45 protein-coding genes (2 of these 45 cut by a window edge) are annotated in these 57671 nt (G+C 45.8%); 34 read left to right on the forward strand and 11 right to left on the reverse strand.

Translation table 11 applies throughout. The annotated features are described in order from the left end of the window. The 13 genes from AC58QT_RS30365 to AC58QT_RS30425 all read left to right on the forward strand — a co-directional run. A protein-coding gene (locus AC58QT_RS30365; RefSeq protein ID WP_497412256.1) for a sulfatase family protein crosses the window boundary here: on the forward strand, window positions 1–564 show its 3' portion. Its footprint begins 792 nt before the window's first position; 564 of the gene's 1356 nt are visible here — the last part of the coding sequence; the start codon falls outside the window, past its left edge; the stop codon is at window positions 562–564. Between the two features lie 16 nt (window positions 565–580). Beyond that, entirely contained in the window at window positions 581–1936 is a 1356-nt protein-coding gene (locus AC58QT_RS30370; protein WP_497412257.1) for a sulfatase family protein, read from the forward strand. A 26-nt stretch (window positions 1937–1962) separates the two neighbouring features. Continuing rightward, complete coding sequence (locus tag AC58QT_RS30375) at window positions 1963–2832, forward strand: AraC family transcriptional regulator (protein WP_497412258.1); 870 nt, start codon at window positions 1963–1965, stop codon at window positions 2830–2832. 222 nt (window positions 2833–3054) lie between these two features. After that, window positions 3055–4188 carry a Gfo/Idh/MocA family protein gene (locus AC58QT_RS30380; RefSeq protein WP_497412259.1) on the forward strand — a complete coding sequence of 378 codons (1134 nt, stop codon included), beginning with the start codon at window positions 3055–3057 and terminating at the stop codon, window positions 4186–4188. Then, window positions 4139–4894, forward strand: a complete 756-nt coding sequence (locus AC58QT_RS30385) for a sugar phosphate isomerase/epimerase family protein (protein WP_497412260.1) — start codon at window positions 4139–4141, stop codon at window positions 4892–4894. The genes AC58QT_RS30380 and AC58QT_RS30385 overlap by 50 nt, the downstream gene beginning before the upstream one ends. 65 nt (window positions 4895–4959) lie before the next feature. Continuing rightward, complete coding sequence (locus AC58QT_RS30390; protein WP_497412261.1) at window positions 4960–6429, forward strand: sulfatase family protein; 1470 nt, start codon at window positions 4960–4962, stop codon at window positions 6427–6429. A gap of 14 nt (window positions 6430–6443) precedes the next feature. Then, entirely contained in the window at window positions 6444–7979 is a 1536-nt protein-coding gene (locus tag AC58QT_RS30395; RefSeq protein WP_497412262.1) for a type 2 periplasmic-binding domain-containing protein, read from the forward strand. Between the two features lie 34 nt (window positions 7980–8013). Next, window positions 8014–8901 carry an ABC transporter permease gene (locus AC58QT_RS30400; RefSeq protein WP_497283434.1) on the forward strand — a complete coding sequence of 296 codons (888 nt, stop codon included), beginning with the start codon at window positions 8014–8016 and terminating at the stop codon, window positions 8899–8901. Beyond that, complete coding sequence (locus AC58QT_RS30405) at window positions 8898–9767, forward strand: carbohydrate ABC transporter permease (RefSeq protein ID WP_497412263.1); 870 nt, start codon at window positions 8898–8900, stop codon at window positions 9765–9767. The genes AC58QT_RS30400 and AC58QT_RS30405 overlap by 4 nt, the downstream gene beginning before the upstream one ends. A 153-nt stretch (window positions 9768–9920) precedes the next feature. Further along, window positions 9921–11102: a hypothetical protein gene (locus tag AC58QT_RS30410; RefSeq protein WP_497412264.1), complete on the forward strand. Its 1182-nt coding sequence runs from the start codon at window positions 9921–9923 to the stop codon at window positions 11100–11102. Window positions 11103–11191: 89 nt separating this feature from the next. Then, a complete protein-coding gene (locus tag AC58QT_RS30415) occupies window positions 11192–12541 on the forward strand; it encodes a glycoside hydrolase family 27 protein (RefSeq protein WP_497412265.1) in 1350 nt (449 codons plus the stop codon). A 38-nt stretch (window positions 12542–12579) separates the two neighbouring features. Continuing rightward, window positions 12580–14037 (forward strand): sulfatase-like hydrolase/transferase, encoded by a 1458-nt coding sequence (locus AC58QT_RS30420; protein WP_497412266.1) that lies wholly within the window; start codon window positions 12580–12582, stop codon window positions 14035–14037. Window positions 14038–14209: 172 nt separating this feature from the next. Next, window positions 14210–15322, forward strand: a complete 1113-nt coding sequence (locus AC58QT_RS30425) for a stalk domain-containing protein (RefSeq protein WP_497412267.1) — start codon at window positions 14210–14212, stop codon at window positions 15320–15322. An 83-nt stretch (window positions 15323–15405) separates the two neighbouring features. Here AC58QT_RS30425 and AC58QT_RS30430 read toward each other — a convergent pair whose 3' ends face one another. Then, window positions 15406–15993 (reverse strand): CGNR zinc finger domain-containing protein, encoded by a 588-nt coding sequence (locus AC58QT_RS30430; protein ID WP_497412268.1) that lies wholly within the window; start codon window positions 15991–15993, stop codon window positions 15406–15408. Window positions 15994–16339: 346 nt separating this feature from the next. Between AC58QT_RS30430 and AC58QT_RS30435 the strand changes: the two genes are divergently transcribed. From AC58QT_RS30435 to AC58QT_RS30495, 13 genes are all read left to right on the forward strand, one after another. After that, window positions 16340–17536: an epoxide hydrolase family protein gene (locus tag AC58QT_RS30435; protein ID WP_497412269.1), complete on the forward strand. Its 1197-nt coding sequence runs from the start codon at window positions 16340–16342 to the stop codon at window positions 17534–17536. Between the two features lie 172 nt (window positions 17537–17708). Beyond that, complete coding sequence (locus tag AC58QT_RS30440) at window positions 17709–18929, forward strand: sensor histidine kinase (RefSeq protein ID WP_497412270.1); 1221 nt, start codon at window positions 17709–17711, stop codon at window positions 18927–18929. Between the two features lie 29 nt (window positions 18930–18958). Further along, window positions 18959–19591, forward strand: coding sequence for a response regulator (locus AC58QT_RS30445; protein WP_497412300.1), 633 nt, complete (start codon window positions 18959–18961; stop codon window positions 19589–19591). Between the two features lie 155 nt (window positions 19592–19746). Continuing rightward, entirely contained in the window at window positions 19747–20115 is a 369-nt protein-coding gene (locus tag AC58QT_RS30450; RefSeq protein WP_497412271.1) for a hypothetical protein, read from the forward strand. Between the two features lie 45 nt (window positions 20116–20160). Next, window positions 20161–21453, forward strand: coding sequence for an epoxide hydrolase family protein (locus tag AC58QT_RS30455; protein WP_497412272.1), 1293 nt, complete (start codon window positions 20161–20163; stop codon window positions 21451–21453). A 350-nt stretch (window positions 21454–21803) separates the two neighbouring features. Next, window positions 21804–22775 carry a peptide-methionine (S)-S-oxide reductase MsrA gene (gene msrA / locus AC58QT_RS30460; protein WP_497412273.1) on the forward strand — a complete coding sequence of 324 codons (972 nt, stop codon included), beginning with the start codon at window positions 21804–21806 and terminating at the stop codon, window positions 22773–22775. A 6-nt stretch (window positions 22776–22781) separates the two neighbouring features. Then, window positions 22782–23243, forward strand: coding sequence for a peptide-methionine (R)-S-oxide reductase MsrB (gene msrB, locus AC58QT_RS30465; RefSeq protein WP_497412274.1), 462 nt, complete (start codon window positions 22782–22784; stop codon window positions 23241–23243). Next, window positions 23188–23862, forward strand: coding sequence for a TVP38/TMEM64 family protein (locus tag AC58QT_RS30470; RefSeq protein ID WP_497412275.1), 675 nt, complete (start codon window positions 23188–23190; stop codon window positions 23860–23862). Before msrB ends, AC58QT_RS30470 begins: the two co-directional genes overlap by 56 nt. A gap of 194 nt (window positions 23863–24056) precedes the next feature. Continuing rightward, window positions 24057–25175 (forward strand): GntR family transcriptional regulator, encoded by a 1119-nt coding sequence (locus tag AC58QT_RS30475; RefSeq protein WP_497412276.1) that lies wholly within the window; start codon window positions 24057–24059, stop codon window positions 25173–25175. Between the two features lie 364 nt (window positions 25176–25539). After that, a complete protein-coding gene (locus AC58QT_RS30480) occupies window positions 25540–26886 on the forward strand; it encodes an ABC transporter substrate-binding protein (RefSeq protein WP_497412277.1) in 1347 nt (448 codons plus the stop codon). A 67-nt stretch (window positions 26887–26953) separates the two neighbouring features. After that, the gene (locus tag AC58QT_RS30485) at window positions 26954–27892 is read left to right on the forward strand and encodes a carbohydrate ABC transporter permease (RefSeq protein ID WP_497412278.1); all 939 of its coding nucleotides are present in this window, start codon (window positions 26954–26956) and stop codon (window positions 27890–27892) included. Between the two features lie 16 nt (window positions 27893–27908). Beyond that, on the forward strand, window positions 27909–28745 hold the full coding sequence (locus AC58QT_RS30490; protein WP_310500721.1) for a carbohydrate ABC transporter permease: 837 nt from the start codon (window positions 27909–27911) through the stop codon (window positions 28743–28745). A gap of 83 nt (window positions 28746–28828) precedes the next feature. Further along, a complete protein-coding gene (locus AC58QT_RS30495) occupies window positions 28829–29959 on the forward strand; it encodes a glycoside hydrolase family 88 protein (protein ID WP_497412279.1) in 1131 nt (376 codons plus the stop codon). A 69-nt stretch (window positions 29960–30028) separates the two neighbouring features. Here the strand turns inward: AC58QT_RS30495 and AC58QT_RS30500 are convergent, their stop codons facing one another. Beyond that, window positions 30029–31609: a glycoside hydrolase family 26 protein gene (locus tag AC58QT_RS30500; RefSeq protein WP_497412280.1), complete on the reverse strand. Its 1581-nt coding sequence runs from the start codon at window positions 31607–31609 to the stop codon at window positions 30029–30031. 165 nt (window positions 31610–31774) lie between these two features. On the opposite strand from AC58QT_RS30500, the gene AC58QT_RS30505 reads away from it, so the two are divergent. The 5 genes from AC58QT_RS30505 to AC58QT_RS30525 all read left to right on the forward strand — a co-directional run bounded on the left by AC58QT_RS30505 (window position 31775) and on the right by AC58QT_RS30525 (window position 37498). Continuing rightward, window positions 31775–32530: a DUF975 family protein gene (locus tag AC58QT_RS30505; protein ID WP_497412281.1), complete on the forward strand. Its 756-nt coding sequence runs from the start codon at window positions 31775–31777 to the stop codon at window positions 32528–32530. Window positions 32531–32544: 14 nt separating this feature from the next. Next, on the forward strand, window positions 32545–33564 hold the full coding sequence (locus tag AC58QT_RS30510) for a hypothetical protein (protein ID WP_497412282.1): 1020 nt from the start codon (window positions 32545–32547) through the stop codon (window positions 33562–33564). Window positions 33565–33659: 95 nt separating this feature from the next. Further along, window positions 33660–34403 (forward strand): DUF8832 domain-containing protein, encoded by a 744-nt coding sequence (locus AC58QT_RS30515; protein ID WP_497412283.1) that lies wholly within the window; start codon window positions 33660–33662, stop codon window positions 34401–34403. 165 nt (window positions 34404–34568) lie between these two features. Continuing rightward, window positions 34569–34847, forward strand: a complete 279-nt coding sequence (locus AC58QT_RS30520; protein WP_497412284.1) for a hypothetical protein — start codon at window positions 34569–34571, stop codon at window positions 34845–34847. Window positions 34848–35734: 887 nt separating this feature from the next. Then, window positions 35735–37498, forward strand: coding sequence for a glycoside hydrolase family 2 protein (locus tag AC58QT_RS30525; RefSeq protein ID WP_497412285.1), 1764 nt, complete (start codon window positions 35735–35737; stop codon window positions 37496–37498). 46 nt (window positions 37499–37544) lie between these two features. On the opposite strand, the gene AC58QT_RS30530 is transcribed toward AC58QT_RS30525, so the two are convergent. From AC58QT_RS30530 to AC58QT_RS30565, 8 genes are all read right to left on the reverse strand, one after another. Beyond that, window positions 37545–39230, reverse strand: coding sequence for a hypothetical protein (locus tag AC58QT_RS30530; RefSeq protein WP_497412286.1), 1686 nt, complete (start codon window positions 39228–39230; stop codon window positions 37545–37547). Beyond that, window positions 39227–45937, reverse strand: coding sequence for a DUF7507 domain-containing protein (locus tag AC58QT_RS30535; protein ID WP_497412301.1), 6711 nt, complete (start codon window positions 45935–45937; stop codon window positions 39227–39229). The genes AC58QT_RS30530 and AC58QT_RS30535 overlap by 4 nt, the downstream gene beginning before the upstream one ends. Window positions 45938–46074: 137 nt before the next feature. Then, complete coding sequence (locus AC58QT_RS30540; protein ID WP_497412287.1) at window positions 46075–46848, reverse strand: class I SAM-dependent methyltransferase; 774 nt, start codon at window positions 46846–46848, stop codon at window positions 46075–46077. Between the two features lie 167 nt (window positions 46849–47015). After that, window positions 47016–47891 (reverse strand): carbohydrate ABC transporter permease, encoded by an 876-nt coding sequence (locus AC58QT_RS30545; RefSeq protein WP_497412288.1) that lies wholly within the window; start codon window positions 47889–47891, stop codon window positions 47016–47018. 15 nt (window positions 47892–47906) lie between these two features. Then, window positions 47907–48836, reverse strand: coding sequence for an ABC transporter permease (locus tag AC58QT_RS30550; protein WP_497412289.1), 930 nt, complete (start codon window positions 48834–48836; stop codon window positions 47907–47909). A gap of 74 nt (window positions 48837–48910) precedes the next feature. Next, window positions 48911–50575, reverse strand: a complete 1665-nt coding sequence (locus AC58QT_RS30555) for a type 2 periplasmic-binding domain-containing protein (RefSeq protein ID WP_497412290.1) — start codon at window positions 50573–50575, stop codon at window positions 48911–48913. Window positions 50576–50887: 312 nt separating this feature from the next. Then, window positions 50888–53257 carry a helix-turn-helix domain-containing protein gene (locus AC58QT_RS30560; RefSeq protein ID WP_497412291.1) on the reverse strand — a complete coding sequence of 790 codons (2370 nt, stop codon included), beginning with the start codon at window positions 53255–53257 and terminating at the stop codon, window positions 50888–50890. A gap of 133 nt (window positions 53258–53390) precedes the next feature. Then, window positions 53391–54650: an MFS transporter gene (locus tag AC58QT_RS30565; protein ID WP_497412292.1), complete on the reverse strand. Its 1260-nt coding sequence runs from the start codon at window positions 54648–54650 to the stop codon at window positions 53391–53393. Between the two features lie 157 nt (window positions 54651–54807). On the opposite strand from AC58QT_RS30565, the gene AC58QT_RS30570 reads away from it, so the two are divergent. From AC58QT_RS30570 to AC58QT_RS30580, 3 genes are all read left to right on the forward strand, one after another. Beyond that, entirely contained in the window at window positions 54808–55044 is a 237-nt protein-coding gene (locus AC58QT_RS30570; RefSeq protein ID WP_310500736.1) for a cold-inducible protein YdjO-related protein, read from the forward strand. Window positions 55045–55190: 146 nt separating this feature from the next. Then, a complete protein-coding gene (locus tag AC58QT_RS30575; protein ID WP_310500737.1) occupies window positions 55191–55634 on the forward strand; it encodes a DUF2663 family protein in 444 nt (147 codons plus the stop codon). 35 nt (window positions 55635–55669) lie between these two features. Further along, on the forward strand, window positions 55670–56290 hold the full coding sequence (locus AC58QT_RS30580; RefSeq protein ID WP_497412293.1) for a carbohydrate-binding family 9-like protein: 621 nt from the start codon (window positions 55670–55672) through the stop codon (window positions 56288–56290). A 297-nt stretch (window positions 56291–56587) separates the two neighbouring features. On the opposite strand, the gene AC58QT_RS30585 is transcribed toward AC58QT_RS30580, so the two are convergent. Then, window positions 56588–57671, reverse strand: the 3' portion of a protein-coding gene (locus AC58QT_RS30585) for an ornithine--oxo-acid transaminase (protein WP_497412294.1). It continues 119 nt past the right edge of the window; only the last 1084 of its 1203 coding nucleotides appear in the window; its start codon lies off the right edge, out of view; its stop codon occupies window positions 56588–56590.

The raw sequence follows: 57671 nt of genomic DNA on the forward strand, positions 1-57671 counted from the left end.
TGCCATTTCAAAACACGCAACAGCGAGTACAAACGCTCGTGCCATGAAAGCTCTATCCGTGTACCGTCGGCGGTTATCGGCCCCGGCTTCGATAGCGGAGGGCAAATCCGTGAGCTAGTCAGTTTGATTGATCTGCCGCCTACGCTGTTGGATGCGGCAGGTATTGAGGTACCTGAAGCGATGCAAGGACAATCATTTCTCCCGCTCGTACGTAGAGAAACTGCTAGTTGGCCTGATGATGTTTATGTGCAAATTAGCGAGGCGCAGATTGGCAGAGCAATCCGGACTTCGCGATGGAAATATTCCGTATCGGCTAGAGAACCGATTGGCGATGTACCGACTGCGGATTCCTACGTTGAAGAATTTTTATACGATCTTCAGGCAGATCCCTATGAACTAACGAACTTAATAGGGTTCGCATCACATGGAGATGTCACCGCTATTCTGAGAGAGCGACTGCTTCGGAGAATGGAAGCGGCGGGTGAACCGAAAGCTGAGATTATAGCAGCGGATAGTAAAAAGAGCGGGCAGCGACGTGTATCTGACCACGAATCACGTGTTTAAAGAGAGGAGATTGCGTATGAGTAATTCCATCATTATCCTATCAGATGAGCATAACCCGTTGTACTCGTCCGTATATGGACATCCATTTCTGCGTACGCCAAATATGGAGCGGTTGGCAAGCAGAGGTACGGTGTATGAAAATGCCTATTGCCCATCCCCTCTTTGCAGTCCAAGCCGCAGCGCCTTCTTCACGGGCAAGAGAGTACATGAGCTCCAAAACTACAGCAATTGTAATCTGGCATTGCCAACGGATGCTGATTCCTATGGCAAAGTACTAAGTGAACAGGGCGTTCATACGGTCTACTTCGGCAAATCGGATGTATTCGACGATATAGAGCGGTTAGGATTTTCAGAGCTGCATCATACGAAGGAGCGGAAACTGCCAGGAGACCTTAATTTCCATCGCAGGCCACTCGCTATCCGTGAGGGAGCAGCCCAAAGGGCAAACGGGTACGGTGTGAAAGAGGACGCTTTTGACTCGGATCTCAAGATTATGGACGCCGCATTGGCTTGGTTGACGAATGTCGCTCCTACCCTTACAGCGCCATGGAATCTGACGATTAATTTAATTAATCCACATTTCCCGCAATGGAATACGCAAGCTTATTGGGACTTGTATCCGGAAGCAGCTGATCTGCCCCGATACGGTGTTAATGAGGCGAGTGCCATTCATCCGTATGCCAAAGATTTGCGCGAGCATTTTGAAGCAGACTTGTTTACGGAGGAGCAAATACGCGGACTTCGACGCGGTTATGCGGGCAACGTTGCGTTTATTGACGATCAGCTAGGAAGACTGCTGGATACGGTAGATGCTCAGGGGATAGCAGAAACCACCCAGTTGATTTACACCTCGGATCATGGTGAAATGCTAGGTAAATTTGGCATGTGGTGGAAATGTTCCTTGTATGAAGACTCCGTGCGTATTCCGTGTATTGGAGCAGGCCCGGGGTTCGCGCAGGGCGTTCGGGTAACGACTCCCGTCGATTTGCACGATGTGCAAGCTTCGTTGTTTCACGCTGCTGGTGCAAAAAGGCCAGCTGAATGGGCAGGAAGCCCACTTCAGCACATCGATCAAGATGACACCCAACGTGTCGTGTTTTCGGAATATCACGGTCATGGTACCCGTTCGGGCGCGTATATGATACGCAAAGGCAGCTGGAAGCTTATTTCCTACATGGAAGCTCCACATCAGCTGTTTCGCCTCGATACAGATCCCGATGAGCTTGATGACGTATATGAGCAGTATCCAGAGAAAGCTTCAGAGCTTGATGCGGAGCTGCGGCGAATATGTTCGCCGGAAACGGAGAATGAGAAAGCGCATCAGTTCCAAGATAGGCAGATGGAGCTGCTTGAGCGCTTTATAGTACGATAATAGTTCCTTGCGAAGGAGCGGAGCGGATGAAAGAATATGGCCATGAATTTGCCGAATATCTGTACCACACGCCTTCCGAATTCGAAAAGAACGGAGGCTTATGGATCATTCGAGCCGGGCAGAACAGGGCAAAGCCGAACTACCTGGTAGGGCCTAAAGTGATCGAATGTTATTCTGTGCATGCTGTGATAAGTGGAAGTGTTACGCTCATCCATGGTAACGGAACGGTTCAACTGCGCAAAGGCGATCTATTCTGTCTGTATCCTGGACTGCGATACAGCTATCAGCTGGCGGAAGCCGAAGACGAGCAGCAGTTGAAGATGTATTGGCTGGCTTTCCAAGGCAATCAAGCCGGCCCTTTTCTAGATCGAATTGGCTTCCGTAAAGAGGAGCCCTATGTTAAGCATCGGTGGATGCCGGAGCATGCGCAGACGATGAACCGAATTCATAGCATGCTTCGAGACCGCACCGAGTATGACGAAGTGATGCTGCAGCTGAAATTATATCAGCTGCTCGAGTCACTCATTGCCAAGACGGATGAGCAGGCGAAGAGTCAGGTGAATATCGATTGGCTGGAGCGATGTAAACAATACATGGATACGCATTACATGGAAGGCATCGGCGTAACGAATGTTGCCACAATTGCTGGTGTCCATCGCTCCCATCTCTATCAAGAGTGTATCCGCGTTCTCGGCTTTAGTCCGATGCAATATTTGATTAAATTGCGTATGGAGAAAAGCATAGAACTGTTGAAAGACGGTGAGTTCAATGTTACGGATATCGCACTATCGATCGGTTATCCAGATGTGTACTCGTTCTCGCGGGCGTTCAGCAGATACTATGGAATGTCTCCGACACAATACCAATCAGGTGCACGGACAGGGATCCATAAATAAACGATGATCAGGCACCATTCAGCAAGTAAGCTTTTAGTGTTCATTTTGCTAACGATGAATGGGTAAAACCTTAGATCTATAGGTCATTTAAGGAGACAAAATGCTAAATCTAGGGAATCAAAATGACATTTACCATTGGTACCTAGATCCGTTACACTGATAGTAATAATTCCAAGTAGATTACTATGCTTTACCGGTTGCCTTGGTACAGGAGGATTGAGCATGAAAGAGAAACTGAAAGTTGGCGTGATTGGGATCGGCCAAGTAGCTGCCATTCATTTGGAAGCCTATCGCACCCATCCTGAGGTGGAAATTGTCGCTCTGTGTGATATTGTCTACGAAAAAGCAAAGCGATCGGCACTTGAGTTGCATGTACCAAGTGTATATACCGACTACCGTGAGCTTATCAAGCAGGAGGATATCGACTTTATTGATATCTGCACACCGAATGCCTTTCATGCTCGCATTGCAATTGAAGGCTTGCTTGCGGGTAAACACGTATTTACCGAGAAGCCGGATGCCATCGATGTGGAAGAAGCACGGCAAATGGCGAAGGCTGCCAGCCAGTCAGGCAAACATCTCATGGCCATGCGTAATAATCGATTTGCGCCAGGCGTACAGTTTCTTAAACGATTCATTGATCAAGGCCAGTTAGGTGAAGCGTATACGGGGCGTTGTGGTTGGCTGCGTCGACGTGGAATTCCTGGCAAAGGCGGTTGGTTCACAACAAGGGAGATATCCGGCGGTGGGCCGCTGATCGATTTGGGCGTACACTTCATTGATGTCGCCATATGGCTAATGGGTAATCCGAAGCCGGTCAGCGTAGTTGGCGCAACCTATACCAAATTTGCCGAAACAAGCTTGTCGGATTCCATTCATAGTGGATATGGTGAGAAGAAAGAAGATGGCGTGTATGATGTTGAGGATTTAGCTTCTGGCTATGTTCGTTTCCAGAACGGAGCGACGCTGCAGCTTGAATTTAGTTGGGCCTCAAATGTGGAGCAGGAGGAGTCTTTCGTTGAACTGCGTGGAACCAAAGCAGGGTTCTCGCTGCGCAAGGGAGAGGTGAAGTTGTTCTCGGAAATCGCAGACACGATGTGCACGACCATTCCTGATTTATCTAAAGCGAAGACAGGCGGGAATCATGCCAAGCATCTCCATCATTTTATCGATGTCCTGCAAGGGAGAGCGGAGCCAATTATACGTCCAGAGCATGGCGTCGACATGATCCGTATTTTATGCGCGTTGTATGAATCTGCACGTGTGGGTAGAGAAGTCAGGCTGGATGAGGAGAGAGGGGAGAGCCTTGAAACAGAAATTCGCTATTCAACTGCATACGGTACGGAAAGAGTTTGAACAGGATTATGCAGGCGTACTAAGGGAATTAGCCGCTATGGGCTGGGCTGGTGTTCAGACTGCCCAGTTGTACAATCATGATCCGCGTGAAATCGCAGCCGTAGTAGCTGAGACAGGTCTTCGCGTTGCAGGCATGCACGTCGGTTACGAGCGGCTCAGCAATCAACTGGATAAAGTGATAGGTGAGGCAGAAATATTCAACACGCGCGACCTCATATGCCCGGCGCTGCCCCCAAGATTACGCAATGAACAAGGATTTCGGGAGGCGAAGTCAGTCTTAAATGAAATTGCTCATAAAGGGAAGGAAAAAGGTCTGCGCATCCATTATCATAACCATGCTTATGAGTTTGAAACGCGTATGGATGGGGGAACAGCGCTATCCTATATGTGCGATATAACTGACGGCAGCGATATATATGCAGAGCCGGACGTGTATTGGGTAAAGAGGAGCGGGATTGACCCTTTGACTTTCATTCAGCAGTACCCTCATCGCATACCTTATATTCACTTAAAAGATATGACGCCAGGGGACAATCCGGAATTCACGGAGATTGGAACAGGCATCATTGATTTCAAGCCTATCCTTATGTGGGGCGAGAAACACGGCATTGAATGGTACGTAGTCGAGCAGGATCAATGTAAAGGGTCGGCAATGGACAGTGTAGCTGTCAGCTATACACAGTTAATACGCCTTTCGCAGGATTAATTCCGACTATTCGCATATGTATTTACGTAAAAATGCAAAAGTCCATTCATAAAGGAGGGGGACAGGTGGCCAAACCCAATATTTTGATTTTCATGACTGATCAACAGCAGGCCGGCGTTATTGCCCGAGATCATCCTTGTCAGATGCCGAATGTTCAAGCTTTAGCCAATGATGGCCTAATGTTCACCCGTGTCTATACGACAATGACGCACTGCTGTCCTTCCCGTGCCTCCTTCATGACGGGAAAATATCCTTCCCAGCATGGCATCCATAATAATGTGAGCAATGCTGCTGCGCTGCGTCGTGGGCTTTTTCCAGGCGTTACGACATTCTCAGAAGGTCTCAAGTCTGCTGGATACCAGCTTTACTTTTCAGGTAAATGGCATATTTCAGCAGAAGAAAATCCTGCAGATCGGGGCTGGGAAGAGCTTCTTGTAACAGCGGGAATGGACGCGGTGATGGGTCTTACCATAGACGATTGGCGGGAAAAAGACATGGTCCAGTATGGACCGAGGCAGCAGGGGGAAATTGCAAGGCCTGGTTGGGGCAATTACAAGCTCTATGGTACTTCGCAAGTGGAATACGAGGATACAAGAGACTATCGGGTGGTACAACGTGCGATTGAGCAGTTGGATAAACTTACAAAAGATGAGACACCATGGTGCATGTATGTAGGGGTAACGGGGCCTCATGATCCTTTTCAAATTCCTGAAAGATATGCACGCATGTACGATCCGTCCCTTATTCCGCTTCCGCCGAATTACAACGATTCGCTTCAAAATAAGCCGGCCATTTACCGGCGGATGCGTAACATTTGGGATCAACTTTCAGAGGATGAAGTCAAAGAATCGATTCGTCATTACTGGGGTTATTGCACCATGGTTGACGATCTGTTTGGAGAAGTCCTTGAATCGTTGGAGCGAACTGGTCAAGCTGAGGATACGTTAGTGGTCTTTTTATCTGATCATGGTGAAAATGTTGGCGCACACGGCTTGTATTTAAAAGGGATCAGTCCGTTCGAAGAAACATATAGACTGCCTTGCGTGCTACGCTGGCCTAACGGAATCGCACGGCCGGGGAGGGAGATCGATGCGCTGACAAGCATTATGGATTTTGCACCGACCTTCTTGGACATAGCAGACGCAAGTAGGTACATTGCAGCGGATACGAAGGGACTTAGCTTGACGAGATGGTTTGACGGCGAGGAGCCGGAAACATGGAGGGAAGCTTTGTTTACACAATGCAACGGAGTAGAAGTGTACTACATGCAAAGGATCGTCCGAACAGAACGGTATAAGCTGGTATATAATCCAACGGATTGCGATGAGTTGTACGATTTGCAGGAAGATCCTCACGAGCTTAGCAATATCGCGAATGCACCAGAGATGCAGGAACTAAAACGATCTTTGTTTATGGCGATGTGGAGAGAAGCTGCGGATGCGGGGGATTTTATTTTTAACCAATATCCGACGGTAGCTTTAGCGGAATGGGGCCCGGCGTGCGCCATTGGAACAAACCGTACACCAGATTTATGAGAGGAGTAAACGGAATGAAAGCGAGCAAATGGTTACATGTAGGACTCACAGCTGTATTAGGTATTGGAGCCTTGACGGGCTGCTCCAGCGGTAGCAAAGAGAACTCAGCTACGGCAGTTGGCGGAAGCGCACAAGAGCCTGTATCGATTAAAGTGATGACCATCCATTATGAGGATCAGCCTCCAATGGAAGGTAATCAGGCGAAAGCATATATCGAAAAGAAGCACAATGTGAAGCTATCCATGGAACTGGTGCCGGCTTCAACCTATGACGAGAAACTGAATGTTACGATGGCAAGCTTGGACCAGTATGACTTAATCCTTTTAAAATCAGGGATCAAGGACCCTAAATTTGAAAAATTAGCAAGACAGGGCGCATTCTACGATCTGACATCCTTGGTCAAAGGGAAAAAGAATTTGGACCAAAACATTCCCGAAACGGCATGGAAAGCTTCCAGTGTTAATCATAAAATTTATGCGATTCCTCGACCGCAATACGCCTATGGGAATGGTTCAGCCAATATTATTATGCGTAAGGACTGGCTTGACCGTTATGGCCTCACCGTACCGAAAACCATTGATGAATTGACGAATGCCTTGCGGGTATTCCGTGATAAGGACCCTGTAGGTGGCGGGAAAACGATTCCTTTTGTCACGTTTGCTGCGCAGGCAGATGATGCAAAGTCTGTTTTCGGCGGAATGGCACCTGTTAAGTTTGCATTTGGCATGCCGAATAACTACCGAATTGAAAATGATAAGGCTGTTTACGCCTTGGAGACGAAGGAATATAAGGATTATCTGGATTGGCTGAAGCAGGCATGGAGCGAGAAGTTGATTAATAAAGACGCGACACTGCTTAAGAATCAACAAAACAAAGATAAATTCCTTGCAGGTGAAGCGGGAGCGCTTGTGTACCATGTAGGTTTGCTAGGCAGCAACAACTATGACAAGCTCAAGACGGTAGACCCGAAGGCTGAAATGGTTGTTTTACCTACGATTGAAGGTCCTGGCGGGAAGAAAGGCGTTAATCAAAGCTTGGGCTTCTTCGGATCCTGGGTGATTCCTTCTACGGTATCGAAGGAAAAAGCGGAGCGAATTGTAGAATTTTTGAATGCCCAAGCGGCTCCGGAATACGAGTATTACCGCAATGGCGGGATCAAAGGCGTTCATTCCACGGATATTAAAGATGGCATTGTTAGTCGTACACCAGAACAGGAGAAACTTAGCGAGAAAGAGAAGCCCTCGACTTTTCTGCTGTTATGGCCACTCGATCCTTATAACTATGCGAATTCAACGGACCCACAGGTGAACAAGTTACAACGTAGTATTCTGGACAGCTTCAAAACAATCGGCGTACTCGATACGTTCTCTGGATTGATTTCACCTACGGACCAGAAAAACCCAGATCATGAGAAGAAGGTCGATGCGTCGGCGATCAAATATGTGACAGGGCAAGCTGGATGGGATGTTGTGCAGAAAGAAATTGCGACTTGGCAACAGAATAGCGGTAATCAGATTGGTAAAGAGCTATTGGAGCTGTATAAGCAGTAGATAGGCTAACTTAGTTAAAGAGAGGTATAAGCGAATGGCAGTAAAGTGGAGAAGTTATGCATGGCTCTATGCGTTGGCCGCTCCGGGCATCATCTATTTCTTAGTCTTTCATTACTTTCCAATGTGGGGGGTATGGATTGCCTTTCAGGATTACAGTCCATTTTTGGGAGTTTTTAAAAGCGAGTGGGTAGGTTTGGAGCACTTTCGTAACTTTCTGACCCATGATGATTTTCCTCTCTTGTTGAAGAATACGCTGCTTCTAAGTTTGTATCATTTGTTTTTTTATTTTCCATTCGTACTATTCATCGCTATCATGCTAAATGAACTTCGGTGGTTGATTTATAAACGGCTGATTCAAACGATCTTGTACCTGCCGCATTTCATTTCCTGGGTAATTATAGCGGGCATGACATTGGTGTTCTTCGGTCCTTCCGGTGTCATCAACCATTATGTAGGTAACGGAGAAGGCATTCCTTTTCTCGTTAGCAATGAATGGTTTCGCTCCATGATGGTGATGCAGCATATATGGAAGGATCTAGGCTGGGGGACGATTATTTTTCTTGCCGCCATAGCCGGGGTAAATCCTGAATTATTTGAAGCGGCTAAAGTGGATGGTGCCGGGCGTTGGCGTCGCATTTGGCATGTTACACTGCCTGGTATTCGCAGCACGATTGTCATCCTGCTCCTGCTGCGTCTAGGACATTCGCTGGAATCGAACTTCATGCAAATTTTTCTGATGTCCAACGCCATGAATTTAGACGTATCCGATGTGTTTGATCTCTATGTCTACCGTGTCGGACTACTTGGCGGGGATTATAGCTTTGCCACGGCAGCGGGACTATTTAAATCGATTGTTGGTTTGATACTCGTATTATTGGCTAATAAAGCTGCCAAATCGATGGGGGAGGAAGGGGTATTTTGAATAGACAAACCTCCCTTTTTGATGTCGGCAATGCCGCTATGTTTCTCCTGCTAGGTTTAGGGGTAGTGATTCCATTTCTATACATGCTGGCGGTTTCGCTCAGTTCCACGCTGGAATCGGCAGGTGGACATTTATATTTCATTCCTAAAGACATCATGCTGGATGCCTACAGGTACCTTTTTTCTACGAATCGATTTATACGCTCGTTAGGCAACTCGGTCTATCTCACTGTCGTAGGTACGCTCATAAATATGTTAGTTTCCATTACGCTCTCTTACGCTCTGTCCAAGAAGAAGTTGCCGGGTCGCCGCACGATGCTGATGTTTGTATTCATTACCATGCTGTTCGGAGGCGGGTTGATTCCTCACTATTTATTGATCAAGTCGCTTGGTTTAATCAATACGTATTGGGCTTTACTGCTGCCGGGAGCTACCAATGCGTTCACCGTACTTGTCATGAAGACGTTCTTTCAAAATTTACCTGAAAGCTTAGATGAAGCTGCGCGTATCGATGGGGCAGGCGAGATTCGCATATTATTTTCTATTATTTTGCCGCTATCCAAGCCGATTCTGGCAACCTTCTCACTGTTCTTCATGGTTCATCATTGGAATGAATTCTTTGCAGCCGTGATTTATCTGAGCGATGCCAGCAAATGGCCGATTCAGGTATTGTTGCGTCAAATGGTTGTAGGAGGTACCGCTGAAGTTGGATCCCAAAGTTCACTGGAGGTAGAGATGGCCACGTCGATCGGGGAAAATGTGAAAATGGCGGCGATTCTGGTGGCTATGCTGCCTATAGTGGCTGTCTATCCTTTCCTGCAGAAATATTTTGCAAAAGGTGCGCTCATCGGATCCATTAAAGAGTGAACGGTGTTGCTTACCATTTTATAGACAAAATGATAAAGTCAAACCAGCCTTTTTGCTATCCCCTCTTTTTCAAAAAGAAGTTATGATGTTTAAAACCAAGTAAACAACTTCGATAAGTTGTATATAAGGGAATAAACTGAAGAGGTGAATAGGATGAATAAGAAAAGGATTTGGTCCACCGCATTGCTTACGCTCGCTGCAGCTACATTGGCTTTCGGAGGGACACCGCTAGGTAAAACGAACACCGCCCATGCTACAGTCAATCTAACTAACTGGAACCCAGGACATTATCTATTGGCGAACGATAAGCTTTCCATTAGTAATGGGGAGTATGATACCTGGCTAACCCAGAAAAGCACGGACGGCACACCAATATTCAGGGGCATTCAAAAGAAATATAGTTGGAATGAACTCGAAGTTCCTAATTCTTCTCAACCTGGCCAATTCGTTTATGATTTCTCCGAAATTCAAGCGGATTTGAACCATCTTACGAGCTTGACGGACTCGAATGGCATTGCTGTTCCTTCCAAATTGGTGATTCAGCTTCAAACCAAAGCATTCGGTGAGGGGGAAACAGCGACTCCTGCTTATATCCAAGGCAGTTACTATGGCGGTGGGGTGTATGAGACAGCCACTGGATCTTATAATCCGATTCGTTGGAATGATCATGTGCGCGATCGAATCAAGGCGCTGTATGGCGCACTTGGAACGAGTTTTAACGGAAACAGCACGTTGGAATCGGTGATTCTATCAGAAACGGCTCAGTCCCAACAACCAGCAAATATTAACAGCCAAAGCATTTCGCCAGCCTTTGATTATACCGTTTATGCCAATGCAATCAGCGACGAAATTGTCGCGCTCAAAGCCGCATTTCCGAATACGGTAACCATTCAATTCACCAACTTTCCCCAACAAAGTCTTAGCGGAATTTTTGCAGCGGAACGTACGCATGGCGTTGGTTCTGGAGGGCCAGACATTAAAGCCTATTCCGCGATTAACACCAGCTTAATCGGAACCAATAACGCGCCTGGCGCTTATGCCTATTATGCGAATGCTTGGAATTACAGCAGCGTTCAAGGACAGATACTATCAGGCATCGTCCCCCTCGGTACAGCTGTACAGTCTGCGGATTATTTTCAAGATGATGCCAAAACGATCCCTGCCAATATCAGCGATTTGTATAACTTCGGTCACGACAAATTGAATCTGAACTATATATACTGGTTATATAACGCAAAACGAATCAATGATGTGGTTACCTTTTTGAAAACGAAAGTAACCTCAACAGACAAAGCGGGTGGATTGTATACGACGCTTCCGACAGCTTATCAATAAAGCTAGTGCTCTTCCTCTGTGCGTCAGGGGGAGAGCTTTTTATGATAGAGGGACTCAACTAACCTATGCGCACAAAGGAGCTTATTCGTTTGGAAACGATAACTAGGAAACAGCATGCCTTAACACCCACCCCTCCGATGGGCTGGAATAGTTTTGATTGTTATGGTTGCGCGGCATCTGAGGCGGTGCTGCTTGAGAATTTGGAAGTGATGGCTGCGCGATTGAAGGCCGCTGGCTATGACTATTTCGTCGTCGACAACGGTTGGTTTGCTGAATATGACATAGAGCCGGGTCACCAATTTCCAACAGCTAAGCATGCACTTGATGTTCGTATAGACGCATATGGAAGGTACTTACCTTCCAATTGTAATTTCCCGAACGGTCTGCAGCCCTTGATTGATCGTACACATGAACTGGGGATCAAGTTCGGTATTCATATCATGCGTGGTATTTCCCGCAAAGCCGTAGAAAGGAACCTGCCGATTTACGGTACGCCTTATCGGGCTGCAGACATTGCCAATACAGCGGATACCTGTGCATGGTGCCATTATAACTATGGAATTGATATGGATAAGGCTGGGGCTCAACAATTTTATAACGCTTGGATCGGTCAGCTCGCCGATTGGGGTGTAGATTTCATCAAAGCGGATGATATTACTGGTTTTCCACGTGAGATCGAAGCGATTGTTAAAGCGATCGAGCAATGCGGACGCGATATCGTTCTGAGCCTTTCACCAGGGGGCCAAACGGTCATTGAACAAATAGGCATGTATAGCCTCGCCAATATGCTGCGGACAACCAAAGATGTCTGGGACAATCAACGTGATATTGACAGGGCATTCGACAAGTGGCTGGAATTTCATGATGTTCGTCAGGAAGGCTTTTGGCTGGATATGGATATGATTCCTTTCGGGCATCTCTGTGTGTGGAGACCGGAAGAGAAACAGCAAGCGGAATCTAGCATATCTTCGCAGGAAGAGTTTTTTAGCGGAAAAGGAAGTGAACGGATGAGCGGGCTAAGCCGCAGCCAAATGCTGACCTTTATTACGATGAGGGCCCTTGCTGCTTCTCCATTATTCATGGGAGGTGCACTTCCCACAACGGATGAGTTTTCATTTGAATTACTTACAAATTCCGATATGATTGCTTGCAATCAAAACGGCATCATGGGAACTAGGGTCTATCATAACGAGGGAATCGAGGCATGGTCTACTTGGAAGCAGGACAGTTTCAACGAGGGATGGATAGGTGTTTTTAACCGAACGGGAGAGCAGAAGTTGGTTGCGATTACACTGCAAGAGCTCGCATTACCGCATGACTCCAGCTTTCTTTTGCGGAATATTTGGGAAGAACCTGCAATGAACTACGACGGGACTTCCATAGAAACGCAGATTGATGCGAACGGCGTATTGTTTATCCATTTTATCGGGAGAAAATGAGGGAGCTTTCAATTTATATAAGGAAGGAATGGATAGGAATGACCGCTGCGATTACACCAAATAATTGGAATATCCTAGTTATTACGTCAGATGAACATAATGCCAAAATCATGGGCTGTGCGAACCACCCGATTATTAGGACTCCTGGTTTGGATCGACTGGCCAGCGAGGGGACACTTTTTACGAAAGCGTATTGTGCTTATCCGATTTGTGCCCCGACCCGGCAAAGCTTTATCACTGGTCAATATCCAATGGAGCATGGCCAACTCAGCAACGCGCATGTATTTGATAAACGCAGTCTGACATGGGCGCATCATTGGAAGCAGCATGGATATACGACGGCTTGTATTGGGAAAATGCATACCAATCATGAGTCTTACGAATACGGCTATGATTACAGATACAGTACAGAGCATTTTACTGAGGAGACTAAAGCGCGAAGAGCATCCGATCCACCGCAATTTGATCCTGATGACAAGCTGGTATTTGATGCTATGACAGATATTCGTCCTGGAGGGAAACAATCTTCACGGCTGCATGGCAAAGTAGTGAACGATGAGTCATTGGAAACCGATGCGATTATGCTGAAAGAGGCGGTACAGTACCTAAAGGATCATCAATCGGAAAAGTTTTTCCTACACGTTTCGTTTGTTCAACCACACTGGTATTGGAATACACCGAGAGACTTTTATTACATGTATGATCCTGCGAACATAGATTATCCGAAAAGCGTCCCAGGTGAGTTGGAAAGCAATGCGGTTGTGTATAAAATGGCAGAGCAAGCTGGCTGGTTTCAGAATACGGAGATGATGAACAAACTGGCGCGAGCCCGGTATTATGGCAGCATTAGCTGGATGGACCATAATGTGAATCAACTGCTGGACACGCTTGACGCGCTTGAGCTCACGGAGAACACGCTGGTTGTGTACTTTTCGGATCATGGGGATATGGCTGGTGAAAAAGGACTGTGGCTTAAAAATCAGATGTACGATTCCTCGGCTCGTATACCGCTCATTATGCGGATGCCAGGTGTCATTCCTGCCGGTGAAGTCAACGACAAGCTGATCAATCATGTAGATTTGTTTCCTACGCTTGCGGGACTTACGGGAGCGCTAGAGCACCTGCCGGCTACTATATCCGGCAACGATCTGTCCAGTTCGGCAATCAGCAGCGGAAGCGGAGATGAAGATTCCCATGTTGCGAGAAGATTTACATTCAGTGTGCAGGGGCTGCAAAGCGTAGATAGTGTACCTATGCAGGTGATGGCAAGGTCGGAACGCTGGAAGTTTATCCAGTATAACCTTGAGGCGCCCGAGCAGCGTTATGTATTGTACGATATGAATAATGATCCGGATGAAACGCATAATTTGGCTTATAGCGATTCATTACAACTTGTTGTTCAGGAGCATCGGCAAGCTATCGATGACTTTCTTCAGGGATTGCGGAAGCCGGTGTATGAGGTTGTGAAGATAAAAAAAGATCTGCCGGTAGCGTAAGATTATAGTTAGTAGTAAGTATCAGTCATCGTCTGCCTTCCAAGGGAACCAGGATGTCCTAATTGTGAATAAGTAGGGGGAGCTTGCAGGGGAACGAATAACCTACTGCAACCATTTTCAACTAGTCTGCGTTAAGATACCGAATACATCTTAGAGAGGCTGGTTGACTAAAATGTTGAAAAAAACAATCGCATCCACTGCTATGGCTGCCGTGTTATTGACTCCTGTCGTACTTGGCACTTCCGTACAAGCTATGAACAATGAACATACATCGGGTTACACCGTTATCAAAAAATTCTCGCTTAACGCGGGTTCAAACCCATCATCTCCTTATTTAGAGGGGGAGAACATGATGGTACCGGTCCGCGAAATTGCTCAAGGTTTAGGTTGGGATGTTAGTTGGGACGGAAATCAGCAACAAGTGAAGCTAGTTAAAGGAAACAGTGTCATTCGGCTTACGATGAACAGAACTCACGGAACGATTGGCGACTTTGAGCCATTCTTGCTGACGACGCCTGCCGTGTTGAATAACGACATGTCCTTCGCTCCGCTTAGGGTACTAACAGCTAGAATGGGAGCAGTAACCTTGTGGGATTCAGCGACGAGCACAGCGTCTATCGCCATTCCAAATGATACACAGCAAACTCACCTCAACTTCGATTTCAAAAAAGATGACGGTGGCTGGCAAACGGGCGTCGCTGATCTTCCTGTCTCCTATCAAGACGAGGATTTCCGTATTAACATGAAAGTAGATAAAGTTAAGCTGAGCGATGGCACTGAAATTAACGGCATGTTGCTAAGCGGGATGAACCGCAGTGATGACTTGTTTATGTATATGTCCAAAAAGCTAGACAGTAGCGCAGGTTTGAAACCGAATACGGAATACGAAGTGAAGTTGCGATTCGACATAGCTACCAATGAAGCTGAGAGCTCTTTTGGTATCGGGGGAGGTTCTGCTTCTGCGGTCTATGTGAAAGCTGGCGTTGTTGACAGAGAGCCTTCTGTTATCAAGGACAGTGCTATGGAGGGTACGCCTTACTATCGTCTAAATCTCGATAAAGGCAATCAATCGACCGAAGGCAAAGAGGTAGCCGTTCTTGGCAATATCGCCAAGCCGAACGCTGAGCAAAGTGGATTCCAGTTGAAAAACTTCGAACGCACTTTCCAAGTGAAAAGTAACGCGGCTGGCGAAGTCTACGTCATTATCGGCACAGACTCCGGTTACGAAGGATTGCAGACGCTCTATTTCACGAATATCGACTTGACGCTCGATCCTAAGAATTAATGACTCTTTCTAGTTGGAAAATAGCTCGTTCCACCGCATCAACAGTTGGGGAGAACGAGCTAATGTCTTACACGAAGTCACCCTTACTGAATCATATCGGATGATTCCGGTGTTGGAGAGCCGCCAATTTTGGCGGCTTTTTGACGTGCACGGAAACGACGGACCTTCATCAAGTTGCCGCACACTTTATCATCACAGAACCGTTTGGAACGGTTTCGGGTTTCGTCGTAGTAGATGGCTAGGCAATCTGAGTTTTCACAAATGCGCAAGCGAGAGGGCTCGCAATCTGTAAGTATGCGACCGAAGGAAGTGGCCACGGCCGCGCCGATACGGGACCAGCCAGCTTGCAAAGGAATCGATTCTAGGCGAAAATCAGAATCCGATTCCGCGATACGCAAATACATCGGTCCGCCGGACAGTGCCCGATTGAGACCTTCTAGATTAGCGGGGTCCGCGGACTCAGATACCGTCAGTTTTTCGACGATATGACGGATGTGTCCCCTCAACTGTCTCAGTTCATCGAATTCTTTCGCTGACGGAGTGCCAGGATAGGGAAGGTTGTGGATAGCGAGCCACTGTTCTAGCCATCCGGGCTTGTCCAGTCGGTCTTCCGAATGGCCACTGCCTTTCCAATCGTGATAGTCGCTTTTCATAAAATCGTCCCATAACATCGCGCCGCAACTCCCTTGTTTTATGTGGAATGGTTTAATTGTAACACTCAAAGCATTCCTAAGCTAGTGTCTTAACGGCTTGAGCGGTGTAGGAAAGTGATGCTTGGTAACGACTTAGGCAGCTATCATACCAATAGTTATGTTCAGTTTGCTTCTATAGTATGTAAAAGTTCATGTAAGTAACCTTCTAAATATTTTTAGAGGGTTACTTGTTTTTGTTTTTAGTTCGTGATATAGTACAACTCGTAACAAACAAAAGTATTTTAGAAGGTTACTTAATTGAACTTTCTCAGCGATTTCCACGCAAAAACGACATCCAAGACCAAACAAAAAGGAGATTACAAACATGACACAAACAAATACTGACAACACCGCAATTCGTCCATTTCACATCCATATCTCAGAGGAAGAAATTATTGATCTGCGTAGACGTATTAACGCGACTAGATGGCCTGAGAAGGAAACTGTAGACAACCACGACCAAGGAACACCGCTTGCCACTATTCAAGAACTTGCACGTTATTGGGCGAATGAATACGACTGGCGCAAGATAGAAGCTAAAATTAACGCGATGCCACATTTCATTACCGAGATTGATGGTCTGGACATTCACTTCATCCACGTTCGCTCCAAGCATGAGAATGCGATGCCGATTGTCATTGCTCACGGATGGCCGGGTTCGATTTTCGAGCAAATGAAGCTTGTTGAACCGCTGACTAATCCTACGGCATTTGGTGGACGTGCAGAGGATGCTTTCCACGTGGTCATTCCTTCGATGCCTGGTTACGGATTCTCAGGCAAACCAACCACAACTGGCTGGGATCCTAAACGCATCGCGAGTGCTTATGGAGAGCTGATGACTCGTCTTGGCTATACGAAGTATGTGGCGCATGGCGGCGATTGGGGTGCGATTGTCGTTGATTTCATGGGTGTTCAAGAGCCAAAAGGACTAATCGGCCTTCACACGAACATGGCTGGCGTCATTCCTGCAGAAGTTGATGCGGCTATCTGGTCAGGGAACCCGCTGCCATCCGGACTCTCAGAAGAAGAGCTGAAAGCATGCCAGCAAGTTCTTGAAAATAAATTCGCCTACGCCGCGATGATGGGAACTCGCCCGCAGACGCTGACTGGACTCGTAGATTCACCTGTCGGTTTGGCTGCCTTTATGCTTGACCATGATTGGAAAAGCCTTGCCTTGATCGCGAGATCTTTCGCGGGAGTCAAAGAAGGATTAACACGCGATGATGTTCTTGACAACATTTCACTCTTCTGGTTTACGAATTCTGGCGTTTCCGCGTCTCGTATCTACTGGGAGAATGGTAAGTCCGGTATTTCCTTCTTCGGCATCAAAGGCGTCAAACTTCCGGTTGCGGTAAGTGTCTATCCAGATGAGCTATATGAAGCACCGAAGAGTTGGGCAGAGAAAGCTTACCCGAATCTGATCCACTACAACAAACTTCCTAAAGGCGGACATTTCGCAGCTTGGGAGCAGCCAGAATTCGTGACTTCAGAGCTTCGTACGGCATTCAAAACACTGCGCTAAACGGATGATGGTTGGGCAATACATTAGGTGAAACTAATTTAATCGGAGACTCACAGCCCCTGGCTGTGGGTCTTTTTGTGCTTGGTATTAATAGGAGATCGAGATCTGGTAAGACTATACCAACAGGGAGTTAATTCCCTTTACATGGCGTCCCATGAGAAGGGAGTTATCGATGATCCCGAAAGTTAAAGATATGGTCTGGAAGAGTTCGGCTTCGTTGAGGTGGCTGTTCGGACTAAAGCTCGTTTATGATTTTGTGCTGACGGGCATGTTTTATTTTGAAAACGCGATGGCTATCTTTTGGAGATTAAGTTTTGTTGCACTTTCTTTGTTGATCTTTCTTTTCGTTAATCTATATTATGCCAAAATGAAAAAACATTGGCTCTTGTTCCTCTTAATCATCGATTTCTTGCTAACCGCTTCTTACGGTTATGTGTATATCGGCGGTCAAATCCCCAATCACTTATTTAATGGCATTACCGCTTTAGCGATTTGTATGTTTGTAAAGAATCCCCGAAAGCTCATCCTGACTGGTGTAAGCTTATTAGTGATTTATTTGATTACGATGGGAAGCATTGATTGGTATATGTATGGACGCTTTGATAAAACAAGCTATTTTATTTCCTCTTCGTTCATTGTGTTCGCCTGCATAGTCAGCTTTTTGATTCATTATCATAAAAAGGCAAGCCAGGAAACCATGCAATTGTATACACAATTGATGCAATCTCACGAGCAACTGCGAGCCTATGCGCACCAGACAGAAGAGTGGGCAGCCGCGAGAGAAAGAGTGCGAATAGCACGTGATATTCATGATACGGTTTGTCATAAGCTGACGGCTTTGTTGGTCCAGATGCAAGCGGCTCGCAAGCTGAGCAGCTTGGATCCTCTACGGAGCGAACAAACCTACTTGGTATGTGAAGAGTTAGTCAGGTCTGCGATACAAGAGGTGCGTCTATCTGTAAGGGCAATCCGAGATGAATCCATTACATCAACTTCATTGGAAGAAAGCCTTACCCGTCTAGCAGAAGAGTTCACTAAATTTGCTAAGGTTCACACTGTTCTTGAAGTGACGGGTATGCCTGTTACCCTCCCCAAAGATCTTCAATTAACGGCGTATCGCATTGTACAAGAATCGCTTACGAATGCTCAGAAGCATGGCCATGCGACCCATGCGGTCATTGGGTTGGCTTTTGCCGAAACAGAATTTTCATTAAGTATACGGAATAATGGCAAATTGCCTGCCACACTTCATCTGGGATTTGGTTTGCTGAATATGAGGGAAAGGGTGAAGGAGTGGAGGGGAGACGTACATTTTGAGATGGATCAGCAAAAAGGCTTTACTGTTGAAGTGAAGCTGCCCTATGCGCAAACAGAAACGGAGGGACACCATTGAAAATCCTCATTGTCGACGATCAGCGGCTGATGCGAGACGGTCTTGCTACAATCATTGGTCTGGAGCCAGGGATGGAGGTGGTTGGAACTGCCGAGGACGGCAGAGATGCTTTTGCCAAAGTTGTCGAGTTGCAGCCGGATGTCGTATTAATGGATATTCGAATGCCGGGGATGGATGGCGTCGAGGGTACGGAGTTAATTCTTAAGCACTACCCAAAGACAAAGGTGTTGATTTTAACCACTTTTGATGACGCGGAACTCATTTTGAACGTATTGGAAAAAGGGGTTCATGGCTATTTGCTGAAGGATATGACCTCGGAAGCGATTATCCGTGCGATTCAGACGGTGTACAATGGAGGGACGGTACTTCAACACGACATTACATCGATGCTGCTCAAAGAATTAATTGCCGTGTCGGATAGAATTCCGAATCAGACCCACGCATTAAGTAACGCGGAGCCAGAGAAACTGCGAGAATTGACGGATCGAGAGAAAGATGTGCTCGCCTTATTGGGTCGCGGGCTTAATAATAAAGAAATTGCTGGCATGCTGTATTTGACAGAGGGTACCGTGAAGAATCACGTCTCTAGCTTAATAGCGAAGCTGGGACTGCGCGACAGGACGCAAGTAGCTCTATTTGCAGTACGTCATCTATTAGGTTGAATGGGCATGACTTTTGGCATAGAAGCATGAAATTATTCATGTTTGGCTATCCAAGGTTTTGCCTTTTTTCGTAGGCAGATCATGACTTTTCACAGCTTTGCTTACGTTCCATTCATGTTATACTTTGTGGGCATAAGGGTAAAGGAAGTGAATGGATGAAAAAGGGCTGGTTTGAACTGGACAAATTCAAGCATGATGACTGTTATTGTTGCGATTGTTCGGATTGCTTGAGAATATGGAAAATCCATATATATTCTTACGAAGCCGATGACGATTCAACACCTGATGTTACCTTGATTTTGAGTAAGTCAACAGAAACCGGCAATGGGTATTTTTTAATGGAATATTCAATTACTTATGTAGGGCGAGCGATTATGTTTGACGAGACCAATGCGATGGTCAAGAAGATAGATGAGGTCAGCAGCACAAATGACGCTATGAGCTTGACTGATCATTTGGTTATCTGCCGCGAATTCTTTGATTGTGGGAAAATGAATAAGACTTGCCCTTCGGAAAGAACCTAACGGAAGGTTATTCCAAAAAACTTTCCGAATGGAGCGCTATTCCTTATGAGCATCAGGTACTGGCATCGCTTTGTCATGATTTTGGTTATATCGCTGGTAATGCCGGCCTTCGACACACACGCAAATGAGATAGAGAATCAGCCTGTAGACAAAAACGCTATCCGTCCTTTTCATGTCCAAGTTCCAGATGAGGAGCTTGCTGAATTACGACGTCGCATAAAAGCGACCAAATGGCCTGAGCAAGAAAGAGTGGCGGATGCATCGCAAGGCGTGCAGCTAGGCATGATGAAAGATCTAGCTCACTATTGGGCGAACGATTACGATTGGCGCAAAGTGGAGGCGAAGCTCAACGCGTTGCCTCAATTCGTCACTGAGATCGATGGGCAGGACATTCATTTCATCCACGTCCGTTCGCCCCACAAGAACGCGCTGCCGATCATCATTACGCATGGTTGGCCTGGATCGGTGCTTGAGCACATTAAGCTAATCGATCGACTGACCAATCCAACCGCATACGGCGGGAAGGCCGAAGACGCGTTTGATGTCGTCATTCCGTCGCTGCCTGGCTACGGCTTCTCCGGCAAGCCGACGAGCCCTGGCTGGGGCCCCGAGCGCATAGCTCGTGCCTGGGATGAGCTCATGAAGCGACTCGGCTATACCCACTACGTCGCACAAGGCGGCGATTGGGGGGCGATCATCGTCGATCAGATGGGTTTGCAGGCACCGAAGGGGCTACTCGCCATCCACACCAACATGCCGGGTACGGTTCCCGTTGAGATTGACAAAGCACTAGCAGGTGGTCCAGCTCCTACGGGACTGTCGGCTGATGAACAACGTGCCTATGATCAGTTGGTTCGTAATACCATGCAAAGCGAGTATGGCAGGTTTATGTCATCACGCCCTCAAACCTTATACGGTATTGCAGATTCACCTGTAGGACTTGCCGCTTGGCTTCTCGATCACAATGATGCTGAGGGCCAACCAGCTGGGGCGTTCGTCGAAGGACTGAAGCGGAAGTCGAGCAAGACTGGCGAACTAACACGTGATGAGATCCTGGACAACATCACACTGTATTGGCTGACGAACACGGGAGTCTCTGCGGCTAAACTGTATGCAGAATATAAAGGCGGTTATTTTAACACCAAAGGCGTCACGATTCCGGTAGCTGTGAGTGCTTTTCCCAACGAAATTTATCAGGCTCCGCGGAGTTGGACAAAGAAGGCCTATCCTAACCTCATCTATTACAATCGACCTGACAAAGGCGGTCATTTCGCTGCATGGGAGCAGCCAGATATTTTTGCAAATGAGCTTCGAGCCGCATTCAAGTCACTACGCTAATTCGTATTTGTTGGAACCATCAGAGTAAAAAATGCAGCCCTTTTGACAGTTGGGCTGCATTTTTACTAATCGCGGTTGTAACTCCCAAAATTTTATATAGATAGTTACTTGTAACACGTTGTTGTTTGTGTTATATTCGTAACTAATAAAATAGATATAAATAGTTACAGCAGATCAAAAAACATGAAAAAGGAGTTTTCCGATATGCGAAAAAAATTAGTCATTATTTTTCTACTCGTTATTTTAACTGCGGGCTCTTTTTATGAAATTAACTGTTTTTTGAACTACTAAGTTGAATTACTGAGTTGAGGGGAAGAGCGAAGTACTACCATTGAAGGAGGAACAATAACATGAGGGCAGCATTCGCATTTCGCTTATTGGATAAACACATGAATCAATTCATACACGTATGTAATCAATGTCCACCAGAGAAACGCGGCGCCATTCCGGAAGGATATAAAAACAATATTCATTGGCAGCTAGGTCATGTTCTATACATTACACATATGGAAGTGCTCGGTCTTTCCAAGCAGCCGCTGATCCTTCCCGAAAGCTATAAAACCTTGTTCGCTTACGGTACGAAACCTGCGGATTGGACAGAAGAACCACCGGAGTGGGACGTATTGATCACGCAATTGAAAGAACTTCGCACGTATATCCATGATACGTTACAAGATAGACTAGATGAGCCCGTGAGCGAGAATTTTCTGCATGCCGAGACGATCGGTGAGCTCCTCTACGCGAGTACGATGCATATCTTCTATCACCAAGGCATCATTTACGGCATGAACAAATCTCTGAAGTCGGTTGTGATCGAGGCTTCCGATACCGCTATTTTTGCTGGTGGCTGCTTCTGGCATATGGAAAAGTCTTTCCGAGAGCTTGAAGGCGTGACTGATGTGCATACCGGCTATACAGGTGGAACAGATGACAATCCGACTTACAAAAAAGTCGTTTCCAAAACGTCCGACCACCTTGAATCCGTCGAGATTCAATTCGATCCTAATGTAATTACGTATGAGGAGTTGCTCCAAAATTTTTGGAAAAACGTTGACCCAACAGACGCGGGCGATCATTCCGCCATTTTTTACAGGAGTCCTGAACAAAAAGAGATTGTGGAAGCATCTCGAAAGGAACTCGCAGCATCTAGACAGTTTAGTAAGCCAGTTCTAACGAAAGTTGCCGCTGCATCAACGTTTTACAAAGCTGAGGACGAGCATCAGAACTATTACAAAAGAGTTCGCGGAGCGGTAAAGAAAACGATGAACAAGTATTTCTCCGATCCGCGGTATCTTGAACAAAATATGTGGGATTGGGAGTGATGAGCCATGAATACGAACTCAAAACAAAGTTATAATGGTGATTTTAATAAAGAAGAAAAGTTAAAAACGCTGACGAAACAACAATATAATGTCACCCAGCATGGTGTGGACGAGAGACCGTATGCGAATGAATACTGGGATAATGAAGCTGAGGGTATTTACGTAGATATCGTTTCAGGTGAGCCGCTGTTTAGTTCAAAAGACAAGTTCGATGCACGTACAGGCTGGCCGAGTTTTACAAAGCCATTGGATACCACTAACGTTGTTATGAAAAAGAAAGGTTTCTTTTCTGGATGTGAAGTCAGAAGTCGCAATGCGGATTCCTTCTTAGGTGATGTGTTTAATGACGGACCTGATGAGACAGGATTGCGATTCTGTGTGAACTCTGCATCTATGAAATTTATTCCGAAAGATGAACTTGAAGCAAGTGGCTATGGTGCCTATCTCCCACTATTTAGTGAGAAATAAAATCAAATCTTTATTCGTTATCTTCATTGTTATTGGACTAATTATGTACAATCATCAAGTTATGCATCTCACTTCAGAAGACATAAGGATTTGGATAATCGCATTTGGCTGGGCAGCGCCCGTATTTTATATCGCTATAAGTGCCTTGCGTCCTTTCATTTGGTTTCCCCAGTCGGTGCTAGCTTTGACAGGCGGATTGGCTTTCGGCACAGGATGGGGCACCCTATATGCTATTATTGGTGTGATGCTAGGCGCGATATTATCTTGGGGGATAGCACGATTATGGGGTCACCGACTGGTTTCCACGAGGTTACAAGAGCAATGGGGCAAGCTAGGGCAACAACTGCAGCAAAAGGGCTTTGTGTATATGTTGATTCTTCGGCTTATTCCTATATTTCCGTTTGACCTTATTAGTTATGGAGCCGGTGTGGCGAAAATGAATGTTTCAGCATTTGTATTCGGTACGCTGCTAGGCATCATGCCAGGAACGTTCGCTTATTGCTTGCTGGGCTCGATGTTCTTACAGGAGAAGACGGTATACAGCGTGATGGTTGCACTTGTTTTCGTGGTTATGACACTGCTCCCGCTTGTTCTCAAGAAACGCGTATTTCATATATAGATTAGAGGAAAGGCATCCAATTGTGATTGGGTGCTTTTCTGCTGTTTTGTGTACTTTCTAAGTGAGATCATCAGAAGCGATTTCGAATAAGGACAACATGTTCGACAAAAAATGACAGAGATAATGTTAGGATTGCTAATTATGCCTAGGATGATATACTTAGTATATTAAAGGCATACGGTCAGGTGATCCAGATGGAAGCGCATTTATATGAACAGCTTTATTGGCATATTGTGCATGAGATTAAAGAGGGAAAGTTGAAGGTCGGAGATCGCGTATCTTCAGAGAAAGAACTTGCTGAGCAGTTTGGTGTCAGCCGCATCACGTCCAAGAAAGCGTTGGAGAAGCTGGCAGAAGAGGGGCTCGTTAAACGCATCCAGGGAAAAGGGTCATTTGTGGCGCAACCAGTTGCGGTTGGGCTAGAGCCTACGCGACATTCTGAGGAAAGAGCGATACTGTCTAATGTCCAAACAAGACCATTGATCGGGTTTATTATTTCTAATTTTTCCGATGAATTCGGCTTGCAGCTGCTCCGGTCGATGGAAAGGCAAAGCGCAGTGCACAACTATGATCTCATCATCAAGCGGACTTGGGGAAGCAGGGAAGAAGAAGAACGCGCGATCCAATTGTTTGTCAGTCTAGGTATTAAGGGCTTAATCGTAACGCCGATCCATGGCGAGCATTATAATGCGGATCTGCTGCGTCTCGTCTTGGACAAATTTCCTGTTGTATTGGTGGATCGATATTTGAGGGGGATTCCGGTTTGCTCGGTGTATACGGACAACAAGAAAGCCGCTAAAGACTTGACACTTCATCTGATCGGGAGAGGCCACAAAGACATTGCGTTTCTGTCTCCTCCTGTAGAAAATACATCAACTTTGGAAGAAAGGCTGCTGGGGTATACCTTAGCCTTTACGCAAGAGGGATTAAAGCTACATCTACCTTATTGTTTGACAAGTTTAAAGGGAATCCTGCCTATTAATTACAATGGAACTGCCAACGATAGTGACAAATTGGCGCTTCAAGGTTTCTTGGAACAATATCCTGAGGTCAAAGCATTCGTCGCTTCAGAATTTTTAGTGGCTACTCTGTTGACTCAGGTCATTGATGCAATGGGCAAATCCTTGGACGACTACGACATCGTATGCTTCGACTCACTGAACGATCATCTAGGGAAGCCAATTTTTACGCACATTCAACAAGATGAGAAACGGATGGGTGAAGGCGCAGTTGACTTGCTCGTCTCCCAGTTAATCGGTGAGGCCGTTCCTGAACAACGAATAATTGAGCATCGGATGATCGTGAGAGCTTAGCTTTAACGGTCACTGAATAGCAAGTAAAAACATGGATATTTCCATGTTTTTTTTTGTCTATTTTGTTATTTAGCTAGGGCAGAAGCCTACCCGCTAAGGTTTGAAAAAGGGATAAAAGTGCACCTGGATGTCGTGATATTGGAGTTGACATGATATATCCGCAAATATTAATATACTTAGTATGTACTAATGCTATTTTATGGAAAAGAGGTGGGACAACTGGTTATCTAGCCAGATATAAGTAAACAGTTTCCTTAGTAAAAGGTTACACAAACGTTGTATTCAACGCCAACATCCTTTTTACATGAAGAAGCTCAACAAGTATGTAAGCGCATACAAAACCTATCTGAAGGGGGAATTATGCATGAGAAAATCCACGAAGCTCATATTTCCAACCATGGTATCGGTCCTCGCTATATCCGTTCTTGCAACCGCATGTTCATCGACGACTTCATCCACAGGAGGTACTAGTTCAGGTACGCCATCAACCACCGCAGGATCCAGCACGACAAGCGGACAGGGAAATGCAACAGTCACACTGTGGCACGGTCTGACCTCCATTGATTTGGAGAATATGAATAAAGTCGTGAAAGCATTTGAAGAGAAGAATCCTTCTATCAAAATCAAGTTGGTTTATACAGAATCCAACGAAGGTGCTGATCAGAAGCTGCTTACAGCCGTTGCAGGCGGCAACCCGCCAGATATTGCCTTTTTCGATCGTTTTAAGGTAGGTTCTTGGGCAGCGCAAGGTTCTTTGACTGATTTGACTACAATGGCTACAGGCGCTGGCATTACGAAGAACTCCTATTATCCATTTGCCTGGGATGAGTCTAGTTATCAAAACAAGCTATATGCGATCCCCTTAGGTACGGATTCCCGCTTACTCTTTTACAATAAAGATCAATTCAAAGAAGTCGGACTAGATCCGAATAATCCGCCCAAAACAATTGCCGAACTTGAAGCAGCCGCTGAAAAATTAACGATTAAGGATGGCAAACGATTCAAGCGTATCGGTTTTATTCCATGGTACTCGCAAGGTTGGCTATATAGCTGGGGATGGTCGTTCGGAGGAGACTTTATGGACCCGGCAACGGGGAAAGTCACGGCCAATGATCCCAAGGTCGTAGATGCGCTGCAGTGGATGACGAACTTTGCGAAAAAATACAATGTTGAAGACATTACAGGCTTCACAAGTGCAGCAGGGACAGATGAGATGGATCCATTCATCACGGGTCAAATTAGTATGAAGATTAGTGGGAACTGGACAGTTGCGGGTATCAAAAAGTTTAAACCAGATCTGAATTATGGCGTTACACCGATACCGACGCCAACGGGAACCAACTTCACAACATGGTCCGGCGGTATGTCTTTAATTATCCCTAAGGGAGCTAAGAACATAGAACCTGCTTGGAAGTTCCTTGAATACTTAGGTAAGGAAGAAGGGCAGTACTTGCTGAATGCGCAGTCGGGGATGTCCGTTATCGATGCTGTAAACGCGAAGTTTGGCTACAAAGACGATCCGATTATGAAGGAATTCGTTAATATTCTTCCGAAATCACACAACCGTCCAGTCGTTCCGGAAGGCCAGCTGCTTTGGAATGAATTAGCTTCTGCAACTGAAAAGTCCACGCGTGGCAGCGGCAGTCCCAAAGAGAATTTAGATAAAGTGACCGAGACCGTTAACAAAGCTTTAGAGAAATATAAGAAATAACATGCTCAATAGGCAGGGGGGAGTCTGTCTCTCCTTGCCTATTGGACGATTCGGGAGGTGGATGTTCATGGCAAATTCAGCAAATTCAGTGCTCGTACTAGACCGTCGAACAACAAGAAAACGGAAATCTTTCCACAAGACAAACTTGATTGGATGGCTCTTTGCATCACCTTGGGCGCTCGGACTACTCGGCTTTTATGCAATCCCGATGTTCGCCTCATTTTACTTCAGCCTCACCACGTATAGTATTCTGCAGCCTGGTGAATTTATCGGTTTGACGAACTACAAGGACCTTTTCAATGATCCATTGTTTTGGAAATCCATCTACAATACGATCTATTTTGCTGTATTCTTCGTACCCTTAAGTATATTTTTCGGTGTAGCGCTCGCCATGATGCTAAATATGAGAATCAAGGGAATGGCCATTTACCGAACGATCTTCTTCTTACCGACGCTTGTACCGCAAGTGGCCTTGGCTGTGCTGTGGATGTGGCTGCTGCATCCAAACTTTGGCTTAGTGAATGGGATGTTAGCCAGCATAGGGATCGATGGTCCTCCTTGGCTAGGTGGTGAATCATGGTCCAAACCATCGTTGATCTTGATGTCGCTTTGGGGAATCGGTCATGCGGTCGTCATCTACCTTGCCGGATTAGCAGATATCCCCGATGAATATTACGAAGCAGCGGAAATTGATGGCGCGAGTTGGTTTCAGAAAACGAAAGCCGTAACGCTGCCGTTGCTAACACCTGTTATTTTCTACAATTTAGTTATGGGTACGATCGGTGCCTTTCAACAATTCACACTTCCCTACACCATGACCAAAGGGCAAGGAACACCTGCCAATTCCATGACATTTTACGTCATGTATTTATATGAGAATGGATTCAAATACTTCAAAATGGGCTACGCTTCCGCCATGGCTTGGATCTTGTTTGTAATCGTTATCGCTTTAACTGGGTTGATTTTCGTAACCTCAAAACGTTGGGTTCATTATCAAGGTAAATAGAGGAGGACATGATGGAATGAATCCACTAGCTAGTAAGAGAGTAAGCCGATCTGTCGCTCATTTATGCTTAATTATTGCTTCATTCTTTTTCATTATTCCTTTTATATGGCTGGTATCAACTTCATTGAAGCCGCTCACACAAATCTTCACCTTTCCGCCAGAGTGGATTCCGCATCCTTTTCAATGGAGCAACTATGCGCGTGCCGTTGACTATATCCCCTTCTGGACGTATTTGAAAAATACAGCGATTATTACAATTGTCAGCACCTTAGGTGTCATCATCTCCTGTCCGTTGGTGGCCTACAGCTTTGCCAAGCTAGAGTGGCGTGGTCGCGATGTATTGTTCTTCGTCACCCTTGCCGTTATGATGATTCCCGGACAAGTCACCATGATCCCACTTTTCCTTTTGTTCAGTAAATTAGGTTGGGTGGGTACCTATCTCCCGCTTATTGTTCCGCAATTTTTTGGCGTCCCTTTTTACATCTTCTTATTAAGACAGTTTTTCCTTGGACTGCCGGATGCCCTTCGGGAAGCGGCACGTATTGATGGCTCCAGTGAGTTCCGTATTTATCTGCAAATTATGTTTCCCTTAGCGAAGTCGGCGGTTTTAGCAGTGGCTCTGTTTCAATTTATGGGGAGCTGGACGGATTTCATCGGTCCGTTGCTGTATTTAACGAATGAGCCATCCTATACGGTATCACTCGGATTGCAGCAATTTCAAAGTCAAAAAGGCTCGGAATGGGGGCTGTTAATGGCCGTCTCCACCTTGATGACACTGCCGGTTATTGTGCTTTTCTTTCTTCTTCAGAAAACGTTTATTAGTGGAATTACCTTTAGCGGTATAAAAGGATAACCAATTCATGCCAATTCTCTTGTAGATTAAGCCTAAAAAAGTGCTTATAATGAAGCATAAATAGGATACTTCAGGAGGCTGTCATGCAATCATTGAATGAGGTAATTGCTTTTATTGCAGAAAAAACAAGTCGCAATGCAAGCGCTTTCGGAGATCGTCTGCCCACGCATACCAAAGATGCTGCGTATGAATTTTCGGAGAATGGCTTTTGGACAGGCGGCTTCTGGACGGGGCTCAATTGGCTTAGCTATGAGCTTACACAGGATGAGCAATTTATGGCTTCCGCACGTAATTCTTACCCAAGATTGCTGCAACGCTTGTACGAAGCACCCCAAACGTTGGATCACGATATTGGGTTTCTATACGCGTTATCTTTCGTTGCGGATTACAAGTTAACGGGGAGTCTCTCTGCTCGCAAGGTGGCTATTGATGCAGCGGACCAACTTATGTCTCGTTTTAATGAGAAGGGAAAGTTTATCCAGGCTTGGAACGTATGGCAGCCAGGTGAGGCCTTTAGTGAGGAAAACAGAGGCCGAATTATTATCGATTGCATGTACAATCTGCCAATCCTGTTCTGGGCTGCGGAAGAGACAGGGGATGATACCTACAGGCAAGTAGCGGAAGCCCATGCTGATACGTGTGCGGGTACGATTATTCGGCCTGACTTTACAGCGTTCCATACGTATGTCTTCGATCCAGAAACGGGTGCACCTAAATTTGGACAAACCTTCCAAGGTTATGCGGACGAGTCTTGCTGGTCCCGCGGACAGACATGGGCAATAGGCGGTTATACACAAGCTTACAAGTATACGGGGAAGAAGGCTTATCTTGATGTTGCGCGTGGCTGTGCGAAGGCCTATCTGGACAGGATTGGCGAAGATCTGGTGCCATTATGGGACTTTGATGTGCCGAATCCGGCACAAGCACTTCGTGACAGTTCAGCTGCCGCTATCGCTGCTGCAAGTCTTCTAGAACTAGCTAAGCATGTCGACAAGAAAGAGAAAAATCTGTATACAGATTTTGCAAGGCGTGTCGTACAGCATCTCTTTGAAGTTTACTCAACACGTGAAGAACCGAACCATGCAGGCTTGCTCCATCATGGTTGTGAACACCATCCAGCTGGCAAGCATGTGGATTGCTCCTTAATTTATGGGGATTATTATTTTGCTGAGGCTGTAGCTCGATTGCTCGGGGTAACCAAAACATATTGGTAAAAGAAAAAGGTACAGCTATCCTCGCTGAATGGGAGGAACTGTACCTTTTATCTATGCTGTGTAGGATGTTCACCTCTTGGCGAGCCCAATACCGGTGTTGGCAGCCGTCAGTTCCATCTTGGTATTGAAGGCGAACACGGTCCATGGTTCAGAGGCCGATTCGGCATTTACTTGAATGTCGATTTCCCAGGGAGCCTCATAACTCACACCAAGCAATTGTTTACCTTGGTATAGGGCGATGGCAAATGGGGGTTCACCTCGATCATTCACAAGCTTGGGATACACGAGCACGGTTTGTTTCCCAGTCGGGATCGAAGGTGAATTGACTGGCGAATACCGATACGAAATAGGATTCACTCCTTGTTCGATTTTACTCAAAAACCAATCGGAAGCGATCAGTCTTTGATAATACCCGTCCATGTAAGGATTCTCTCCGATATCGTAGACATAACTTCCGTTTGTTCGAATAGCTTGAGCACGGCTGTAGTTAAAGTAAGTGATTGCTTTTATCTGTGGAAACAATCGCGGTAAGAGTCCATACATGTAACCCAACTGGCCTTCTGCCCAGCTCCAATACGATTGATTCGTTGGCAAATAGGTGTGTGCAACAGCCCCTTCTGAAATCATAATAGGCTTATGGCTGTAGCGTTCGTAGAGCGGGGCAAAGGTATCAATAACGGTGCCCTTTAACTGTTCTTTCTCAGCTGAGATGGGGGTGCTATATAAGGAAAAACCTACCCAGTCCACGTAGGCGTCCCCAGGATAGTAGTCATCGACCGTATCCGGTGGCCAGAAGTTTGGCGACCACACCATGGCTACATTCGGCGCTTCTTCGGCCATAATGTCGTGAACAAGGCGGAATTTCTCTATATATTTCTGCGGTTCTCCGTGCCAGGGCACCCAAGCTCCATTCATTTCCGAAGCGTAACGAAGAAAGATTGGGATTCCGGACGCTTTGGCCTCGCGCGCGAATCGGCGGACATATTCATCATCTTGTACGTCGTCTAAGCCGTAACGTGGTTCCCAACCAATCTGGAGGGCTCCGCCAAGCTCTTTGACTCTTTCGGCAGTCCGTGCGGGGAAGTAGGTATTCGTGTCCGTTTGCACTTTCCGCCATCCTACATAGGCCAAGTAAAGTGCGTGCTTGCGTCCATATACGTCCTCAATCTTCGTGACATCATAGCCTACTCGGCGATCTGCCCCAAGCATACCGATATACACCCCTGATGCTGGCTCATGTTTGGCTAACAAGGAAGTTGAAGGAGTAGCTGTTTTGGAAGAATCGGCCGGTATTGAGTTACGGAGATAGAGTTCCATATGCGTTGAAGGTGTTTGTAGGTTAGGCCAAATTGGAGGTACCGAAGGAGGTCCAGCTGTGTAGGCAGTGATACGTTCTCTGTAGTCTGCTGCAGCTTCTGGATGCCCTGTTTGGTTAGATTTCTTCTCTTGGTCAGTCCAATACGTGATCAGATCGGGTTGCTTAGGTCGAGAAGGAGAATCAGTCGTTGTGGGAGGATTATCCACATCAGCCATTGCTGGTTGATTAGGCTCAATCAGATCCACTTTACGATCTATAACGAATAGGAGAATGGCGATACAGCTCGCCAAGCCTAGTAAAGCTGCAAAAATCCAGACAACCTTTGTATGCATGAAGTGGCTTCCTCTCACAGGGGATTATGACTAATTGTATGCCCATATCTAGGAGACGGTCAATGAAAGAAAGATCGCATCTGGTTTGGTAAAAATAGGTACTGTTCTATGCCATTCCAAGATAAAATAAGATGGTATATATGGATTTACCTGAGGAGGGATTGCGTGGATTGGTCACGTAAGGAATTAAAAAGCAGAGCCAAACTAGTACTTCGAACATCGTATTGGAAGGCATTCTTGGTCAGCTTACTGCTTGCCATCATCGGCGGGGGTGTCCCAAGTTGCAACTGGAATTCGAATAGTGGTTCCTCCGTTAATCTGTCAGGCATGCAAGCTGATTTTGGGGATATTTCGGATGGTGTAGGTGCACTAATTCTGATCATCATTATTCTTGTTGCGATCGTAGTAGGATTGGCCGTAGCCGCCTTCAATATCTTTGTGTTGGCCCCGTTTAAAGTGAACACACAGCAATATTTCAAACAAGCCTCTCAAGGCGATGTGAATATGAACTATCTGCTTTATGCATTTGGCAAAGGGAAGTATGTAGGAACGGTTGCTGCGATGTTTTGGAGTGCTTTGCTTAACTTTTTGTGGTTTTTATTGCTCATCATCCCTGGTATCGTGAAGAGTTATGCCTACAGTTTGGTTCCGTATATTTTGGGAGATAACCCTACGATTGGCCGGAAAAGAGCCGTACAGCTCAGCAATCAGATGACGCGCGGATTTAAATGGCGGATGTTTGTGCTGGATCTTTCCTTTATTGGGTGGTTTCTTCTGGGTGTTTTAGCACTTGGCGTAGGTGTGTTGTTTGTATTACCTTATTATAATACGACGAAAGCTGAGTTATATTTGGCACTGCGTCAGCAAGCATTGAACGATGGACTTAGCACCCCCGAAGAACTAAATCTAATCATTTCGTAAGGAGCTGATCGTTTTTGTCTGTCCAAGTAGAGGTAAGTAAGGTAAAAGGTACCACGACGACGTCCAAGCATTCGATCACGATGATCATGGGGATGTGGCTCATTATTGGCCTGTTTATTGATGGCTTCGCCCATAACCATGGAGCAGTAGAAACCTTTTTCACACCGTGGCACGCGATTCTTTACTCCGGTTACTTGGCTTGTGCAGGTTGGATTTTCTTCATGATTCGTTCGAACAAAATCAGTAACCAATCCACGACTTGGATCTCTGCGATCCCCGTTGGCTATAAGCTTGGCGTAGCAGGGGTTATCCTCTTCTTTGCAGGTGGGCTTGGCGATATGTATTGGCACACGGTCTTCGGCATTGAGAAAAATATTGAAGCGCTTCTAAGCCCGACCCATCTCCTATTGTTATCGGGGGCGCTCTTAATATTGACAAGTCCCTACCGTGCGATCAGCGCTGCTGAAAAGGGGGCTGCGCCGACGTTTCGCCAATTGTTACCGGCGCTAACATCAATCGGGCTCACGTTTACGGTGTTCGCTTTCTTCCTTATGTACGCATGGTCCTTCCGCCAAAACTTATGGATGGCGAGAGACTACGATGCGGTAGCCAAAGCGGTAGTTGATTTTATGCTGACAACTATGATTCTTGTCATTCCAGTCATGTTTGTCCTGCGCAGATGGAAGCTCCCCTTCGGTACGGTTACGTTCTTCTTCCTGTTTGAGTCCATCTTCCTTGCGGTTCTTGATGGATTTAGGGATTATGGTTCAATCATCATTCTGCTCATTAGCGGCGTGATCGGAGATGTTTTATTTCGTGAAATCAAAGAGAGAGAGGTAACAGATTGGCGGTATAAGGCTGTCTTCTTTGTACTTCCTGTCTTGATTTGGGGACTGTATTTCGCTAACTTGAAATTATTTCATACCTTAGACTGGTCGCCTGAGCTGTGGGGAGGGACGATATTCCTGTGTGCATTGTCGTCGCTTGGTTTAAGTATTCTTGCAGCGCCAGTTGCAACTAGCCCAAGCAGATGAGAGGGAAGCTGCTGCCCCTTATCTGCCTAGTTGTCTTCCTTTCAGCTTGCGGTTCATCTTCGACAACGACGATTGATATGTCGGAGATGTCAGGTATGACCGGCATGACGATGCCCTCATCATCGGTTACACATCAACATTCGAGTGACGCACTTGCCCGCTTCTCCTTGGATTCACCCCATTATTTACCGAATGAGTTATCCAACATAACCATTCTGGTTCAAAATAAATGGAATCGGCCGATCGAGAAGTTTGATCTGATGCATGAGAAGCTGATGCACCTCATCGTGGTCAGTCGGGATTTGTCCTACTTCGACCACTTGCATCCCAACTATGCGGGCGCTGGTCGATTCGATGTCCAAACGTCATTCCCCGCGGGAGGGTACTATCAGCTTATTGCTGATTTTACGCCGACGGACTTAGGGGAGACTGTTCAATCCCATTGGGTGACGATTAACGGGAAAGCCCCGAAGGCAGTTAAACTTCAGCCTGACAAAAGCTTAACTAAACAAGTCGGTGACAAGGAAGTCACGCTAGCTTTCGATCATCTCATGGCAGGGATGACCCTTGACATGGTATTCACATTCAAGCAAGGCGTAGAAAAAACACCTGTTACCAATTTGCAGCCTTACCTAGGCAGCGTAGGTCATATTGTTGCGATTAGTGAGGATGGGAATGAGTATGTCCATGTTCATCCGGCGGATCCAACAGCGACTTCAGGGCCAACCGCGGCGTTTAAGATTCTGTTTCCCAAAAAAGGCATATACAAAATTTGGGGCCAATTTCAGCAAAATAACGAAGTGTTCATCGTTCCGTATGTGATCAATGTGAATTTGTAATATAAAAGAAATATGATAGTCATCTGTCCTACATGTTAATCGCTTATAATAAAAGACGACCCCCTTTTTAAATATAAACCTTTAGACCCGCGGCCCGTTGCTGTGGGTCTCTTTTTGTTCACTTATGGTACAATAGGCGATATAACCAGATTAGGAGTGAGAAGAATGACTGCACCCATGAATGAGCAGGAGCTGTTGCAATTCATTATCAGCAAGACGAAGGCCGACCCGAAGCAAGTTGAGCTTGTACTTAAACATGAGAAAGCGTATATCACCAAAGCCGAGCAAGGCTCCAAAGGCCCTGTAGACATTGATAGTGATGATTTGATCGATCATATACTGAGCCGGCCTGATGTGAAGTTGAGTGAGCTTGCGGTGGATACGATCTTGGAAGCTGAGATGGAATACTTGATGAAAAATGGCATGGCCGGCTATATTGACTAGTTTATGTTCTAAGGACCCTCACATGGAGAATATCTGTGTGGGGGTCTTTTATTACCATATCACTACGAAAACGCGGCGCTGAGACGTCAATAATTGCAGTCTCAGTTGCGCAACAGCACCAAGTTCACTCTGAGACTTCAAAAGTAGCAGTCTCAGAGAATCAAACTAGTCAAAACGACGAAACGCGTAGCTGAGACGTCAATAATTGCAGTCTCAGTTACGCAACAGCACCAAGTTCTCTCTGAGACGTCAAAAGTAGCAGTCTCAGCGAGTCAAACTAGTCAAAACGCTGAAACGCGGCGCTGAGACGTCAATAATTGCAGTCTCAGTTGCGCATCAGCACCAAGTTCGCTCTGAGACGTCAAAAGTAGCAGTCTCAGCGAGTCAAACTAGTCTAAACGACGAAACGCGGCGCTGAGACGTCAATAATTGCAGTCTCAGTTGTGCATCAGCACCAAGTTCGTGGTGAGACGTCGAAAGTAGCAGTCTCAGAGAAGCAAACTAGTCTAAACGACGAAACGCGGCGCTGAGACGTCAATAATTGCAGTCTCGGAGTCGCATCAGCACCAAGTTCACTCTGAGACGGCGAAAGTAGCAGTCTCAGCGAGTCAAACTAGTCAAAACGACGAAACGCGTAGCTGAGACGTCAATAATTGCAGTCTCAGTTGCGCAACAGCACCAAGTTCGCGATGAGACGTCGAAAGTAGCAGTCTCAGCGAATCAAATATAGTCTAAACGACGAGTCATGAGGTCTTCATTAGTGTAACTTAAAAGTTAATTGAATAACATATATTGACTTTATATTCAAGCGATTGCATAATGAAATCAGGAATTATTACGTTATTTAATTAACTTATAAATTATCTAATTGGAGGTTTTCCATCACAATGAGCAATCAACCAAGAGCTGAATACCCTAGACCACAATTTGTACGAGATAGCTGGATCAATTTGAACGGTGAGTGGGAATTCGAATTCGATGATGCATCTATAGGATCCAAACAGAAATGGCACCAAGGCGAGAAGGCATTTTCACAGAAGATCCAAGTACCTTTTGCTTTTCAAAGTCAATTAAGCGGCATTGGAAGTAATGAATTTCACGATGTCGTCTGGTACCGCCGCGAGCTGGAGATTCCAAAGGAATTTGCGAATAAGCGAATTCTACTTCATTTTGGAGCCGTCGATTACTTGGCATCGGTCTGGGTGAATGGCATCCTGGTCGCAACACATGAAGGAGGTCACACGCCTTTCCATGCGGACATTACGGAAGCGCTTCAAGCGGGAAGCAATAAGCTCGTTGTAAAGGCTGTCGACTTCAGTAAAGATGTCACACTGCCACGTGGGAAGCAATACTGGAAAGCGGATTCCGCGAGCATTTTCTATACAAGAACTACAGGTATTTGGCAAACGGTGTGGTTAGAAGCGGTCTCTGCGGATGCACACTTAGCGAAGGTGAAGATGACCCCGGATATCGATGCGAAGCAGATTGAAATTAAGTACGACATCGAGGGGATCGACGCAAATGCCACATCCACGTACCAATTGAAGGTGGATATCTCGTTTAAAGGCGAGATTGTATCGGAAGACGTGTATGGCATTCGAAGTGGGACGGGCGCACGGAAAGTGCGGTTGAATGACTTCAATGATCATGGACTTGGCGGTTGGTGGACACCGGAGAAGCCGAACCTATACGATGTTAATTTTACATTGCTGATTGATAATGAGGTTGTGGATGTTGTCAGCAGCTACTTCGGTATGCGCAAGGTTTCCATTGAAGATGGCAAGTTGTGCTTGAATAATCGTCCTTATTTCTTGAAAATGGTACTGGATCAAGGCTACTTCCCCGATGGGAATTTGACACCGCCGAGCGATGATGCGATCAAACAAGATGTCGAGCTTACTAAAGCGATGGGCTTCAATGGGGCACGTAAGCATCAGAAGTTGGAGGATCCAAGATTCTTGTACTGGTGCGATGTACTAGGGCTTGTTGTGTGGAGTGAAGCCGCGAATGCGTACGAGTACACGGATAAGTACGTAGGGCAATTTACGAAAGAATGGATTGCCTCGATGGAGCGGGATTATAATCACCCGTCGATTATTGCTTGGGTACCGCTCAATGAAAGTTGGGGTGTCCCGAACATTCAAATTGATAAACTGCAGCAGCAGCACGCTTTGACGATGTATCATCTGAGCAAATCGCTGGATCCAATGCGCCCGGTAATCTCGAATGATGGATGGGAGCTTGTGACAACTGACTTATTTGCCATTCATGATTATGAGTGGAGAGAAGAAGTACTCACTGAGCGATACAGCTCCAAGGAAAAAGCGGTTCACGCGATGCCAGCGAATCGACGTCTATTCGTGGAAGGCTTCCCTTATCAAGGTCAGCCGATTCTGGTTACCGAATTTGGCGGAATTGCGTACAAGAAGAGTGAATGGGAAGGCTGGGGCTATTCCGGGGCAGATAATGACGAGGATTATGAGCAAAAGCTGCGCGCAGTCATTCGTCCACTCCTGAACTCTGGCGTTGTGCAAGGTTATTGCTATACGCAATTGACGGATGTGGAGCAGGAAATTAATGGATTGCTGACTTATGATCGCAAGCCGAAGATCCCTGTAGAAATCATCAAAGCGATTAATGATCGTAACTAATCAACAAAGCCGAGGCTATCGCAGCCTCGGCTTTGTTGTGCATGTGCTACTCCTCCGCATGATCAATACGAATGACGATAACATTGGAAAGCACGGTTCCTTTATGAATGGGTACATTCACTTGGTATTCGAATGTTGCAGGGACTTGAAGCGTGAGACGTCTCACATTGGTATGGTGGACGATAGAAGCATCATAGGTGATTTCAATGCTCGAACGCGGCTGTAAATTGCCAAGTACCAGTGGCTGTTTGACATTAACGTCTTGGATGACAACACCATCGATCCTTAGAGATCCCGGAATAAATGTATTTAACGGAGAAATCCAGTCGATCAGACTCACTTGATTCGCGGCTAAATTTCCAGTGTTGGCAACAAGCATATGGTAATGGATCGTTGTACCAGGCTCTGCCTGGCGTGGATTAGCTGACAGAAGAATATCCATGATAGGCAGTAAGAGTTCAACGGTAACGAGATTGGATAACATCATATTCGAGACGATGCGACCGTCTGGCAGTTGATAAGTATATAAAACATGAGCTTGGCTAGTAAGTAACTTCTGATCCAAGGAAATGGCGAACGAGTTGACCGTGACTTGGAATTTCACAAGAAATGACGCATTCGGCTGTAACGTACCAAGCGGTATGATGCTAGGGAGAACAGTCTGACTATAGGGAACGCCATCTACGGTTAAACTTCCTACGACATAGAAGCTGCCTTCGGGAATAAAATCGGAAAGTCGGACCTCGGTGGTAATATTGCCGCGATTGGCAATTGTAATAGAATAAGTCAAGGTATCACCGAGGGTAGCTTTAGGTTCAAGCACAGATTCAACCACGGTTAGAGCAGGATCATAAACGTGGATCGATATCGAATTCGAAACGATTTTTCCTTTGCAATCCTCGAAGGTATACGTTAGAACGGCAGAGTTTACGATGCAATACGATGTGGGCAAATGCACAATGGTGACTTGGAACTGAAGACAAACTTCAGAATGCGCAGGGATATCTCCAAGCTTGATACCCGCATTAGGATTAGCGGCAGGGTAGCTAACCCCATCGATCTTAACACTTCCTGGTACAAAGGCAACACCTGCAGGCAATTCATCCTTGAATAAGGGGTGATGGATCGGACAGTCTTCTTCATTCTTGATCGTAAAGTAAAAGGTGACCGTGTCCCCAACATACGTAGATGTTGTACTTGCTTGTTTGGTGAATGTTAGTTTCGTTTCTTTAAACGGAATGATAATCGTGTTGGACTTAGAACTGCCCGAAACATCTCTACCGCCAGGAGTATGGAAGTAATAGACGGTGCTAGCCTGATTGCGAAGTTGTCGGCTAGCAGGTATCTCTAGGACGATGACTTGAAAAGTGACTTCAATGGTTTGGCACACCTGTATAACACCTAGGGGGATACCTTCATCTGGTCTAGCCATGGGTAACGGAATATTATCTACAATTACGCTATTCGGAATAAATGAAGTGCCTTCAGGCATGTTGTCAAAAAGGGTAACTTGTGCATCCAAGTTACCCTTATTGGCGATCGTTAACGTATAAGTGATGATCTGGCCGATAACGGCCAGAGGGGTGTTTGCCTTTTTGAGCACAGTTATGATTGGACCTACTACAGGCGTATCTACGATATTCGAGAAAGAATGGCTGGTGGAGGTGCCTGAACTAAATCTGACGACAGATTGATTTATTAGGTGATTGGTGGAGTGGGAGTCGGCCGTCATACGACCGTCACCTCAAATGTAACCGTAACAGAACCACCGGCAGGAATAGCACCGATTGGTACACCTGTGCTCGGATTCAGCGCAGGTTTGGAAACACCATTTACGGTGACACTTCCTACGATAAAGCTGGTTCCAGTTGGGATTGGATCGGTCAGCACGACGTTATTGACGGTTTCAATACCATTGTTTGTGACCACGATGGTGTATAGAATGGTATCGCCAACAATCGCATCAATCGCATCCGTACTTTTTACAACCTTAACGTTAGGCGCTGAAACTGGGATGACCAGAATATTGGATTGAACAGATCCGTTTAATAGACGGCCATCTGGCGGTGAGAACGTATAGTTCGCCGTAGCTTGGTTGGAAAGTAATTGTGGAGATGGTAGTGCGTCTACGGTTACTTCTAGTGTGATTAAGACATCGACAGAATCACCCGGAGCAATCGCTCCAGCATTAATACCCGTTGATGGATTCACGCCTGGTTGAGAAACGCCATCGATAATGACGCTGTTCGGAACAAAAGCTGTACCTGCTGGGATGGAATCAAAGACCGTTGCATCTGCAGATAGATTTCCGGAATTCGTCAGTGTTAAGGAGTAAATAATCGTATCCCCAACTGTTGCATTCGTTGTATTCGCACCTTTGAGCACAGAAAGTATCGGCTGATATACAGGGATATTGACCGTGTTGGAGAAGGCGGAAGCTGAGAAAGCACCCGTTGTAAAGGTGACAGACGATTGATTGGTAAGCTGCTGGGATGTAGGCAGTGCCGTAACCGTGACATTAAAAGCGACGGTAACCTGGCTTCCTGCGAGAATTGAACCGAGTGAAATACCATTTGTTGGATTCGCATTCGGTGCTGTTACTCCATTAATTTTGACACTGCCCGTTACGAAGCTCGTGGAAGCTGGAAGCGGATCAAAGAATTGAACGTTATTAACGGTAGTGATACCACTATTCATGATAATAACTTCATAAGGAACAATATCGCCAACTACGGCATCCGTTGCTGTAGATGATTTAGATAACTGCACATTAGGTGCCGAGACAGGGATAGTCACTGTATTAGAATTGATGGAGCCAGTGATAATACGCCCGTCAGGCGGACTAAATGTAAAGTTAGCTGTTGCTGTATTAACTAACGTTTGCGGAGTTGGTAAGGATACGATCACAACCCCAAAGGTAATCACATCTGTAGCGCCAGGCTGCGAAGTGAATGGAATGCCAACAGCTGGGTCAGCTCCAGGTTGTGTAACTCCGTTCAGGACAACGCTGTTCTGTTGGAACGTCGTACCGCTTGGAATGGTGTCAACGAGCGATACGGAAGCAGGGTAATTCCCTGAGTTCTTGACGTTAATCGTGTAAATAATCAAATCGCCAATCGTAGCGTTGGTTGAATTTGAGCTTTTGACTGCGGTGAGGATTGGTTGATAGACCGGTGTGGTAATGGTGTTGGAGAAAGTAACCGCTGAGAAAGCACCGGAAGTAAAACTAACTGAGCCATAGTTATTTAATTGGGCTGGGTCTGGCAAGGACGTGACTCTGACATCGAACGTAATCGTAACCGTCGCACCAACGGCAATGGTACCAAGTGCAATACCTGACACTGGATTCGGCGGTACAGGAGGCGTTGGAGCGCCAATAATGACGACACTGCCAGGGACGAATGCTTCTCCAGTAGGCAGCGGATCAGAGAATACGACATTATTAATAGGCGCAATACCATTGTTCATAATGACGAATTTATAAGGAATAATATCGTTCACAACAGCGTCAGTAGCAGTTGTACTTTTGACAATGCTAACGTCAGGTGATGATACCGAGATGGTCACCGTGTTGGAATTCACGCTGCGATTGAATGGTCGACCATCAGGAAGTGTATAGGAATAGTCAGCTGTAGCTGTGTTGGTTAAGATCTGCGGGTTAGGCAACGAATCGATAATGATGGAAAAGGTAACTGGCACCGTCGTATTGGGATCAAGTGTGCCAATGGAAAAGCCTGTTGCCGGATCGGCCCCTGGCCAAGGTACGTTGTTTACAAAGACGCTGTTTGGCAGGAACGACGTGTTGGATGGAATGGTGTCCGAAATGTTAACGGCAGTGGGATAATTCCCTGTGTTGGAGACGTTTAGCGTATAGACAATCGTATCGCCAACAGTGGCATTCGTGCTGTTCGCGCTTTTGAGCACATTAATGACAGGTTGATAGATAGGTGTAATAACCGTGTTGGAATTCGTTGTGCTGGATAGTGCGCCAGAAGTGAAGGTGACAGATGCAAAATTATGAAATTCCGCGGGGCTAGGCACTGAAGTGACAAGTACCGAGAAGGATACAGTAACAGTGGCTCCAACTGCAATTGTGCCAAGGCTGACACCAGTCGCTGGATTTGGTGGAACAACAGGTGTCGGAGCTCCGACGATGACAACACTTCCGGGAACGAAGGTTCCTCCTGCTGGAATTTGATCTGAGAAAGAGACATTCGTAATAGGGGAAATCCCGTTATTCGTGATGTTAGTACTATAGACGATGGTATCTCCGACAGTGAGAGCTGTAGATAGCGTGCTTTTGGATACAGCTACATTAGGCGAAGAAACAGGGAACGATACCGTATTGGATGTCGCTGTTCGCGTTATGGTACGCCCATCTGGCGGGAAGAACGTATATGTAGCCGTACCAGTATTGCTGATGACTTGTGGGCTAGGCAAGGTGTTAATGAGTACCGAGAAGGATACCGTCTTGGAGCTGCCTGCTGCAATTATGCCGGCGTTAATACCAGTGATCGGATCAGCTCCTGGCTGAGGCGTACCATCCACGATAGCACTATTTAGAACGAAAGAAGTTCCAGCTGGAATGGTATCGGTCACGATCACAGTTGCTTCTAGATTGCCTGTATTTGTCACGAGAATACTATAGAGTACGGTATCACCAACAGTGGCATTCGATGTATTGGCCGTTTTCAGCAACGTCAGATTCGCTTGCGTGACAGGTGTGACAACATCATTGGAAGAGGAAGAGCCAGAGAATGTACCAGATGTAAAGCTGACATTAGATTGGTTAATGATTTGTGGCGTTGGCATTGTGATTTTCACCTCAAATGTCACGGTTACCGGCGTATTGGGAGCCAGTGTTCCGATTGGGATACCGGTGGACGGATTCGTGTTAGGCGATGGTACGCCATTGACGAGGACGCTTCCGGGAATGAATGAAGTGCTGACATCGGCAATGCTGGTCAAAATAACATTGTTGACGTTCGCAACACCTTGGTTGGTGACGACTACTGTGTAAGTAACTGTGTCACCTTGAACGGCTGAGCTTACATTGACTGTTTCCGTCACCACGACATTAGGGGCAGATACGGGAATCGTTACCGTATTCGAACTGCCAGAGCCGGAGAGTGAACGGCCATCAGTGAGTGTAAATGTGTAGCTAGTTGTACCTTGGTCGACTAATTGCTGCGGGTTCGGCAGCGATTCTACTGCCACTGAAAATACGACAGACTTAACTCCACCCACAGGAATGGTTCCAATGGGGATGCCGTTTACGGGATCAACGCCAGGTAATGGTGCATTATCGACGATAACGCTGTTTACAAGAAACGAACTGCCTGCAGGAATATTATCAAAAAGCGTCGCAGCGGCCGCTACACTTCCCGTGTTACGCACTTCAATCGTGTACGCAACGATGTCACCAATAACCGCTAAGGATTGACTAGCGCTTTTGGTAAGGGAAATAATCGGCTGTTCGATGAAGGTCATGACGCTGTTCGAAAAGGTAGACCCAGAAAAAGCACCAGATGTAAAGCTGATACTTGCGTTATTTGGGACTTGTGGCGGATTAGGCAGTGAGGTTACGGTTGCCCGAAATTCTACGTGAGTGGTGACGCCTGGATTTATAGAACCTAGTGTGTATCCCGTTGTAGGATTGGCGGTAGGCTTCGGAACGCCATCGACGATTACACTACCTGGCAGGAAGGTAACCCCGCTGGCAAGTGCATCATTAATAACCACATTCGTAACCTGAACAACACTATTGTTAAGAATATCGAGTGAGTAGATAAGAACATCACCGAAGGCAGCATAGGTCAGGTTGACGGATTTCGTCACTAACACATTCGGTGCCGAGGCTGGGATGTCAGTCGTGTTGGACGTTGCACTTCCTGACAATACACGCCCATCAGGCGGTTGATACGTGTAATTGACGGTGCCGAAGTTCGTCAGTCGTGGTGGTGATGGTAAGCTTTGCAAAATAACTTGGAAGGTAATCGTCGTCGTCCCCCCTGGTGCAAGAGAACCTGCAGCAATGCCAGTAGCAGGATTGGAACCAGGGCTGGAAACGCCATTTATCGTAACACTGCCTGCCACAAACGAAGAGGATGGGGATATCGCATCTACGATCGTTGGTTGAACAGCGATATTACCTTGATTGCTAACGATAAGTGTATAGGTCAGGGTATCGCCAACAGTGGCGTTCGTGCTGTTGACACTTTTGGCAATCGAAACGATGGGTTGAAATACTGGTGTTGTAATGGTATTGCTTAACGATGTCCCATTAAAGGTACCAGATGAATACGAGACGCCAGCCTGATTCGCTAATTGTCCTGAAGCCGGTAAGGAGACGACATTGACCTGAAAGCTAACGGTGACAGAACTGCCTGCGGCAATGGAGCCAACACCAATACCTCCGTCAGGAACGGCGCTTGGTTTCGAAACTCCGCCAACAAGTACACTTCCTGGTACGAATACAGTGCCAGCGGGTATCGTATCGGTTAGAACAACATTTGTAACGCTCTCTACACCTGAATTTGTAATGACGGTGTTGTATGTAAAGGTGTCTCCAACGACAGCGTCGATAACGGGTGTGCTTTTGACAGCTCCCACGCTCGGTAATCGAACAGGAATCGTGAGCGTGTTGGATTCTGCCGCACCTGAAATGGTTCGGCCATCTGGTGGTTGAAAGGTATATGTACTATTTGCTTTATTAATAATTTGCGATGGCGAAGGCAGTACGAGAATCAGAATGTCGAAGGTAACGGTTGATGTGCCGCCAGCGGCGACAGTCCCGATGTTGACACCTGCCACGGGATTCGCACCAGGGACAGTGACACCATTGACTTTAAAGCTATTCGGCACATAGGAAGTACCTTGAGGAATGTTATCGGTGATGGTAACATTTGCCCCGATATTCCCGGTATTGGCGACTTGCAGCGTATACGTGACTGTACTTCCCACCGAACCATTGGCTGTGTTGGCCGACTTTACGATGCCAATCTTCGGCGCGTAAATGGGCGTTGTCACCGTGTTCGAAGGAATTACACCCGTAATGACGTTACCTCCAGCGACACTCTGGAACGTAAAAGCAGCATTCGCCATATTCCCAATTTGGGACGGAGTTGGGATACTTGTGATCGTCGCTTTGTACGTAACGATGATGGAGGAACCGAAAGCAAGTGAGCCAAGCGGTGCACCGGAAGTAATATCATAGGTGGGTCTAGCAACACCAGCTACCGTGACACTACCAGGAACAAATGTTGAGCCAGTTGGGAGCGCGTCAGATAACACGATGCTGGCAGCGCTGGCTGTTCCCGTATTGCTGGTAGTGACTGTGTAGGTAATCGTATCCCCTACCACAGTGCCAGCGACATTGGCGCTTTTGGTGACATTAATTTTGGGAGCATTGATATCAACCTGAATCCCATTGGCATTTACGACATAGGCATCGCCTGATGTTGTTAATTGCAGTACAGCTGAAGATTGATTGTTAATAAGGCGTGCAGATACATCAATGTTGGTGATATCCCAACCTTGTCGTCCGGCGCTAATATTCGTCCCTGGCGCTCCATTGATCTGATTGGATGAGCCAAAGGTTCCTGTGGTGTTCAGGTTCCCGGCGTCATTATTGATCTGAGAAGCGAAGAAGTTATTCGCAAAGTTGTTGGGTCCAGATAATGCAACTAATGAACCGGTTGTAGGACCGAATAACGCTTGATCCCCTGTTCGGTTGGCATCTCCTTCCTGGGCGCTAAATAATGCTCTACCGCCTAGAGCACCCGTTACTGGTGTAGCAAATCCGGTGATCGTCGTGTTGACGGGCGGAGATGTCGATTGGACAAGGACAGCGCCAACCCGCAGTGACATATTCCGGAAAGGCAAACTGGTGTTCTGGTAAATGACAGCGAGCGTCCAGCCAGCATGGTTGGCGGTGGAATCACCAGGAATAACGATGGTGCCAACCACATTTCCAGTTGTATACGTTCCTGCCATTCCTTGTTGAATGAGCGTTGTGACGTTAGCGGATCTGACATATCCCAGTGCTCCGCCACCTAAATCGAATTCATTTTTGGTTGCGTTGTCTGGCGTAATGCTGCTGGTCCCTGCAGGAGTGGTAAAGGTGACGGCATTGTTAATAAAAGCTGTTAAGTTAACAGTGCCATTCACATAAGAACCACCCCAGATTAATTCAGCGTACAATACGGTGCTTCCAGCAGGAAGGTTTAAGATGGCTGATGAGTTGTTAAGGGTATAGAGACTAGTGGTTCCGTTAGGATAAGTTCCGTATTTGAGCGCTGTATTAGTCGTGGTAAAAGCACCAATACTGTCTTGGGTTCCCGGTACACCTTCTGTATTTGAGCGGCTTAGGCCAAGTGTATTTCCGGTGAACGTAATCGCGCCAGTTGCGTTGAGTGTGGCCCTGACGACGAGAGCTATGATCGTCACCCCCCTAGTATTAGTACCGTTCAGTCCTCAGAATCGAGAAAACGGTGTGGTGATGGAAAGTAAAATAGGCCGATGGTTTTAAGATATGAGCCGAAAACGAAAAAATGATTAACAGCACATGAAAAATCTTACTTGTGTGTGCCTGTTTTCTTTTTAGCTGGCGGAGTTGGTTTTTTTGCGGATTTAATCGACTCATTGTTAGAAGTTGGATTGACGGGCGATGCTTTCTTGAATTGGGGGATGGCATCCAAATTTTCGAAGCTTTCCTCGATTTCTGGTGCGCGTTGGCGGCGAAGTGAGGGAGTCCAGATGGGTTCAGCATACTTTTGATTGCAAATTCGGTGCCAATCATCGGTACGTAATTCCTGTTTGACGACTACGAAATGATACATGATTTCGCTTATTAGGTTGGGTTGTACGTATTGTAGCATGTCTAATTCATCCTGCTCATACAACGTTGTCGAGTACGGCGGTTCATAGAATAGCTCCATCCGAATAAGCCGGAAATCGAAAGGAGAATGGTGTTCAAGGTACTCGGGTACAGGTGGACAAATAGGGCTGCCTGCAGGTTGAAGGAAGGAATTCGTCAAATAACGAGGAGTATATTCATCAAATTTTTGTTTCAAATATGGATTCGACGTATGGCGAAAATGATGCGCATAAGGTGCAAGAATACACACTATGGCTTTGTGGCTGCAGATCCGATAGAGCTCAGACATGACTGTGAATAAATCAGCTACAAAGGGAAGGCTTCGACTAGCCATGACAAATTCCACCGCGTTGTCAGGCAAAGGAATTCCTGCGTTGATATCACATACTAAATCAACACCGGGTAACGCCACGCGATCGATGCCAAAGAAATTCGAGTGCTTGTGGTGACCGCAGCCAAGATCGATATGCATGGAAGTTCCTCCTTACTCTGTATAAATGAACTGTCCTATAATGTATGTCCATCGCACTTGGCAGTCTCTGCTTGTGCCTACTGGTGCGAAATATTCGTCTTGTCCAACATAAAAAACGTCGCCTCCCCAGTTCGGAGAAGACGACGTTTCATAATTATCGTTCGTGATTACCCTTTAACAGCGCCAATCATGACGCCTTTCACGAAATACTTTTGAACGAACGGATAGAGGATCAGAATCGGTACAGAGGCAACCATAATCGTGGCATACTTGATCGATTCCCCGATCTGGTGTTGATCGGCGGCGTTGGCGCCTGTGCTCATCGAGTCGGTGTTATTCGCGATTAAGATTTCCCGAAGGGTGAGTTGGAGCGGGTACAGATCTCGATCCTTGATGAAAATGGAGGCATAGAACCAGCCGTTCCATTTTTCTACCGCATAGTACAAAATCATAACCGCGATAACAGGCATGGAAAGCGGGATGATGACGCGGAATAAAATAACGAAATGGTTGGCCCCATCCATCTTGGCAGACTCTTCAAGGCTCTCGGGAACCGCCATAAAGGCTGTGCGCATAATAATCAAGTTGAAGGTATTTACAGCGAAAGGTAAAATCGTAGCCCATAAGGAGTCTATTAGGCCAACACCTTTCACAACCAGATACATGGGGATAAGTCCGCCGCTAAAAAACATAGTCAGAACAACAATGAACATAAAGACATTGTTCCACATGACATTTTTTCGAGAGAGTACATAAGCCCCTAAAGCGGTGACAATCAAGTTGGTGGCGACACCAAACACAAGGATAAATAAGGTATTGCGGTAGCCTTTTAGAATAGCTGGATTTTTAAATACACTATTATAGGCTTCCAAGCTGAACCCTAGCGGTCGATATAAGAAGCCTTTATGCGTAATGAGTTGTGCGCCGTCACTGATGGAAGCGAAGGTAACATAGATGAGTGGATATAACGTTACAATGACTAATACAAGCAATAAGATATGGTTAATGCTGACGAATGCTCTGTCACTAAAACTGACTTTCATCGGAGTTCCTCCTTACTACCATAAGCTGTTTTGACTAATTCGTTTACTTATTTTGTTGGCTGCAATCAGTAGTGCCAAATTAATGAAGGAATTGAAAAGACCAACGGAAGCAGAAAAGCTCCAACCAAATTCGAGCAAACCTTTTCGATAAACGAAGGATGAGATTACATCGGCTGTTTCATAGGTACTAGGATTATAGAGCAGGATGATTTTCTCAAAGCCGACGTTCAATAAATTCCCCATCCGAAGAATGAGCATAATCGAAATGGTTGGTAGAATGCCTGGCAAGGTGATATGCCATATCTGCCTCACCCGGGTAGCACCATCCATTTTGGCTGCTTCGTATTGCTCTTGATCGATACTCATTAATGCAGCTAGATAAATAATCGATTCCCAACCAATTTTTTGCCAAATTTCCGATAAGATATATATGGTTCGAAACAGCTCTGGCTTCTGCAGCATGGCTGTATCATTCGCGCCAAAATACGTCAGTAACGTATTGATTAAGCCGCCATTGTTGGTGAAGTCTTTAATCATCCCGGCAATGACGATAAGTGAGATAAAGTACGGCATATAAGTAATCGTTTGCACAAATCGTTGAAACCTCTTATTGGTCAACTCGTTAATCAAGATAGCCAAAATAATGGGGGCAGGGAATTCAAAACAGATCGAGTAAAGTGAGATGATAACGGTATTTTTGAGAATTCGCCAGAAGTAATAGCTGGTGAAAAAATCCTGGAAGTTTTGAAATCCAATCCAGGGGGATCCGAGTATCCCTTTAATTGGTGTGTACTCTTTAAATGCAATTAAGGCACCGTACATGGGCGCATAATGGAAAATAAAGTAGTAAGCCAGCACGGGAACCATCATAAGATACAAATATTTATTTAATAGAAAATCGCGTTTAAAACGAATGGGAAAACTAGCCTCCGCTGGTTTACGCATAATATCTCTCCTTTCGCCGCAGAAATGAATAGCATGGGGGAGGGGCTAGTGCTCCCCGCCCCCCATGGTACTGATTATCTTTTGTTGAAACGATCTAAGGAAGCCTTTTTGATTTCAATCGCACGGCTTAATTTAACGGAGTTGAACTTCTCTTGGTATTTCTCGAAGCTATCAAGAGGCTCTGTGCCCAAAATAATTTTGAGCGTCATTTCGTCAACAAGCGTGTTCAGATCTGTCATGATTTTCGCAAGCTCTGTGCTTTCTTCAGGCGTTGCTGTAACTGGCGGAATTTTGTGTTTGTCTACGGTGGTTTTTGACCATGTGGTTACAGCATCACGTTGCGTTTGCAGAGCTAAGTATTGCTCGATATAGCGTTTATCTTGAACGAATGGTCCATTGTAGTTACCGCGGACGTACAGGGACAATGCTTGTGCAGGTGCCAGTTTATCTGGATTGTTCATAACGGTATCCGTGTATTTCGGATAGTTATTTTCCATTTTATAGGATGTGCCTTCAGTTCCGAAGTTGAAGAACAAGCCTCCTGCTTGGGTGTAACCATAGTCAAGCATTTTAGCAGCTGTTTCGATGTTTTTGGAAGTAGCGGTAATCGCGACAGATCCACCAGATGAATAAGAAGGGTCTTTTTGACCAAACATGGCGATGTCGCCTTTCTTAAGCACTGGATATGGAGCGGCAACGAGAACACCTTTAGGGTCTTTGGCTGTAATAAGCGGTTGGAATTTACCAATTCCGCCACCAGCATTATTAACAGTAGCTCCAGTAGCTCCAGATGCCATATTGGCATCCATGGCTTTGCTGTCTGCGGTTGCAAAGTTTTTATCAATTAATCCTTCCGCGTACCATTTACGGAACGTACTCAGATACTCTTTGAAGCCTTTCTCTGCAGGTCCAAATTTAATGGCCCCACTATCATCAATAAAGAAATCACGTGTTACGCCGAAAGCACTGAGGAAAGCACCATTGTAAGATTCGTTGAAAGGTCTAGGAACACTTACAACCGCGAAAGGAGATGTTGCGCCTTTTTTCTCTTTGAAGGCTTTAAGTGTTGTGTACCAATCGTCGATAGTCTCTGGGATCGGAAGTTTAAGTTCATCTAACCAATCCTTTCTAACCATTGGACCTTGGTAGACACGTAAGTAATCATCGCCGCGAATGAATGGGAAGACGTAGTAGCTGCCGTTATCCGTTTTAACTTGTTTGTCGATATCTGGATGTTCTTTCAAGTATTTCTTCAAATTTGGGGCAAATTTATCAATGGTATCATTCAGCTTGAGGACATATCCGTCTTTGATCGCTTTTTCAGGACCGCCTGGGAATGAATCTGCCCAGTTAAATTCGATCATGTCTGGCAGATCGCCCGTAGCCAACAATACGTTAAGTGTTTGTATCCCTTGGTTAGTCGGTGGTGCAGTGAATTTCAAAGGAACGCCAGTCACTTTTTGCCAATTCTGAAAGAATGGCGTATCAGCGTGTGTAGCTTTTACCCCTGTTAAGTTACCAGCAAGTTCTCCCCAATATGTTAGGGTTTTATCATTTTTGAGCGGATAAGTAACCGCTGCGCCAGCGGCTGGTGCGGTGGATGCCTTGGTCGCGTCTGCTGAAGCGGCTGGACTAGGTGAGCTTGTCGTAGAAGAGTTGGATGAACAGGCAACAACTAAAGTTCCCATTAAAGATGTGGTAACCAACATGGTGAACATTTTTTTACTGTTTCTTTTCATGTGTTGACCTCCTCAAAGTTTTGCGCCATGTGAAACTGGCAAGAGAGCGGTGTAATGAGAAATGGACCAGTGAAACAGGCTTCGAAGTGTTTGGTGTGAAGTTGTCTGTGCCCTAATTGAATTATATGTTAGCGCTTACAATCTGGGTATCTTGAATATCTCCAATTGCATCTTGATAATTCATGATAGACTCTACAAAATGTCCAATTCCTTCAGCAAAATAGCCAATTTTATTGATTTTCTCCTTGTTATTAGGTGGAGATACCCTAGAAGAAGCAAAAAGGGCAGCTATTCGCCACCCCCGGAACCCCGTTATTTTTCTAGCATTTCTTTATATTTACCTGGTGTAATGCCTTCCACTTTTTTGAATACACGGATAAACGCGTTAATATCATTGAAGCCAACGCCATAGGCAGCATCACCGACAGATTGTTCTTTCCCTTTGAGCAGCTGTTTGGACTTCTCAACTCGTACCTTATTAATCCGATCAAGTAAGCCTTCACCGACGTAATCCTTGAACAGCTTGGATAAATAAGTGGCTTTACGATCAAAATGACTACCGATCATCGTGACATTCAAATTAGCATCCGTGTAATTGTGCTCAATATACGTGTTCACTTGGTCGACGAGCTGTTGAAGGGCTTTCTGCTTCGTTATCGAGTTGGCATGTTGTCGTTTGGCGGAGGTATACAGACAGACCTGTGTAACCATATCGCCGAGTTGATGTTCCATGTCTTGGATCGTTTTACTGGTTAAGAGGCGATCCAGCAATTTGGGATTTCGGATGAAGAAGCTTTCTTGAATACCGCCTGTATCATTGATACTTTTCATAATCGTGGTTACCAAGCCAAGCATGAGACATTTGGTTAACGAAACGGAAATACCAGAGCCTTCGAAATTTTTCTGGATAATGTCTCGAAGAATGTCACGAGCCTCATCAAGTTCTCCGAATTTCAAAGCATTCAGAAACTGCTGTTCCACGCTCATTGGATAATAATATCCAGATGGATTATCACAGTGGCTATGGGGGGGAAGTTCATTGTAGGCCAGAATTTCGTGACCGCCCATAACAAGTTTGTACGTCATGGCATCTAAAGCTTCCAAGAAGGCTTGTGGTACACAGGAAATATGGTCGTATATGGCGCTAATTGCGATCGTAAGATGTATATCATAGGTGGAAGCCAGGAAGGTCTGTGCCTCATCCGCAATGCGGATTAATTCTTCTTTGGAGCTGCGGCCTTCATCCATCGTCATATTCACTAAACACCCAAGTGTATCATCAATCTCGGCCACATAGCCGCGGTGCTTCTGAGCTACTAATTCCTCTACGACATTACTGACGATAAATTGCAGCAGCTTCCATTTCTCCTCATCGGACGTATGCGTAATTCGTTCGAAGAAGGACTCACTTTTATCAATGACAAACAGCATGACGGCAAACTCTTTCCGATCCAGCTTCATGTCAAAAGTGGTTAAAGCCTCCGCGATCGGAATTTTAGCATCCAGCTTACCTTTAAGCAGCTTTTCTACAAAATGTGAACGGACGATTTGCCGATGCTGTTCAACTTTGCTTTTGAAATCAGCCATCTCGATTAACGTACTATCCACAGCTTGCTGGAGGAAATGAAATTCATTGTAGGTTCTACCGGATTCAAGGGTTTGTTTCTTGGAAAAGGCGTGAACCAATCGGCGCACAGGGTTGTAATTTCTTCTTAGGAAGACAAATGTCAATAAACCTCCACCAAGCAGACTGATGATTAGACTCAAATAAGTCAAGTTGCGAACATGTGAGGCCTTCTGCCAATAAGTCGTACTTGGCATAATGGAGACGTATTTCAGCTTCGAACGCGGAGATTGGATATTGAACACTTCATACTTCTCACCATCGTTGCTATCAAAATAAAAATTGGATGTATTCCCTAAATTAGCATAAGGGAAATCGATGGGCATCGTGCCCTCAGAACTGGAAGCTAGAACTTGATTCTGCTCATTGAGAATCAGAACATGGCCTTTATTGAAGATCTCCATATTCTGAATAGCGCCTAGAATGCGCGACTGATCAATCATAATGACATTCGTAGCAAGCGGTTGATTGCGTTCTACGGGATACGTACTCACATACGCGACTGTTTTGCGAAGGCTATTATCGTCACCGATTCGGTACATTGGAATGAAGCCTTTAAAATTATTGTGTGTCATAATGGATTGCCAGGAATCGAAGGGGAAATCAATGCTTTTATGCAAAGTCTCATAAGCGAAATCTTTCGAACGAACGGTAGTAGGAAGAATGACAGACTGATTTTTGTTCAAATAGACATAAAAGGAGTCGATCAATGGGTAGGAGGTTTTGTACATCGATAAGCTCTTGGCGATTTGATATTCATCATAGGGTAGATCTTTCGGATAGGTTTCATACTTGTTGGAATAGAGCAACTCTTGAATATTGACATTCCATGTAATTTCAAAATTGAGCTGTTCCATGGCTTTGAATTGGTTGTCCATTACTTCACGTACTTGTTTTAATAAGGAATCATTCGCTTGTTGGATTTCTTCTTTCAGGGTTCGGTTAGATTCAATATATAGTAATAGGCCTATGGCAACAGGTAATAAGAGAATGACGATATATGAAATTAACCAGGTTAATACAATACTTTGGCCATTAAAGATAATTTTATTTCGCATCAACCAGCGACCCCCTCGTATTCGAACTTTCTTCCTTGAGCAACCAAGAAGCAAGTATGAATGCGCTCTCATTCTATTGTATTTCCTTTCCTTCGTCTACGTCAACGATGGAAAAGAGGTATTTCATATAGAATTATTCAAGGGTCTTAAATCGTTGTTTCCCAAAGAAGAAATAAAATAAATAGGAAATGACAGAATAGACGACCGCTGTAATACAAAAGGCGTAGGCATAACCGAAGTAACTGCCATATCGGAAGACGAGGCCTGTACTAATTGGAGAAGCAATAAACCACCCGAGATTAAAAACAGCTTCCCCTGAACTCGATGCTAATCCGCGAAGTGAGCGATGTACATAACTCATTTTGATTGAATTATAGAAAGGATTCGCCGCATTCATCAGAGCTTGACGGAATAAATAACCACCAGAAGATAAGTAGAAATTTGCCGAGAACGCAGTAAGTAGTAAAAAAGGGATGGAACTTAACTGCAAATAAACAACAGATTTGACTTCCCCATAACGCTTAGCAATCATCGGTCCGATGAGGAAAGCGACGCCTGTAGCAGCTTGTCCCAATGCCACGACAATCCCAATGGCGGATTTGGACGCTTCAAAGCGATCCTCAAAGTATACGTTCAAATAGGGAACGATCATCCCGCCACCTAGCGAAGAAAGTAAGCCAAGTAAGCAAAAAATGCTAATGACCTGGATCGATGTCTTATGTTCGCGCCACGTTTGCTTCCAGTTCAACGTTTCACGCGCTGGTGTTGCTTCTTCCTGATCGCTTTTCCCAAACATGGACATCGGCAAGACGCCAAGTGCGGCAATAGCCACACCAATTAATAGGGTATAACGAAGGCTGTGAACCTCATCTACACCAATCATAAATTGAAAGAAATCACACAGCACGCCTCCGAGCGAGATGCCAATGACATTGGCTAGCATAACCAGCGCCATATTGAGACTGAATAAATGCACCCGTTGCTGCGGGGAGGAGTTATTAGCCATAAACGGTAGAATGGTAGCTGAAACGACTGCTAGCGCCATACCGCCTAAGAAAGCTGAAATCAACATCCCTTCTTCCAATTCAATGAGGGAACGTGCGGTGAGTGCGGCAATTGTAAAAAGAAGTCCGAAGGAAATGATACGCTTCGGTCCGAAGCGATCGTTCATAATACCTGCTGGGATCAAAATGATGGCCGCGGCGAGCGCGGTCATGCCAACTAGGCTGCCGACCATGGTTTGCTCGTAACCTAGACTGCGAACATATAAGTTGTATACGAGGCCGAACATGCTGATCCCTAAGTTCCAAACAAAATTAAACCAGAAGAACAGCTTAATATTCCGGCTATAGCCTTGCAGTTGCTGCTTCCATTCGCGTAGTAAAGTGGTCATGCGATATTCCTGCCTTTGTATTTTGTGTCTAAATTGCAATCGCTTTGTCTATTCTACCACTGGTAAATAGTTTTGAACACGGGAAAGACTTGATATTCGATCCAATCTGTATAATAATAAGTAGTCTAATCTACGAAGCAGGGAGCACATAATTGAAATGTCTACATCAACGAGTATTGTAACGGAAGAAGAACAGAAGCCGGAAGTTGAACAGATTGAGATTTGGAAATGTAAAGCCACAGAATGTAAAGCTTGGGTTCGCAAAGAATTCGTGACGGAAGCTTTACCGACATGCCCACTTTGTAAAACACAAATGGTGCGTAGCTACAAACATGTGCCCGTAACATCTAAAAAAGGAAACAAAAAGTTTCTTGTAGGAAAGAAACGCTTCTAGTCGAAATTATTGAAGTTATTTCTTCTAAAATAATAGGTTATGATCAAGAGCATCTTCAGCGAGGCGTGAAGAGTGATGCTCTTGGTCTTTTTTTTTGTAAAGAAAAGGAATAGACAAGCATAGCATGAATATGAGGGGGAGATGCTGTGCTTGGACCTACGATTAATGTGAGTGATGACACCGAAGTCTTATTAAAAGAGTTGCAAGAAAGAAAGGTGAAATGGGACAGAATGAAAAAAATGCAGCCCATCCTATCCATCCTAACGGGTGGTATCCTTCTCTTTGTCATCTATTTGTTGTATCGACAAGTAATTGTTCGTTCAGGCGGGAATGCCTTGCTCATCTTGGAGTTAATCATAGCGAATAAACTATTATGCGGCTTGTTGCTCGCTTGTATTTCTTTATTTCTCTACACCTCGAATCGGGCGCGCGAAACAGAGAAGGCGAAGGGGAAGTATGAAGATTTACGTATAGAAGTGATAGAGCGCTTGGATGCCTCTTGGCTCAAAGATGTGAAGTCGGAATCTCGCGATCAAATTTCAAGCTTTCTTTCGAAAGAGTTTGATATTAATATCGTATATAAGACTTGAATCTGGTAAGCCAAAGTGAGGTTGAGATAACGAAAATGAAGTATGTGTGTGGTTTTGTGGAAAATATTCGTCAATGGGATTGGTCCGTGTCCCCAGTAGGTTATCTGCGAGATGTGGTGACCGCGGAAGCTCCGCGGCTAGAAACACGGTTTCGTGCTTGCTGGACGAAGGAAGCGCTGCATATCCGTTATGAATGTCAAGATGATCATATCGTTGCAACGATGACGAAGCGTGACGATTCACTTTATGAGGAAGACGTCGTAGAAGTGTTTCTTGATCCATTTGGCGGCGGCACGACGTATTATGAATTCGAGATCAGTCCGCGAGGCGTCTTATTCGATGCATTCATTCATAACTCATTACAAGGAAAAATAGACGTGGATAGATCATGGACTGCTAACGGATTTCAGGCCAAGGTCACACCAGGGACGGAGGAAGGCTGGCTCGTTTATGAAGTCGAGATTCCATTTGCCGATTTGGACGATGTCGGTGTGCCGGAACCGGGAACGGTTTGGCATTGGAATGTGTTCCGGATTGATGATGATCGTGAAGGCGTCCGTCACTATTCGGCTTGGTCACCTACAGGGAAGGTCAATTTCCATATTTCGCAGCAATTCAAGGAGCTCGTGTTTGTGAAGGAGCAACTACACATATAAGTATTTTTGGGGGTAAGCGGAGCTTACCCCTTATTTGATTTCCATTAAGCATCTCGATATGAGTAGAGAACTGCAAAAATACATCTTTTTAAGGAAAATAGACGGTTTACCGAAGAATTGCTGCGAAAATACATCTTTTTTTACCGATATTCCATAAAAAGGGGATATGAGGTGGAAAAAGATGCATATTCGCATCTTTCCTAATAGACCGCGGCTTCCCTAGTAGAAAAAGATGCATTTTCGCATCTTTTTTAGATTCTGGCTTTCCGAGGACGGAGCAGCCGGTTTTTTTTCTCGTTAATGAGTTTCCTGCAACACATCATAAAGATGCTGCCAAGCCCAATCCAACTCATCCTTCGTAATGATCAGGGGTGGTGCCAAACGGATGATATGCTCATGTGTTTCCTTGCATAGCAGCCCTTTCTCCTTCAATGCTTCGCAGAAAGGGCGTGCCGCAACGGTCAGATCAATACCGATAAACAAACCGCGGCCGCGAATCTCGGCGATCTGCGGCGATTTGATTTCCTGAAGCCGCTTCAGGAAATAAGCCCCTAGCTCATCCGAACGCTCTGCGAGCTTTTCGGATTCGAGCACCTCAAGAGCGGCGATCCCCACGGCGCAGCCGAGTGGGTTCCCGCCGAACGTCGAGCCATGCGAGCCTGGCTCGAACAGCTCTAGAACCTCCCGATCTCCGGCCACCGCCGAGATCGGAAACACACCGCCGCCGAGGGCTTTGCCCAAGACATACAGGTTCGGCGTGACGCCTTCCCAGTCGCTGGCAAAGCGGCGGCCGGTGCGGCCGAATCCTGTCTGGATTTCGTCCGCAACAAACAATACCCGATTCGCCTCGCACAGCTCATAACATTCCCGCAAGTAGCCCTCTGGCGGAATGACAATACCAGCCTCGCCTTGAATAGGCTCCACCATAAACCCCGCTGTATGCGGTCCAATAGCATCACGCAGCGCCTCAACATCGCCGTATGGAATGATGCGGAAGCCAGGCGTAAAGGGACCGAAACCTCGTTGATATTCCGGTGAGGAGGAGAATGACGTGATGGTCACAGTTCGACCATGGAAGTTGCCTGCGCATACAATGATCTCAGCTTGATCTGCAGGGATTCCCTTCACATCATAGCCCCAGCGCCGAATGGCTTTAATGGCAGTTTCAACCGCTTCTGCCCCTGTATTCATAGGTAAAATCATGGGTTTACTTGTATATTGGGCTAATTTCTCATAGAACATGCCGAGCGTTTCACTATGAAAGGCTCTTGAGGTTAGGGTCACTTTTCCTGCTTGTTCCAATAATGCGTTCACGATATGCGGATGGCGATGCCCCTGATTCAAGGCAGAATAAGCGCTCAACATGTCCATATAGCGGCTT

The organism is Paenibacillus sp. J31R109 (genome assembly GCF_059692055.1).

Bases quoted from the DNA above. Each gene is read 5' to 3' on its own strand.
- AC58QT_RS30490 (WP_310500721.1), top strand. From the start codon at position 27,909: ATGAATCCACTAGCTAGTAAGAGAGTAAGCCGATCTGTCGCTCATTTA.
- msrB (WP_497412274.1), top strand. From the start codon at position 22,782: ATGAATACGAACTCAAAACAAAGTTATAATGGTGATTTTAATAAAGAA.
- AC58QT_RS30540 (WP_497412287.1), bottom strand. From the start codon at position 46,848: ATGCATATCGATCTTGGCTGCGGTCACCACAAGCACTCGAATTTCTTT.
- AC58QT_RS30570 (WP_310500736.1), top strand. From the start codon at position 54,808: ATGTCTACATCAACGAGTATTGTAACGGAAGAAGAACAGAAGCCGGAA.
- AC58QT_RS30520 (WP_497412284.1), top strand. From the start codon at position 34,569: ATGACTGCACCCATGAATGAGCAGGAGCTGTTGCAATTCATTATCAGC.
- AC58QT_RS30555 (WP_497412290.1), bottom strand. From the start codon at position 50,575: ATGAAAAGAAACAGTAAAAAAATGTTCACCATGTTGGTTACCACATCT.
- AC58QT_RS30485 (WP_497412278.1), top strand. From the start codon at position 26,954: ATGGCAAATTCAGCAAATTCAGTGCTCGTACTAGACCGTCGAACAACA.
- AC58QT_RS30410 (WP_497412264.1), top strand. From the start codon at position 9,921: ATGAATAAGAAAAGGATTTGGTCCACCGCATTGCTTACGCTCGCTGCA.
- AC58QT_RS30515 (WP_497412283.1), top strand. From the start codon at position 33,660: ATGACCGGCATGACGATGCCCTCATCATCGGTTACACATCAACATTCG.
- AC58QT_RS30500 (WP_497412280.1), bottom strand. From the start codon at position 31,609: ATGCATACAAAGGTTGTCTGGATTTTTGCAGCTTTACTAGGCTTGGCG.
- AC58QT_RS30545 (WP_497412288.1), bottom strand. From the start codon at position 47,891: ATGAAAGTCAGTTTTAGTGACAGAGCATTCGTCAGCATTAACCATATC.
- AC58QT_RS30445 (WP_497412300.1), top strand. From the start codon at position 18,959: ATGCGAGACGGTCTTGCTACAATCATTGGTCTGGAGCCAGGGATGGAG.
- AC58QT_RS30475 (WP_497412276.1), top strand. From the start codon at position 24,057: ATGGAAGCGCATTTATATGAACAGCTTTATTGGCATATTGTGCATGAG.
- AC58QT_RS30430 (WP_497412268.1), bottom strand. From the start codon at position 15,993: ATGTTATGGGACGATTTTATGAAAAGCGACTATCACGATTGGAAAGGC.
- AC58QT_RS30550 (WP_497412289.1), bottom strand. From the start codon at position 48,836: ATGCGTAAACCAGCGGAGGCTAGTTTTCCCATTCGTTTTAAACGCGAT.
- AC58QT_RS30530 (WP_497412286.1), bottom strand. From the start codon at position 39,230: ATGACGGCCGACTCCCACTCCACCAATCACCTAATAAATCAATCTGTC.
- AC58QT_RS30380 (WP_497412259.1), top strand. From the start codon at position 3,055: ATGAAAGAGAAACTGAAAGTTGGCGTGATTGGGATCGGCCAAGTAGCT.
- AC58QT_RS30525 (WP_497412285.1), top strand. From the start codon at position 35,735: ATGAGCAATCAACCAAGAGCTGAATACCCTAGACCACAATTTGTACGA.
- AC58QT_RS30425 (WP_497412267.1), top strand. From the start codon at position 14,210: ATGTTGAAAAAAACAATCGCATCCACTGCTATGGCTGCCGTGTTATTG.
- AC58QT_RS30440 (WP_497412270.1), top strand. From the start codon at position 17,709: ATGATCCCGAAAGTTAAAGATATGGTCTGGAAGAGTTCGGCTTCGTTG.
- msrA (WP_497412273.1), top strand. From the start codon at position 21,804: ATGAGGGCAGCATTCGCATTTCGCTTATTGGATAAACACATGAATCAA.
- AC58QT_RS30560 (WP_497412291.1), bottom strand. From the start codon at position 53,257: ATGCGAAATAAAATTATCTTTAATGGCCAAAGTATTGTATTAACCTGG.
- AC58QT_RS30470 (WP_497412275.1), top strand. From the start codon at position 23,188: ATGAACTTGAAGCAAGTGGCTATGGTGCCTATCTCCCACTATTTAGTG.
- AC58QT_RS30370 (WP_497412257.1), top strand. From the start codon at position 581: ATGAGTAATTCCATCATTATCCTATCAGATGAGCATAACCCGTTGTAC.
- AC58QT_RS30455 (WP_497412272.1), top strand. From the start codon at position 20,161: ATGAGCATCAGGTACTGGCATCGCTTTGTCATGATTTTGGTTATATCG.
- AC58QT_RS30395 (WP_497412262.1), top strand. From the start codon at position 6,444: ATGAAAGCGAGCAAATGGTTACATGTAGGACTCACAGCTGTATTAGGT.
- AC58QT_RS30400 (WP_497283434.1), top strand. From the start codon at position 8,014: ATGGCAGTAAAGTGGAGAAGTTATGCATGGCTCTATGCGTTGGCCGCT.
- AC58QT_RS30580 (WP_497412293.1), top strand. From the start codon at position 55,670: ATGAAGTATGTGTGTGGTTTTGTGGAAAATATTCGTCAATGGGATTGG.
- AC58QT_RS30480 (WP_497412277.1), top strand. From the start codon at position 25,540: ATGAGAAAATCCACGAAGCTCATATTTCCAACCATGGTATCGGTCCTC.
- AC58QT_RS30420 (WP_497412266.1), top strand. From the start codon at position 12,580: ATGACCGCTGCGATTACACCAAATAATTGGAATATCCTAGTTATTACG.
- AC58QT_RS30375 (WP_497412258.1), top strand. From the start codon at position 1,963: ATGAAAGAATATGGCCATGAATTTGCCGAATATCTGTACCACACGCCT.
- AC58QT_RS30450 (WP_497412271.1), top strand. From the start codon at position 19,747: ATGAAAAAGGGCTGGTTTGAACTGGACAAATTCAAGCATGATGACTGT.
- AC58QT_RS30495 (WP_497412279.1), top strand. From the start codon at position 28,829: ATGCAATCATTGAATGAGGTAATTGCTTTTATTGCAGAAAAAACAAGT.
- AC58QT_RS30435 (WP_497412269.1), top strand. From the start codon at position 16,340: ATGACACAAACAAATACTGACAACACCGCAATTCGTCCATTTCACATC.
- AC58QT_RS30565 (WP_497412292.1), bottom strand. From the start codon at position 54,650: ATGACCACTTTACTACGCGAATGGAAGCAGCAACTGCAAGGCTATAGC.